Raw genomic sequence first — 53,488 nt, 5'->3', positions numbered from 1 at the left:
CTTGCTGCAAACACTGCATCTGGAACATACTCGCTTACGTATACAATCTGCGAAACGGGTGCAAACCCTTCAAACTGTAAAACTGCGGTTGCAGAAGTTAAGGTTGTGAATGCAATAGATGCAGTAGTAGATAACATTGATCCGATTAATGGAAACATTGGAGGAACAACTGTATCATTAATTGGTAACGATACTTTTAAAGGTAATCCGGCGGTAATTGGAACTGATTCTGGAAAAGTTACAATAGATATTATTGGTGCTTTACCATCAGGATTAACATTAAATGCTAATGGTACTATTACGGTAAATCCAGGAACTCCAAAAGGAGATTATAATATAAAATATGAGATTTGTGAAGTAGGTGCAGTTCCTGCAAACTGCGATTCAGTTATTATAACTGTGCCGGTAACAGCAGGAGATCTTGTAGCAAACGAAGATATTATTCCTTCAGTTTTAGGTTCGAATGTATCTCAGACATTAGGTGAAAATGTTTTTGATAATGATACTAAAAACGGAAAGCCATTAGTGCCATCAGATGTAAATCTGAATGTGACTAAAGCTGATCCGAAAGGATATTTAAGTGTAGATGCAAACGGAAACATTGTTTTAGGCGCCAATCCGCCAGCTGGAGAATATGAGCTGACTTATGAAATCTGCGAGAAATTAAATCCAGACAACTGCAGTTCAAATACGGTTAAAGTAACGGTAGGTCTTCCTGTAATCGATGCGGTTGATGATGTGATTGCATCAATAAACGGAAATATTGGAGGAACAACTATTTCATTAATTGGAAATGATAAATTAAATGGAAATCCGATTAAAGTTGGAACAGCAGCAGGAGAAGTTAAATTTGAAATTATAGGAATACTTCCGACAGGACTTACGTTAAATTCAGATTATACCATTACTGTTTCGCCAAATACGCCAGCTTCAGATTATAAAGTTGAGTATAAAATTTGCGAAAACAATAATCCGTTAAACTGCGATTCAGTTATTATAACTGTACCAGTAACGGCGGGAGATCTTGTTGCAAATGAAGATGTTATTCCTTCAGTTTTAGGTTCGAATGTGCCTCAGACATTAGGAGAAAATGTTTTTGATAATGATACTAAAAACGGAAAGCCATTAGTGCCATCAGATGTAAATCTTAATGTGACTAAAACGGATCCAAAAGGATATTTAACTGTAGATGCAAACGGAAACATTGTTTTAGGCGCCAATCTGCCAGCTGGAGAATATGAGCTGACTTATGAAATCTGCGAGAAATTAAATCCAGACAACTGCAGTTCAAATACGGTTAAAGTGACAGTTGGAATTCCAGCAATCGATGCGGTTGATGATGTGATTGCATCAATAAACGGAAATATCGGAGGAACAACCATTTCATTAATTGCAAATGATAAATTAAACGGAAATCCGATTGCAGTTGGAACAGCAGCAGGAGAAGTTAAATTTGAAATTATCGGAACACTTCCGACAGGACTTACGTTAAATTCAGATTATACCATTACTGTTGCGCCAAATACACCGGCAGCAGATTATAAAGTTGAGTATAAAATCTGCGAAAACAATAATCCGTTAAACTGCGATTCAGTTATTATAACTGTACCAGTAACGGCGGGAGATCTTGTTGCAAATGAAGATCTAGTACCTTCAGCAGTTGGAGTAAATGTTCCGCAAAAAGTGATTAATGTTTTTGATAATGACACTAAAAATGGAAATGCATTAGTGCCTTCAGATGTAAAACTTGATGTGACTAAAGATGATCCAAAAGGGTATCTAACAGTAGATGCAAACGGAAATGTTATACTAGCACCAAACGCACCTGCTGGAGAATATGAACTTACATATACAATTTGCGAGAAATTAAATACAGACAACTGTAAATCAAATGTTGTAAAGGTAACGGTAACAGAACCTAAAATGTCAATAGTTGCAAATAGCTATTGTTCAAACAATGTTCCTTATGTTAATTATACTGTAACGCCAGATAATTTTACAACCAATAATTTATTGACTGTGAAATGGATTGACAGCAACAATAATGTTGTAGCAACTCAGACAGATTTACCATTGAGTGGCAATCTTTTATGGCCAGGAGCAGAAGTTGATAGTAATGGAAAAGGAATTGATTGGCCAGGATGGATTTTAAACAATGGTGTATGGACAGAAGGAGCTGATGGATTTGAAGTTACCAGAAATGGAGTGAAAATCGAATTTTCATTAAATCCTACAGTTACAGTTTCTGTTGCTTATCCACAAGCTACTGCAGATTGTAATGCACGTCCAACATTTGCTATAAAAGCAAATAATGACGAAACTGGACCAATAAATGTGAAGAAAGGTGCAACTGCTACAGTAAATATTTTTGAAAATGATGTATTGAATGGAGCAAAAATCAATCCTTCAGATGTTGTGTTATCGGTTCCTGTAGTAAATCCGAATATTACATTGAGTGCAGACGGTTTAATTAATATTTCAGCGAATACGCCAGATGGAGTTTACGAATTGACTTATCAGGTTTGTGAAGCAGCAAATACATCAAACTGTAGTCAGGCGGTAATTAAGGTTATTGTTAATAATGTTGCAGACCCAGCGCCTCCAACAATAAATCAGATTACTTTAAATAATGACAATGATGTTAGCGCAGATGGAATTAATGGTTCATTAGAATTTGTAAATGTTTTAGAAAATGATTTAATAAACGGACAGCCAATAAATCCTGCAGATGTTGAAGTTAAACCTGTAACAGAAAGTCCATATTTTGAATGGAATGCAGACGGAACTGTAAATGTGAAGCCAAACACACCAGGAGGAAATTATCCGTTGACTTATCAAGTTTGCGAAAAAGCAAATTCAACAAACTGTGCTACGGCTGTATTAAATGTATTTGTAGAAGTTCCTGCTATTTCGGTGATCAAAACAGCCGTTTTCAATGACGAAAATAAAAGCGGTTTTGCAAATGCAGGAGAAACGATTACATACAAATTTACAGTAACCAATACAGGAAATGTGCCTCTTGTTGGCATCACGATAAACGATCCATTACCAGGAGTTGTAGTTTCAGGACAAGCAATTAATCTGGGAGTAAATGAATCTAACGAAACTAATTTTACAGCGGTTTACAAAATCACGCAAGAAGATATTAATCGAGGTAGCGTAAGTAATCAAGCAACTGTAAAAGGTAGCAGTTCAAGAGGAGTTGTAGTAGAAGACCAGTCAGACGATTCAAGCAATAGCGGAGACAGTCCTACAGTTTTAGACTTAAACGGATGTTCTATTAAAGTAATGAATGCTTTCTCTCCAAACGGAGACAGCAAGAATGCAAGATTCTACATTAGAGGAATAGAATGTTATCCAGATAATACGGTTGAAATTTACAACCGTTGGGGGGTTTTAGTTTTCAATATTGATCAGTATAACAATAATGATCGTGTTTTTGTTGGATATTCTAACGGACGCTCTACAGTGAAACAAGCGGAAGGTCTGCCAGTTGGAACGTATTTCTATATTTTGAAATACAACGACAGTTCAAAAACTTCTCACCAAGAATCTGGTTACTTATACCTTAATAAATAAAATGGATTACGGCTTAGCTAAACACTAAGCCGTTCTAAAGCTTAATAAATGAAAAAATTAATTTTAGTTTTTATGTTTTTTTCGATTGTGTCAAATGCGCAGCAAGATGCGCAGTACACACAATATATGTACAACACAATCGAAGTCAATCCAGCGTATGCAGGTTCGCGAGGAGCTTTAAGCGTTTTTGGTTTATATCGTACACAATGGATTGGGTTAGATGGAGCGCCAGAAACAAGTACATTTTCTGTTAATACACCTTTGCCAAATAGTGATTTAGGACTTGGAGTTTCTTTGGTAAATGATAAAATCGGACCAACTGTAGAGAATACTTTATCAGCAGATTTGTCTTATACAATTCCGACTTCAGAAATGTGGAATTTATCTTTCGGAATAAAAGGAACAGCCAATCTTTTTAACATCGATATTAATAAATTAAGTTTTGAAGATCAGGATGATCCGCAGTTTCAGAATCTTAAAAACAAGTTTTCGCCAAATGTTGGAGCCGGAATCTATTACCATTCAGACAGAGCTTACATCGGATTGTCGGTTCCTAATTTTATAGAAACAAACCGTTATGATTCAGACGACGTGGCTATTTTCAAAGATAAAATCAACTATTACTTAATAGCAGGTTATGTATTTAATTTGGACCGTTTAGAATACGTAAAATTCAAACCAGCTGTTATGGCCAAAATGGTAGAAGGAGCTCCATTGCAAGTTGATGTTTCTGGAAATTTTATGTTTAACGACAAATTTGTTTTGGGACTTGCTTATCGTTGGAGTGCTTCTGTTAGTGCAATGGCAGGATTTCAAGTTACAAAAGGAATGTATATAGGTTATGGTTACGATCATGAAACGACGCGATTGAGAAAATACAATTCTGGATCTCATGAGATTTTCTTAAGATTCGAATTCTTTAATAATTACAATAAAATGATAGCCCCAAGATTCTTTTAATACAACCTATGAAAGCTAGAAAATTAATTTTGATCTTTTTACTGTGTAGTTTTGTTTCAAATGTAAGTGCGCAAAGTCCATTTACAACTATGAACATCAAATATGCAGATAAAAAATACGAAGAGTACGCTTACGCAGATGCAATAAAAGTATACGAGAGTTTAGTAAATGATCAGACTACAAATGAAGGCGTGATTCAGCGTTTGGCAAATTCCTATTATTTTAATGGAGAATTGAAAAATGCATTAAAATGGTATGAACAATTATTTGTAATCAACCCAAACCAAGAAGCAGAATATTTATATCGCTATGGACAATCTTTAAAATCAGCAGGAGACTATCGTAAGTCTGATGAGATTTTACAGAAATTCAATCAGAAAGCAACATCAGAAAAAAGAGCCGATTTAATTAGAAGCGATAAAAATTATTTAGAAGAAATAAAAGAAAACTCAGGCCGATTTCAAATTGCCGATGCCGGAGTAAATTCTCGCTATTCAGATTACGGAAGCGTTATTTACAACAATAAAATCGTTTTTACTTCTGCACGAGATACAGGTGGAGTTGTTAAATCCAATTTTCAATGGACAAATAGATCTTTCTCTAGACTTTATACCGCCGATTTAATGCCAGACGGAAGTGTTGGAAAAACAGAACTTTTGGTAAAAAGAAAAAAAGATAAATTCAATGAGTCAAGTCCGATTTTTACAAAAGACGGACGTACTATGTATTTTACTAGAAATAATTTTACAGATGGAAAAAGAGGAAGCAATGACAAAAATGTTACTCTTTTAAAATTATACAAAGCAGAATTTATCGATAACGAATGGAAAAATGTTGCAGAACTTCCGTTCAACAGCAACCAGTACAGCACGGCGCATCCAGCTTTAAGTGTAGACGAAAAAACGCTTTATTTTGCTTCAGACATGCCAGGAACTTTGGGGCAGTCTGATATTTACAAAGTAACAATAAATGAAGATGGTACGTTTGGTACACCAGAAAATCTTGGGCCAGCTATTAATACAGAAGGAAGAGAAACTTTTCCGTTTATTTCTGGAGAAAACGAATTGTATTTTGCCTCTGACGGACGTCCAGGTTTAGGCGGATTGGATATTTTTGCTTCTCGAATAAAAACAAGCGGAACTTACGATGACGTCTTAAATGTAGGAGAACCAGTAAACAGTAAGCAAGATGACTTTGCCTTCAGCATTGACAGCAAAAGCAGAAGCGGTTATTTTTCTTCAAATAGAGAAAACGGACAAGGTTTAGATGATATTTATAGATTTACAGAAACCAGAAGATTAATCTGCGAACAAAACTTATCAGGAACTGTTACCGATGCAGAATCAAACGAGATTTTAGCGAATACTTCTCTGACTCTGTTTAACGAAAAATTTGATCCAGTCGGAACAATCACTACAGATGAAAAAGGAAACTATGTTTTTTCAGATTTAAGATGTGGTAAAAAATACACAATCAGAACTGCTAAAAACGATTACAATGCAAAAGAAGTTGCAGTAACGATTCTTAAAGAAAAAGGAGAAACGACTCAAATGATTGCATTAAATAAAGTGTTTGTACCTCTTGCCTCAAAAACGGTAGCCATCAAAAAAGTAGCTATCAGTCCAGTGAAAATAGGTTCTATACGAGTAGGGGTAGATATTGCAAAACTGCTAAATCTTCCAATGAATTTCTTTGATTTGGGTAAAGCGACTATTAAAAAGACATCTGAACCACAATTGATGAAAGTGGTCAATCTTTTAAACGAATATCCAACAATGAAACTTGATATTCGCTCACATACAGACAGCCGTTCGTCTTCAGAAAGCAACCAGATTCTTTCAGAAAAAAGAGCACAATCAACAAAAAAGTGGCTGATTCAAAAAGGAATAAGCGAAGACAGATTAACTGCCAAAGGTTTCGGAGAAACACAATTAGTGAACAAATGTGCCGATGGAGTAAAATGTTCAGAAAAACAGCATATGCAAAATAGACGAAGCGAGTTTATTATTGTAGCAATTTAAATAAATGACCAACCAATGTGAAAAACCTTTTCTAGATTTTTAGAAAAGGTTTTTTATGTTTTAAATAACTTCCGCTAGGAGTTACTTGTTGGTTGTTAAAAAAACAAATTTTCATCAAAAAACAATTCGAAATCATTTCATTATTTACAGTATCAATTTAGAAATGTAAAATTCAATGTATAATATTTAAAATGAATTAGTTATGTTTTTAAAAAATCGATTTCGCTGTAGATTGTGTTTCTTTTTGTTATAACTTTATTGATCTAAAAATTTTTCATTATGACTGTAGATCAAATACTTAAAGCAAAGGGAAGAAATGTATATTCTATTTTCTCCAATTTAACGGTTTATGATGCGTTAAAAGTTATGGGAGAAAAAAACATTGGGGCAATTTTGGTTATCGACGATAATAATCTAAAAGGAATATTGTCTGAAAGAGATTATGCCAGAAAAATTGTTCTAAAGGATAAATCTTCCAAAGAAACTTTTGTTCATGAGATTATGGAAAGTAATGTTTTTACAGTAAAACTTTCAAATAATATCGAAGATTGTATGGAACTTATGAGCGAAAAAAGAATAAGACACCTGCCTGTCATGGAAGATGGAGTAGTGATTGGAATAATTTCAATCAGTGATGTGGTTAAGGCAATTATAGAAATTCAGAAAGACACAATCAACCATTTGAATTCTTATATTTCTCAATAAAGGTTATCTAAAAAAGATAAAAATTCAAAACGAGTCCAATTTCTATTGGACTTTTTTTATTTATCTAAATAGATTTTCGGAAAAGAAAACGCTAAAAAGACGCCATTTTAAAACAAGACTTATATCTTTGTAAGCTAGAATAAAAGCTAAAAAAATGAACAAAGAGAGTAAAAAAAGAGAAGCGTTACTGTACCACGCAGAGCCAACTCCAGGAAAAATTCAGGTAGTTCCAACAAAAAAATACGCAACCCAGAGAGACTTATCATTGGCCTATTCGCCAGGAGTTGCAGAGCCATGTTTAGCAATTGCAGAAAACGTAGAAGACGTTTATAAATATACAGCAAAAGGAAATTTAGTAGCCGTAATTTCAAACGGTACAGCTGTTTTAGGACTTGGAGATATTGGTCCAGAAGCAGGAAAACCAGTAATGGAAGGAAAAGGTTTATTGTTTAAAATATTCTCTGATATTGATGTTTTTGATATCGAAATCGATACTAAAAATGTAGAAGAATTTATTCAGACTGTAAAAAATATTGCTCCAACTTTTGGAGGAATCAATTTAGAAGATATCAAAGCTCCAGAATCTTTTGAAATAGAAAGAAGACTTATTGAAGAATTGGATATTCCGGTAATGCACGACGATCAGCACGGAACGGCAATTATTTCTTCTGCAGCTTTAATCAATGCGCTTGAATTGGCTGGGAAAAAAGCGGAAGATGTAAAAATGGTTGTTTCAGGAGCAGGTTCGGCTGCAATCGCTTGTACCGATTTATACGTTTCTTTAGGAGTAAAAGTAGAGAACATTTTAATGTTCAATAGTAAAGGTCTTTTAACAAAAGATAATCCTGCACTTTCAGATTTACAGTTAAAATACGCTATCGACGGAGCAAAAATTTCGTTGGCAGAAGCAGTAAAAGACGCTGATGTTTTCATCGGACTATCTTCTGGTGATATTCTTTCACCAGAAATGTTATTAACTATGAAAGAAAATCCGATTGTTTTTGCAATGGCAAATCCAAACCCGGAAATCGATTATAATTTAGCCGTAGAAACGAGAAAAGACGTTATTATGGCGACAGGACGTTCAGATTTTCCTAATCAGGTAAATAACGTATTAGGGTTTCCTTACATTTTTAGAGGTGCGCTAGACGTAAGAGCGACAAAAATCAACGAAGAAATGAAAATGGCGGCTGTAAAAGCTTTAGCTATTTTGGCAAAAGAACCAGTTCCAGAGCAAGTAAACGTAGCTTATGGTGCAACAAAACTTGGTTTTGGTCAAGAATATATCATTCCTAAACCATTCGATCCTAGATTGATCACTGTTGTAGCTCCTGCGGTTGCAAAAGCAGCAATGGAATCTGGAGTGGCAAAAAATCCTATTACAGACTGGGCAGCTTATGAAGAAAAGCTTATGGAACGTATGGGTAACGACAATAAAATGGTGCGTTTGATTACCAACCGCGCTAAAGTAAATCCTAAGCGTGTTGTTTTCGCAGAAGCAGATCAGTTGAATGTTTTAAAAGCAGCTCAAATTGTGTACGAAGACGGAATCGGATTCCCAATCTTACTTGGAAATAAAGAAGCAATTTTAGATTTGAAAAAAGAACTTGGTTTTGATGCCGATCTAGAAATTATCGACCCAAAAACGGATGAGGAAGCCGCAAGACGTGATAAGTTTGCAAAATCATTCTGGGAGACAAGAGGAAGAAGAGGCGTTTCTAAATTGGATGCTGAAAAATTCATGCGCGAAAGAAACTATTTTGCTGCAATGATGGTGAATGAAGGAGAAGCTGATGCGGTCGTTACAGGACATTCAAGAAGTTATCCTTCGGTTGTAAAACCAATGATGCAATTGATTCCAAAAGCACAGAATGCATCTTTAATTGCAACTACTAACATGATGCTTACGTCTCGCGGACCAATGTTCTTGTCAGACACGGCAATCAATATTAATCCGTCTGCTCAAGACCTTGTTAATATTGCCATTATGACGGCTAAGACGGCTAAAATGTTTGGTGTTGAGCCTGTTATTGCAATGGTTTCATTCTCAAACTTTGGTTCTTCAACAAGCGAGAGCGCTTCAAAAGTTAGAGAAGCAGTAGCTTATCTGCATAAAAATCATCCAGAAATGATTGTTGACGGAGAAATTCAAGCAGATTTTGCATTGAATCCAGAATTGCTTCAAGAGAAATTCCCATTCTCTAAATTAGCAGGAAAAAAAGTAAATACATTAGTTTTCCCTAATTTAGAATCAGCAAATATCACGTACAAATTGTTAAAAGAATTGTACAAAGTGAATTCAATTGGGCCAATTATGATGGGTATGGGTAAACCAGTTCACATTTTCCAATTGGGTGCAAGCGTTGAAGAAATGGTCAATATGGCGGCAATTGCTGTAATTGATGCACAGGAAAAAGAAATTAAAAAGAATAAAATAACACAATAAACGTTCTTAACAAGGATTGAACAAATTTGTCGTAGTTTTATGGCATTTTTGTTATATTTGATACTAATAAATTAGATCTATGATAGCACATTTGCAGGGAAGATTAGTAGAAAAGAATCCTACAGAAGTTGTAATTGATTGTGGAGGAGTTGGTTATCAGGTAAATATATCACTGCATACCTTCTCTTTAATTCCAAATTCTGAAAATATAAAATTGTATACGCATCTTCAAATTAAAGAAGATGCGCATACTTTATACGGTTTTGCCGAGAAATCGGAACGTGAAATTTTTAGAATGCTGCTTTCTGTTTCAGGAATCGGAGCTGGAATCGCAAGAACAATGCTTTCGTCAATTGAACCAAAGCAAATTATAAATGCCATTGCATCTGGAGATGTTGGTGTAATCCAGTCTATCAAAGGGATTGGGAACAAAACAGCACAAAGGGTTATACTTGATTTAAAGGAAAAAGTTGTTAAATTGTACGATATAGATGAAGTTTTTGCTGTTCAAAACAATAGAAACCGAGATGAAGCGTTATCTGCTCTAGAAGTGTTAGGTTTTGTCCGAAAAGCTTCTGAAAAAGTAGTGGAAAAAATCGTAAAAGAAGATCCTGAAGCTACTGTTGAAACAATTATCAAAAAGGCTTTAAAAAGCTTATAAATTTCATTTTATATAAAAGAATTCTATGCGTAAAATTTGTATTTTGTTGCTGGTATTACTCTGCGGTAATGTTTTGCGGGCACAGGTCACACCGGCAGCACAAGATACAACTAAAACTCAGTTTTCTGTAGGTAAAATAGAGCTTGAAGATCCTCCAAGCGTACTCTCTGCCTATAGATACGATCCTATTACCGATCGTTATATTTACACCAATTCAGTTGATGGTTTCTCTATCAATTACCCTTTAATTTTAACTCCGCGAGAATACGAAGATCTAGTCCTAAAAGAATCCAGAAGGAATTATTTTAGACAAAAAATGGATGCCATTGACGGTAAAAAAGCCGGCGCAGAAGCAGCCAAAAAAGATTTATTGCCAAGATATTATATCAATTCTAGCTTATTCGAAAGTATTTTTGGTAGTAATACAATAGATGTAAAGCCCACAGGGTCAGTTGAGATGGACTTGGGAATGCGCTACACCAAACAAGACAATCCATCATTTTCACCAAGAAACAGATCCAGCTTGACTTTTGATTTCGATCAGAGAATCAGTATGAGTTTAATGGGAAAAATTGGAACACGTTTAGAAGTAAACGCCAATTACGATACGCAATCTACATTTGCTTTTCAGAATTTATTTAAACTAGCTTACACGCCTTCAGAAGATGATATTGTTCAGAAAGTTGAGGTGGGTAACGTAAGCATGCCTTTAAATAGTACCTTGATTCGAGGTGCACAAAGTTTATTTGGGGTCAAAGCGCAGCTGCAATTTGGAAAGACTACAGTTACTGGAGTTTTCTCAGAACAGAAGTCTCAAACCAAAAGTATAGTCGCAGAAGGTGGAGGAACAGTACAGAACTTCGATTTGTTTGCATTAGATTACGATAATGACCGACATTTCTTCTTATCGCAATACTTTAGAAATAAATACGATGCTTCTCTTCGAAATTATCCATTAATTGACAGCCGTGTACAAGTGACAAGGATTGAAGTTTGGGTAACCAATAAACAGAATAGAGTTACAACATCAAATAATAACTTAAGAAATATTATTGCGCTTCAGGATTTAGGAGAAGGGCAGGTTTCTGGTGTGCCAGATAACGAAGTTGTGGTTATTACAGATCCAACAGGCTTCTTTAACAAACCGATCGATTCTCCAACTGATAATACCAATAACAAATACGATCCAGCGACAATTGGAAGAGCTGGAAGTTATTTAAATTCTAATATTAGAGAAATTGTAACAGCAAAATCTGGATTTAATAATACCAACGTAAATGAAGGTACAGATTACTCTGTTCTAGAAAATGCTAGAAAATTAACGACAAACGAGTTTACTTTTAATCCGCAGTTAGGTTATATCTCGTTGCAACAGCGTTTGGCTAATGACGAAATTTTAGCCGTTGCGTTTGAGTATACGGTTGGTGGACAAACATACCAAGTCGGAGAGTTCGGAAGTGATGGTGTAGATGCTACTGTAGTTACAGGAAACAACAATGCCAATCAGGCCATTGTAACACAGAGTTTGGTTTTGAAAATGCTGAAAAGCAGTTTAACAAATGTGCAAAATCCAGTTTGGAATTTGATGATGAAAAACGTGTACCAAATTCCACAAGCGTATCAAATCAAACAAGAAGATTTCAGACTTAACATTCTTTATACCGATCCTTCGCCAATAAATTATATTACGCCAGTGCAAGGAAGTACTTTTCCGCCAAATCCTGCACCAGACGATAAAGTAGAACAAACACCATTATTAAATGTATTTAATCTAGACCGTTTAAATTACAATAATGACCCGCAAACTGGTGGAGATGGATTCTTTGATTATGTTCCTGGAGTAACTGTTGATGTGCAGAATGCTCGAATTATTTTTACAACAAAAGAGCCTTTTGGAGAACTTTTGTTTAGAAAATTAAACACCAATTCTGGTGAAAGCTATAATGATCCAACTACCTATAACCCGAATCAGAGGAAATATGTATTTAGAAACATGTATAGAAATACTCAGGCCGGTGCATTACAGGATAGTGATAAAAACAAATTCTTATTAAGAGGAAAATATAAATCTTCAGGAAGTAACGGTATTCCAATCGGTGCATTCAACGTGCCGCAGGGATCTGTTGTGGTAACAGCCGCAGGAAGAGTTTTAGTAGAAGGTATCGATTATAGTGTAGATTACCAATTAGGAAGAGTACAGATATTAGATCCTTCACTTCAGGCTTCTAATACTCCAATTGAAGTTTCGTTGGAGAATAATTCAATCTTTGGTCAGCAGACAAGAAGATTTATGGGATTCAATGTTGAGCATAAAATTTCTGAAAAATTTGTTGTAGGTGGTACTTTCTTAAAAATGACAGAACGTCCTTTTACTCAAAAATCAAGTTATGGACAAGAATCGGTAAATAATACTATTTTTGGTTTCAACGGAAATTATGCAACAGAAGTTCCATTCTTAACAAGGTTAGCCAATAAATTGCCGAATATTGATACAGATGTTCCTTCTAATCTTTCGATTCGTGGAGAAGTAGCATTTTTAAAACCAGATGCTCCAAAAGCAAGTGATTTTGAAGGTGAAGCTACTATTTATATCGATGACTTTGAAGGTACTCAGACTACGATCGATATGAGATCGGCTTATGCTTGGAGTTTGGCTTCAACACCGTTTATCACTTCTGCTACAGACAATACTTTCAATGCCAGTTCAAATACATTAGAATATGGCTTCAAACGTGCTAAGTTGGCATGGTATACTATTGATCCAATTTTCTACACTTCAAAACCATCTGGGATTTCAAACGATGATTTATCTTTAAATACAACGAGAAGAATTTACAGTAGAGAGCTTTATCCAAATACAGATATTGCGCAAGGTCAGATTCAGGTTATTAATACACTGGATTTAACCTATTATCCATCAGATAGAGGGCCTTATAACAATAATCCTAATTTTGGAGCCAGCAGTCCTTCATCTAATTTTGGTGGAATTATGCGTGCGCTGAACTCTACGAACTTTGAGCAAGGAAATGTTGAATACATTCAGTTCTGGGTACTAGATCCTTATGTAGGTAATGGGCAAGCTCCAGGAACGAATAGCGGAAAAATTTATTTCAATTTAGGAGAAGTTTCGGAAGACGTTCTGAAAGACGGAAGAAAACAATATGAAAATGGTTTAGGGCCAGATCAGATAATGGTAAATCCGCAGCCAATTTGGGGAGACGTGCCAGCATCTCAATCCTTAATTTATGCGTTTGATACCAATGCAGACAATCGTAAAAATCAGGACGTTGGTTTAGATGGTTTGCCAGATGCAAAAGAAGGATCAATTTATACGAACTATGCCGGCGAAGAAGATCCTGCAGCAGATAATTATAAGTATTTCTTAAATACAGATGGAGGGGTTTTAAATCGTTATAAAAAATACAATGGAACAGAAGGAAACTCTGCTGTAAGTGTAGACGATCCAAATCGAGGTTCTACAACGCTTCCAGATGTTGAGGACATCAATCGTGATAATACCATGAGTACAATCAATGCCTATTATGAATATAGTATTGATGTAAGACCAGGTATGCAGGTTGGAGAAAATTATATTACAGATATTAGAGAAGTTCAAAATGTAGAACTTCCTAATGGAGGTTCAACCAATGCAAGATGGATTCAGTTTAAAATTCCTGTTTCAAAACCTCAAAATACTATCGGAAATATTAGCGATTTTAGATCAATCCGTTTCATGCGTATGTTCATGACAGGATTTAATGATCAAATGACAGTTCGTTTTGGAGCTTTAGATTTAGTAAGAGGAGAGTGGAGAAAATATACTGGAACATTAGATGCAAATGATACGGATCCAGATAATGACGGAACTCAATTTGATGTTGCAGCCGTAAATATTCAAGAAAACGGTACAAAATGTCCTGTAAATTATGTTATTCCACCAGGCGTTCAAAGAGAACAACTTTACAATAACAATACAATTATTAACCAAAATGAGCAGTCTTTAGCAGTACGAATTGGTGGTAATGGATTAGAATATCAAGATTCTAGAGCGGTTTTCAAAAATGTAAGTGTTGATATGCGTCAATACAAAAAACTGAAAATGTTCCTTCACGCAGAATCACTTCCTAATGAAATGCCACTTTTAGATGATGAGATGATTGGATTTATTCGTTTTGGTAATGACTTTACACAAAACTTCTATCAAGTAGAGATTCCGTTAAAAGTAACAAGAACGGGCGGATCTTGTACAATTAGTGCAGATCAGGTATGGCTAGAAGAAAATAATATTGATTTAGTTTTGTCATTACTGACAAGAATGAAAATTTTGGGAATGAATATCGATATAAACTCACCAAAAAGAGATATAAACGGTATTTATTATCCAGACCGAGATCCTGATGTAGAAGGGGGTGACCAGGATGGCAAATTGACTTTAGGTATTAAAGGAAATCCGAATTTTGGTTTAGTTCGAAATTTAATGGTCGGAGTAAAAAGTGCCGCAAACCATAAAGATATTATGGGAGAGGTTTGGTTTAACGAACTTCGTATGTCAGATTTAGAAAACAAAGGCGGTATGGCGGCATTGTTAAATGTTGATACCAATATGGCCGATTTGATGACATTGTCTGCCTCTGGTAAAAAGAGTACAATTGGTTTTGGTTCTTTAGAACAAGGAGCCAACGAAAGAGATCGTGAAGATATTCAGCAGTACAACATTGTAACTAATATTAATTTAGGAAAACTGCTTCCTCCAAAATGGGGTATTAATCTGCCATTCAATTATGCAATTGGCGAAGAAGTTATTACGCCAGAATACGATCCGTTTAATCAGGATATTAAATTGGATCAATTAATAGCAGAAACTACAGATCCAGCAGAAAAAGATAATATTAGAACGCGTGCGGTAGATTATACAAAGCGTAAAAGCATCAACTTTATTGGCGTAAGAAAAGATAGAGCACCAGAACAAAAGCCGCATGTTTATGATGTAGAAAACTTTACATTCTCTCAATCGTACAATCAGGTAGAGCGACACGATTATGAAGTGGAGAGCTATGACGATGAACAATCTAATACTTCTGTTAATTATGCGTATACTTTCCAGCCGAAAGAAGTAGTGCCATTTAAGCAGACCAAATTCATGAAAACAAGTGATTATTGGAAGCTGTTGAGTGATTTTAATATCAATTATCTTCCTTCGAATGTTTCGTTTAACACTAACATTTTAAGACAAAGCAACCGCCAGCAATACAGACAAGTTGATGTTGAGGGTATTGGTCTTGATCCGCTTTACAGAAGAAACTTTGCATTTAATTATCAATATGGTTTCGGATTTAATTTAACAAAATCATTAAAATTAAATTATACGGCAGCGTCTAACAATATCGTAAGAAACTTTTTGAACGACGATAACACGCCTAAAGAAGACTTTAATATTTGGGATGATTATTTTGATATTGGTATACCAAATCAGCATTTACAGCAATTGGTTTTAAACTATGATATTCCAATTAATAAAATTCCAATCTTTAGTTTTGTAAAGGCTACTTATTCGTATACGGCAGATTACAACTGGCAGAGGTCTTCAACGGCACTTTCTCAATACGTTGATGAAAGTGGAGTGTCTTGGGATTTAGGAAATACGGTTCAAAATGCCAATTCGAATACACTTTCGACGACATTAAATATGAATACGCTGTATAAATATTTAGGTCTCGTTCCGGGTGGAAAACCTGCAAAAGCAAAACCAGCAGCACCGCCAAAACCGGGAGAGAAAATTGTAAATACAGCTAAACCAGTTACAAGCAGTAATCCTTTTTATGATGGTTTGATTGGAGTTTTAACGAGCGTTAAAAATGTTCAGATTAACTACACAAAAAACAGTGGTACAGTTTTACCGGGTTATATTCCTGGAGTAGGATTCTTTGGTACGTCTAAACCTTCGTTAGGATTCGTTTTCGGTAGTCAGGACGATGTGCGTTTTGAAGCTGCTAAAAACGGATGGCTGACCAGTTATCAGAACTTTAACCAAAACTTTACGCAAGTAAGCAACAAGCTTTTAAAAGTAACAGCAAATGTCGATTTATTGCCTGACTTGAAAATTGATTTGGCTATGGATAGAGCGTACTCTGAAAATTCATCAGAACAATATAGTGTAGACCAGAGTACAGGTGAGTATATACCATTGTCGCCATATACTTACGGAATGTTTTCTATTTCAACAGTATTGATTAAGACGGCTTTTTCAACAAGTACAGAAACGGTATCGTCAGCATTTGATGATTTCAGAAGTAACCGTCTGGTTATCGCAAACCGTTTGGCTGAACAGCATTATGGAGGAGGACCAATTCCGAGATATGGAGATGCAGAAAATCCGATTCCAGCTGAGACAGATCCAAATTATAAAATTTATGTAGCCAACGAAGGTTATCCTATTGGTTTCTCAAAAAGCAATCAAGCAGTGTTGTTGCCTTCTTTCATGGCAGCGTATACGGGAGCAAATGCTTCAAGCAGTTCAACAAGTATTTTTAGAAGTTTCCCTATTCCAAACTGGAATGTAAAATATAATGGTTTAATGCGTTATAAGTATTTCAAAGATCATTTTAGACGTTTTTCATTACAGCATAATTATAGAGCTTCTTACACGATCAGTCAGTTTAGGTCTAATTTTGATTATTTAGAAAATCCGTTAGGACAGGACGTAAACACGAACTTCTTTAATAAAACGATTATGTCTAACGTTAACTTAGTAGAGCAGTTTAGTCCGCTTCTTCGAGTTGATTTTGAGCTGAAAAATTCATTCCGTTTATTAACAGAGGTTAAAAAAGACCGTGCACTGTCTATGAGCTTTGATAATAATTTATTGACAGAAGTTAGAGGAGTAGAATATGTTGTGGGAGTAGGATATCGTTTTAAAGACGTAATTATTTCGTCAAGATTGGCAGATAATCCAACTGGAATTATTAAAAGTGATATTAACATAAAAGCTGATTTTTCATATAGAAATAATGAAACGTTGGTTCGATATTTAGATTACGATAATAATCAGCTGGCAGCAGGACAGAATATCTGGACTTTAAAATTAACAGCCGATTATGCTTTCAGTAAAAACTTGACAGCCATATTCTATTACGATCATTCGTTCTCGAAAGCAGTTATTTCGACTTCTTTCCCTTTAACGAATATCAGATCAGGTTTCACGCTTCGTTATAATTTCGGAAATTAATTTTTAGTTTCTAAACTGGATTTCATTAGAAGATTATTACATTTGTGGCTATAATTTTAAACAATCAATTTTCAAACACAACGATTATGAGCATACCAGCAAATTTAAAGTACACAAAAGATCACGAATGGGTTAGCATCGAAGGAGATGTTGCGACTGTAGGAATTACTCATTTTGCACAAAAAGAGTTAGGAGATATCGTGTATGTTGAGGTAGAAACTTTAGATCAGACACTTTCAAAAGATGAAGTTTTTGGAACTGTTGAGGCTGTAAAAACAGTTTCTGATTTATTTTTACCATTAACAGGTGAGATCATTGCTTTTAATGAAGATTTAGAAAGTGCTCCTGAAACTGTAAATTCTGATCCTTATGGAGCTGGATGGATGATTAAAATAAAAATTGCTGATGCATCAGAAATCGATTCTTTATTGTCTGATGAAGCTTATAAAGAATTAATCGGTGCCTAAACAACTCTTATTAATTTGGGCAATTATCTGCTCTGGAATCATTGCTTATTTTTGCCTGACAGATTCTAGTAATATACCAGCGGTTAGTTTTCCAAGCATTGATAAAATTGTACATTTCTGTTTTCATTTTGGATTTACAATTTCTTGGATTTTGTTTTTCAAAAAAGAATTAAAAGGAAAAGATGCAGATGATTATAAAGCGTATCTGATTTCGTTTATATTTTCTGTTTTTTTTGGAATTACAATCGAAATTCTCCAAAATGCTCTGACAGTAACGCGAACTGCAGATGTTACAGATATTCTAGCAAATGCGCTTGGAGCCTTTGTAGCAGTTTTTTCTGCAATAGGATTTAAAAAGCAAATCGATAAAATATAATTGAAACCCACTTCGGTGGGTTTTTTATTACAAGAAAATCAAGCCGTTAAAAAGCTTTATTTTATCAATATAAAATGTACTTTTGTGCTGGTTTTCTGCAACTTCAAACAAAATGAATGTAAAGCAATATTTAGATTCGACGTATTTAAAAACTGCATCGCAAGCTGGACTTTCGGAAGCAGAAAATACTATTGTGGTCAAGAATGCAATTGCCGAAGCTATTCAAGAAGGCTTTAAACTGATCATGATTCGGCCAGAATATGTTGCTTTGGCAAAAAAAATGATTGTTGAGGCCAATTCTGTTTTATTAGTAGGAACTGTAATCGATTTTCCAGAAGGGAAGTCAAGTCTTGAAAGCAAAATTAAAGAAGCAAATGAGGCTATTGCAAATGGAGCCGACGATTTGGATTTTGTTTGCAACTACGAAGCATTCAAGAATGGTGACCTCGATTTAGTAAAGCAGGAAATCTTAATTGGAACCCAAATAGGCTTGGCAAATGATAAAACAGTAAAATGGATTATTGAAGTTGCGGCCCTAACAGATAAAGAAATTATTCAGATATCTGCTTTAATAAAACATGTTGTAGTATCTAATTTTAAAGAAGATGATTTTGAATTTGTTTATGTAAAATCTTCTACAGGTTTTTATAAAACAGATGATAATGTCCCAAATGGAGCAACAGTTCCGTCTATAATTATGATGCTCGAAAATGCTTCGCCACTTTCTGTAAAAGCAGCCGGCGGAGTCCGTTCATTTGAAGAAGCAGCAGAAATGATTCGTTTAGGAGTAAAACGCATCGGTACTTCGGCCGCAAAAGCAATTGCAAACGGAGAAATTTCCCCAAATCAATATTAAATAAATACCCAAATCTTAAGTGAATAAGTTTTTTTTGCCCCTTGTTTTAACCTTTTCATTCTTCATTGTTTCTGCTCAGCAAAAGGGCAATTCTTCAGTCCAGCCCGGTTTTACAGCAGAAATGTTTCCCGTTTTTCCTAACTGCGAAAATTTAGAAGGCAAAAAATTAGAAAACTGTTTTTATAAAGAGGTTCAGGATTTTGTGTTTGCAAATTTTCAAGTTCCTCAAAAATTAAAAGAAAACAATTATAAGGGAGCGGTAAAATTGCTTTTTGAAGTAAATGCTGAAGGAGAATTTAAAGTAATTTATGTTTCTGCAGAAACCGAAGAGTTGTCTGAAGAAGCAAAAAGGGTATTTGGACAATTTCCAAAAATAAAACCTTCAACTTATAACGGAAAACCGACGTATTCTAAATATACTATTTCTATTGATATTCCGCTAAAAAGCGCAGCACAGCTTGAGGCTGAAGCTTTGGCGGCGGCAGAAATTTTAAAACCTGTTGAAAAACCAATGACCGAATTGGATAGCATTGTGTATAAAAAATACAATAATCCAGAATTTGAAAGTCATTTAAATATCCCATTTTCTCATAGTTATTACTCCCAGTTTGATGCTGAAATGAATCAAGTGGGGATAAATAACCACACGGCATCTAAGCCTTACACGTATGCTGAGGTTTCCAAATATTATAATTTAAGAGCAGTTAACGAGTCATTGCAGAAAAAAGCTTCGACTTGGCTGGGCAGAAAATGGTGGAATGAAAATCTAGTGCAGATACAAGGAGAAGATTATTGGTTTGCTTTAAATCCGATTGTAGATTTACAATTAGGAAAAGCTTCAGATATTGATGCATCTTACACTTACGTGAATACTAGAGCGTTAAACTTTAGAGGAGGTTTAGGAAAGCAGATCAACTTTACGACTACATTTTTTGAAAGTCAGGGAAGATTTGCAGGATATTTTAACGATTATGCAGAATCTATCAAGCCGTCTGGAGGAAATCCAGCGATAATTCCAGGAGTTGGAATTGCCAAAAGATTCAAAACAGATGCTTACGATTTTCCTTTGGCTGACGCTAATATTACGTTTGCTCCTGGTAAAATCTTTGATTTTCAATTGGGTTATGGCCGAAATTTTATTGGTGATGGTTACCGTTCTTTATTAGAAAGCGATGGAGCAAGTCCGTATCCGTATTTTAAATTGAATACCAAATTTTGGAAAATTAAGTATACTAATACCTATATGTGGATGAAAGACGTTCGTCCAGAAGTAACTGCCGAAAGAACCTACGCCACAAAATTTATGGCTAACCATTATTTGAGCTGGAATGTTTCTAATAGATTGAATTTAGGCTTTTTCGAATCTGTAGTTTGGACAAACACGAACAACAGAGGTTTTGATGCTAATTTTGTGAATCCGATTATTTTTTACAGAGCGGTAGAGTTTGGTTCTTCGTCTAGAAGCGGAAATGCTCTTTTAGGAATTACAGGTAAATACAAATGGAATAATAGCATAAATTTTTATTCGCAATTCTTGATTGATGAATTTTCTGTTTCTGATGTTGGAGCAGGAAATAAAAGCTGGAAGAATAAATTTGGATTTCAGCTTGGAGCAAAATATTTCAATGCGTTTAACGTAAAAGATCTTTTAGTACAGGTCGAATTGAATAGCGTGCGTCCTTATGTATACTCGCACAGTGCTGTTATTACAAATTACGGACATAATAATCAGAGTGTTGGGCACCAGTGGGGCGGAAACTTCCAAGAGCTTATTGCTATTGCAAGATACCACAAAGGGCGTTGGCTTGCCGATGCAAAGCTGACAATGGGAACGCGAGGTTTAGATTTTGACACAGCAGAGGACTCTTATAACTATGGAGGAAATATTTATAAAAGTTATGATGTGAACCGTCCGTATGATACAGGTGTGAAAATTGGACAAGGAAACAAAACCAGTGTTTTTATTGCAGACATTCAAGGAGGATATTTAATTAATCCGATGACAAATTTGAAGCTATTTGGAAGTTTAATCTACAGAAATTTTGACCCAACACAAGAAACAGCAACAACTTTTAAGCAAAGTACGACTTGGTTTAGTATCGGATTACGTTCAGATATTTTTAATTGGTATTTTGATTACTAGTTTTTAATAAGATTTTTCGAAATAATAGTGTTAAAGAATGCTGAGATCTTAATTTGTAAAGGGTTTATTGAAAAAAATCTAATTTTATAGGATTATATTCTACAATCTAATTTGTACATTTGCACCACTCAAAAAAAATACACAAAATACAACGGTATTGAACGCTGCAAAAAATACATTATCAATCAAATCAATATTTCTAGATTTTAAAGAGATTACTAAAGCTGGTCTGGCGATTAGTGTATTGTTTTCGTCTATTGCTGGATATTTATTAGGAGTAGATGCTGATCATCCTTTTAAATGGAGTGTTCTTTTGGTTTTGTCAATTGGAGGCTATTGCATGGTTGGAGCTTCAAATGCTTTTAATCAGGTAATCGAAAAAGATATCGATTCTTTAATGGATCGTACCAAAAACCGTCCGGTTCCCTCTGGACGTATGTCACCTAAAGTGGCTTTATTAGTAGCAAGTCTACTTACTATAATTGGTATTGCGCTTCTTTATACAATAAATGCTAAGTCGGCAATGTTTGCTGCAATTTCTATATTTTTATATACAAGCGTTTATACACCTTTAAAAACAGTTACATCATTATCTGTTTTTGTTGGAGCTTTTCCTGGGGCAATTCCGTTTATGCTGGGCTGGGTAGCAGCAACTGGCGAATTTGGCATTGAAGCGGGAACTTTATTTTTAATTCAATTTTTTTGGCAGTTTCCACATTTTTGGTCAATCGGATGGTTTTTGTATGAAGACTATGAGAAAGCAGGAATTTTTATGCTTCCGACAGGCAAAAAAGATAAAGGAACTGCGTTACAAATCATATTGTATACAATTTGGCTTATAATAGCGTCGTTATTACCAGTATTAGGTTTTACAGGCCAATTATTTATTTCTCCAATTGCAGCCGTTTTAGTGTTTCTATTAGGGATTTGGATGCTTTTTTATGCAGTTCGTCTATATAAGCTAAGAACCGCAAAAGCAGCGAGAACATTAATGTTAGTGAGCGTTTCTTATATTTCGCTTTTACAAATTGTATTTATAGTAGATAAATTTTTAAGATAGTTATGGAAATGATATTGAAAACACAAGAGCAAGTAAGAAAGTCAAAATCAGCAAAACTGATTCTGCTTTTCGCGATGGTTAGTATGACCATGATGTTTGCTGGTTTAACAAGTGCATTTGTAGTAAGTAAATCAAGAGCAGACTGGTTGAAGAATTTTGAGCTTCCTTCGGCTTTCTATTGGAGTACAGCAGTAATTATTGCCTGCAGTGTTACTTTTCATCTGGCAAAAAAAGCCATTCAGAAAGACAATAGAAGCGCAGTTACAGGCTTGCTTCTTGGAACTTTGGCTTTAGGGATTTTATTTGTGGTATTGCAATTTCAAGGATTTGGACAAATCGTTGCAGAAGGGTATTACTTTACAGGAGAAGGTAGTTCAATTACTACAACTTTTCTTTATGTGGTAACAGTTACACACTTGTTGCACTTAGCTGGCGGATTAATTTCACTTTTAATTATAATTTATAATCATTTTAAACAAAAATACAATTCGACTCAAACTCTTGGCATAGAGCTAGGTGCGATGTATTGGCACTTTTTGGATTTATTATGGGTATATTTATTTTTATTTTTATATTTCTTTAAATAAGAAAAAAACGTAAATTTGGGAACTTTTTAACGAATATCTTTTATGGGAGCGACAGTTACTACTGCAAACAACGACGAAAAAACTTGGGGAGGCGGTCACAATGAGCCTTTAGGAGCAAGTTATGGTAAAATGATGATGTGGTTTTTTATCGTATCAGATGCCTTAACATTCTCTGGATTTCTAGGAGCTTATGGTTTTTCTAGATTCAAATTTATTGAAACTTGGCCTTTGGCTGATGAAGTGTTCACTCACTTCCCATTTATGCATGGTGTTGCGGCTCCAATGTATTATGTAGCTTTAATGACTTTTATTTTGATCTTTTCTTCTGTAACAATGGTACTAGCTGTTGATGCAGGTCACCAATTGAAAAAGACAAAAGTTGCAGTTTATATGTTCTTAACTATTATTGGAGGTTTAATTTTCGTTGGTTCTCAAGCTTGGGAATGGAAAAACTTCATTAAAGGTGAGTACGGTGCAGTTGAAACAGCTGGAGGAAGTTTACTTCAGTTTGTGGATAAAGATGGTAAAAGAGTAGCTTTAGCTGATTTTGCTGTTAAATTGCCAGAACAAAGAGAAGCTTTAACAAGAAGCCATTCAACTTGGTTTATGGAAGATGCACAATCTTTACCAACTTACACAGTTGCTGAAGTTCAAGCAGGATTTAAAGCTCATCCAGAAGTTTTAATCAGAACAGAAAAACTTACAGATAAAAAGAAAAAGACAATCTTATCAAGAGAAGAGTCTGAAAAACATTTAGCAACTGCTAAATATGTTGTAGAAGGTGCTAACTTGATCAGAAACGAGTACGGTAATAAATTATTTGCTGATTTCTTCTTCTTTATTACAGGTTTCCACGGATTCCACGTATTCTCTGGAGTTATTATCAATATCATTATTTTCTTTAATGTATTATTAGGTACTTACGAGAAGAGAAGAAGCTACGAAATGGTTGAAAAAGTTGGATTATACTGGCACTTCGTAGATTTAGTTTGGGTATTTGTATTTACAGTTTTCTACCTAGTTTAATTTTAGAATTTAATTATTATGTCACACGAGCACGTATCAAATACAAAAAGAATCTGGTTTGTTTTCGGATTACTTTCATTAGTAACTACGGTTGAAGTTATCTTAGGTATCTACAAACCTGCGTCATTAGAATTTACACATTTTGTTGGTTTGAATTTGTTAAACTGGATTTTCTATATCCTAACAATTTTCAAAGCTTATTATATTGTATGGGCATTTATGCACATGGAAGGTGAAAAAAGCAGCCTTAGATGGTCTGTAGTTTCTCCTGTTATCTTCCTAGTTTTATATTTATTGTTTATTCTGTTAACAGAAGGACATTATATTTATGGGGTTTTTAAAGATTCTACTATTAAATGGAATTTTTAACATGATATTAATTCGAAAAGAGTCCCGATAACATCGGGATTTTTTTATTTTTGTACCTCAATAACTTTCCGTTACTACAATGAAAAAAAATATAGTTCTCTTTGTACTTTTTGTGTTGCCAATTGTAGCATATTTGTTTTTTGCTTCTGGCGTAAATAGTTTTACAACTCTTCCTGTAATAACATCTAAAGTGCCTGATTTTGGAGATTGGAATTCATTAAATGGAAAAAAAATCTCCCTAGATAAAAAGATTACCGTATTAGGTTTTGCCGGCACAAATATTCTGGAAAATAGAGGGAATTATTTTAATCTAAATGAAAAGATCTATAAACGTTATAACGGATTCGAAGATCTTCAGTTTGTGGTTCTGTGTCCGATAGGAACTGAAAAAGAAGCTCAAAAAATAGTTGATGCTTTATCTCCTTTTACGGATGTTAAAAATTGGAATTTCGTATTTGCTTCAAAAGAAGAAATCCAGAAGTTTTATGATGGATTGCATTTGAAAGGTAAATTAAATGAAAATCTTGGAACTTCTAATGTTTACATTATCGATAAAGAAAGAAATCTTAGAGGAAGAAAAGAACAAAAAGATTATAAAGAGGGATATGACACCTTTCACCCGTCTGAGTTGAGTAATGAAATGCTGGATGACTTCAAAATCATTTTATACGAATACCGCGCAGCTTTAAAGAAGAATCACAACGCTACAAAGCAACTTTAAAATCATTTATAATGTTTAAAAACAAATCATATATAGGAATCTCTTTTATCATTCTGATTTTTGGGATTTACGCCATTCCTAAAATTGTTGATCGAGTTAAAAACGGTGACGTTGTAAAAGGAAACCGTTTGGATAATGTGGGAGCCAAATCTTCAAAAGAAGCTAAACTTTTGACAATTGGACCGGCTCCAAAATTCGAATTGACGAATCAGGATAATGTCAAAATTTCAAATGAAACCTATAAAGGAAAGGTATATGTTTTAGAATTCTTCTTTACAACTTGTCCGTCTATTTGTCCAAAGATGAACATGAGTATGTTGGAGATTGAAAAGACTTTTTTTGGAAATCCGAATTTTGGAATTGTTTCTATTACAATCGATCCAAAACATGATACACCTCAGGTTTTAAAAGATCATGCAAAATTGCTTGGGGTTAAATCTTCTAACTGGAATTTCTTGACTGGAGACAGAAACGTAATTATGGATTTGTCAAATAAAGGATTTAATCTATACGCTGGAGAAAATGATAAAGTAAGCGGCGGATTTGAGCATTCTGGTCTTTTTGCTCTTATTGATAAAGACGGGAATATTCGTTGTAGAAAAGACGAATTTGGAAATCCGAGTATCTATTATGATGGTTTAGATAAAAAAGGAGTAAGAGATATTCAGCAAGACATTAAAAATTTATTAGAAGAATAAAAAATGGAAGATAATACCTTAGAAAAAAAATATAATAAATTCATTATTGCGGTTTCAATTGTAATTCCGGTTGTTGTGGCAATTTTGTTTGGAGTTAAACTTAAAGATTTCGGTTATAATGTTGAGCCATTATCAATGTTGCCTCCAATTTATGCTACAATTAACGGTTTTACAGCTGTAGTTTTGGTTGTGGCTGTTTTGGCTATAAAGAATGGAAAACAAAAACTTCACGAGCGATTAATGACTTTGGCTATTGCATTGTCTGTTGCATTTTTGGTAATGTATGTTGCGTATCACATGACTTCAGATTCTACGAAGTTTGGTGGAGAAGGTGCTATACGTTATATCTATTTCTTTATTCTTGTAACACATATTTTATTGTCAATTGCTATTATTCCTCTTGTTTTAATCACGTATGTAAGAGCGCTTGCACAGCGTTTTGATAGACACAGAAAAATAGCTAAAATCACTTTTCCGCTTTGGCTGTATGTGGCTGTAACGGGAGTAGTGGTTTACTTAATGATTTCGCCATATTATGTACACTAAAAATAAAATTCAAAAGGCAAATTCCAAATTACAAAAGATGTTTTTTGGAATTTGTATTTTCTTAATTGGAATTTCTGCAAATGCTCAATGCGCTATGTGCCGTGCGGCTTTAGGAGGAGATTCTAATACTAAAAAGGCTGAAGCAGTAAATGATGGAATTGTTTACTTAATGGTAATTCCGTACTTACTGGTATTAATAATCGGATATTTGATTTATCGAATGTATTCTAAAAAGAAAAAAGCGGTGTAATTACACAGCTTTTTTTTACTTTAGTCCGTTTACCGAAACATTCACCGTCCCGTTTATTTTGATGAATGCAATTATGGCTTGATTGGTCAATTGAATTTTATCAAACTGAATATCTTCCATTTTTCCGTTTACAAATACACCAGGCATTGGGGAGTAATTCTTTAAATAAGAAGCCATGCTTTTTTTGCCTTCTTCCAGATTGGGCTGGATTGAATAACGGCAGCTTTCTTCCATTTTTCTTAAAACATATCCTTGAGCTAGCCAGTTGGCTGTTCGCATCAATTTGCTTTTGGTGTCTAAAACGTAATCTAGTTTTTCGAAATAAATTTCTTTGGTTTGTGCGTTGTATGAAGGAAATCCATTTAAATAAAGCGTTCCGTTTATAGATCCTAAAACATCTAATGCGATAACCATTTTTCCGTCTTTATGCCAAATTGAAACATTTTTAACCGTTACTTTTTTGCTTCCTGAGCCAAATTCTTGGCCTGCAAAATTCTTGGTCATAATTTTAGAAGCATCAACATAACTCGAAATCGCGGCAATATTGGCAGAAATTTGATTTGGGATTTTGGCAACAGGTTTTAAAACAATTTTACTGGCATTGTATTTAGATTCTGGCTGTTTTCCAACGATGGTTTCCATATTGCATTTCATACCCATATCTAACAGGAAAGAATCGTTTTTAAGTTTGGCATTTGTAGAATAAATTTCGACAGGAACAATGCGAAGCCAACTTTCATAAGTGTCGCTCATTTGAAATGGCGTGCAGATTTTTTCGACCGCCTGAAGAACATTCGGTTTAAAATCCATTGATTTTTCTATTGCTTCGTCTATTGTCTTTTCTAGTTTATTTTTAAAAATAGAAATCGCAGGATTTATTAAATAAGTAATCGGCATGTTTTTGCCAAAAACGTTCATAGTCGGTGTTTCACTCCAATCGATCGATTTAAATTCAGTTTTTGTACTGAGTTTCCAGTTGGTCAAAGCTGTTTCGCTGGATAAAGTAATAGTTCCGTTCAAATTAAATTCTCTCACATCGTACAATTCGACTCCTAATTTCTTTGTGCCGATTCTGTATTTGATATTCGCTTTAAGCGGCAAAATGGTTTTAATTCGTTTATCAGGATTAGCAGAATCATTTTGAATTTTGATCGGAGCTTGTTTCCAGATTTTCATTTCAATATCGTCGTCTTCGATATTAGTATCTTCATAAATTAATCCGTTAAGAAAAGCATTGGTCTGATTTTCAATGTCATTTAATTTTATTGTAATAGGAAGATTGATGAACGACGGACTGTTGTCATAAACTAGCGGACTCGCATCATCTGGTTCTGGTTTTAAGGTTTCTAATTTTTGTGTCGAAGAACAGCTTGTGAGTACGGCAAGCACCGAAAACATTGAAATTATAGAAGTAAGCTTCATTTAGTATGAATTTTTAAGACAAGGTAAAATTACGAAAACTATGATATTTTATTAAAAAAGTGTAACAATAAGTAAAAAAGCAAGTCTAATACAAAATAGGTAACAAAATTATTAACTTTTTATTATCATAAATTACTTAATAAAAATGTTATTATTGTCTAAAAAATTTAACAATACCATGATCGAAATTAAAGATTTACACAAATCCTATAAGATGGGAAGTTCAGAATTACACGTGTTAAAAGGAATTAATTTTAATATAGAAGAAGGAGAATTAGTTGCGATCATGGGTTCATCGGGTTCGGGTAAGTCGACACTTCTTAATATTTTAGGGATTTTGGACGAAGCCGATTCTGGAAGTTATATTTTAGACAAAACGCCAATTAAGAAATTAAATGAAACAATTGCTTCAAAATATCGTAACAAATTTTTAGGTTTTGTTTTTCAGTCTTTTAACTTAATAAATTACAAAACTGCATTAGACAATGTTGCTATGCCATTGTATTATCAAGGTGTAAAAAGAAAGGAACGTTACGAGATAGCAATGAAATATTTGGAAAAAGTGGGCTTAGGAACTCACGTTCATCACTTGCCAAATGAACTTTCTGGAGGTCAGAAACAGCGTGTTGCTATTGCAAGAGCATTGGCTTCGAACCCGAAAGTATTGCTTGCCGATGAGCCGACTGGAGCTTTGGATACTAAAACTTCTTATGAAGTTATGGAATTGATTCAAGGAATTAATGATGAAGGAAAAACAATTTTGATTGTTACACACGAACCTGATATTGCTGCAATGTGCAAAAGAAATGTAGTCCTAAAAGATGGATTAATTATCGATGATAAAAAAGTAGAACAAGTTAGAGCTTCGTCTTATGTTTAATATTGAACGCTGGCAGGAAATATTTGAGGCCATTTCTAAAAACCGTTTAAGAACATTCTTAACGGGAATTTCTGTGGCTTCGGGAATTTTTATTTTGGTAATTCTTCTCGGTGCAGGTAAAGGTCTGCAAAACGGAATTGAAAAACAATTTGAACGAGATGCCGCAGGAATCATTGAGGTCTGGTCTGGAACCACTACTAAAGAATACAAAGGATTAAACCCAGGAAGACAAATTCAATTTCGCAATAGCGATTACAATCAATCGGTACAAAAATTTGAAGATAAATTAGATTTGAGAGCTTCAACCAATAATTATTGGGGGCAGCCTTTTGCTTACGGCAAAGAGTCAGGAAGTTACCAGTTTAGAGGTGTAAATCCAGATTATGGTGGAATAGAAAACTTAACCATAGTTCAAGGCCGTTATGTAAATGCTAAGGATATAGAAAGTAATGCAAAAGTGGCGGTTATTGGAATGAAATTGAAAAACGATCTGCTGAAAGACAAGGATGCAATCGGAGAGGAAATTCTAATAAACAACATTAATTTTAAAGTAGTTGGAGTCTTTACAGATCCGGGAGGAGAAAGAGAAGAGACTCGTGCTTATTTGCCGTTAACTACAGTTCAGAAAACTTTTGGTGGAGGCGATAAGATCAGCAACTTGTTTTTTACTTTAAAAAAGACAGACAATTATGATGAAGCTTTGGCGCAGTCAGAAAAATTTACGCAAGATTTAAAAGATTTATTAAAGAGTAAAAATGTGGTGGCTCCTGAAGATGATGGAGGTGTGGGAGTTTATAATTCTGTTAAAGATGCCAAACAATTTTACGATTTGAACTTATATATCAGAATCTTTTTCTGGTGGGTTGGTATCTGTACCATTATTGCAGGTGTGGTAGGTGTGAGTAATATCATGCTTATTATTGTAAAAGAAAGAACCAAAGAAATCGGTATCCGAAAAGCATTGGGAGCTTCACCTTTTTCGATTATTTCGATGATCCTTCACGAGTCTATTTTTATTACGACAATTGCTGGTTTTGTGGGCTTGCTAGGAAGTCTGCTTTTATTAGAATTTGTTGGCCCGATGGTAGAAAGCGAATTTTTCAGAAATCCAGAAGTAGATTTCGGTGTGGCTTTAACCACTTTAATCCTGCTAGTATTTGCGGGAGCTATGGCGGGATTTTTTCCAGCCTACAGAGCAGCCAAAATTAAACCTATTGTAGCACTTAGAGACGAATAATTATGTTTAGTAAAGATAATTGGGACGAAATATTACAGGCTTTAACAGCAAACGTCTTCAGAACGGTTCTAACTGCTTTTGGGGTATTTTGGGGAATATTCATTTTAGTAATATTGCTTGCTGCCGGAAAAGGACTGGAAAACGGTGTGAAAAAAGGTTTTGACGGAATTGCGACAAATACCATGTTTATGTGGAGCCAGACAACATCAAAAGCGTACAAAGGTTTGCCAAAAACACGACGTTATGATTTTAGAAACAGCGATGTGGCTGCACTAAAGCAAGCGATTCCAGATTTATTGTATGTTTCTCCTAGAAATCAGCTGGGAGATTTTAACGGAACCAATAATGTGGTGAGAGGAACCAAAACTTCTGCTTTTACCATTTATGGAGATTATCCAGAATTGATTAAACAACAGCCTATGGATATTATCAAAGGCCGTTTTGTAAATCAGCAGGATATTGAAGGAAGAAGAAAAGTTGCTGTAATTGGTAAAGGTGTAATTAGCGAGCTTTATGGTAAAGAAGAAGAATGTGTAGGGACTTATATCAAAATTAACGGTATCAACTTTATGGTGGTTGGAGTTTATAAATCCAAACAGCAAGGTGGAAATGCAGAACAGGATCAAAAAAATATTTTTATTCCGTTTACTACTTTTCAGCAGGCCTTTAATTATGGCGATAAAGTAGGATGGATGGCTCTGACAGCAAATGATGAATCGTCTATAACGGAATTAAAACCTAAAATATTAGAAATCATTAAAGCACTGCATTCTGTGAATCCTACAGATGATCGTGCCGTAGGAAATTTTGACCTGTACGAACAATTTAATAAAGTGCAAAGTCTGTTTAATATTCTGCAAGTAATTGCTTACTTTGTTGGAACATTAGTTTTGATTTCGGGAGTAATTGGGATTTCTAATATCATGCTGATTGTAGTGAAAGAACGAACAAAAGAAATCGGAATTAGAAGAGCTTTGGGAGCAACTCCTGCGGCAATTAGAGGGCAAATATTATTAGAATCTATATTTTTAACCATTATCTCAGGAATGCTCGGTATTGCTGTTGCAACAGGGATTATAGCGCTTTTAAATATGGCATTAGATTCCATGCCGCCAGGAAGCGACACTATGTTTGCGAATCCTAGCGTAGATTTGAGAGTTGTATTTGTGGCATTATTAATATTAGTAGGTTCAGGACTGCTTGCAGGTTTTATTCCGGCGCAGACTGCTATTAGTGTTAAACCTGTAGATGCATTAAGATCAGAATAAATTATCAATCAAAATAAATCGATTAAACCAAAAACAAATGAAAAAAGGAGTAACCGTAACCATTTTAATATTTATTGCAGTTGTTTTTTTTGGCGCACTTTACTATTTGTATGCTAAAAATCAAGAATCGCCGATTGTATTTAAAACGGAAAAAGCAGAAATTAAAACCATCGTAAAAAATACTATTGCGACGGGGAATATTCAGCCTGACGAAGAGGTTTTAATCAAGCCAAATATTTCAGGTATTATTGAAGAAGTGTATATCAAAGCTGGAGAAAAAATCAAAGCTGGTGATATGATTGCCAAAATTAGAGTGGTGGCAAATGTTTCAAATGTAAGCAGCACACAAAATCAAGTGACGACAGCGAAAATTGCTTTAGACAATCAAGAAAAGCTTTATAAGAGACAGAAAACATTGTTTGAAAAAGATGTAATTTCTGCAAATGATTTTGATGCGGCTCAAGTAGCATATAATCAGGCGAAACAAACTTATTTGGCTGCAAAGCAAAGTTTGGATATTGTTAAAACGGGAACAACTTCATCTTTAGGAAACTATGCTAATACTTTAATTCGTTCTACAGTTAACGGAATGGTGCTAGATGTTCCTGTAAAAGTAGGAAACCAAGTTATCGAAAGTAATAATTTTAATGAAGGAACAACAATTGCAAGTGTTGCCGATGTTGGAAGAATGATTTTTATTGGAAAAATTGATGAATCTGAGGTTGGGAAAATTAAAGAAAAAATGCCGATTGAAATTACAATTGGTGCCATCGAAAATAAAAAGTTTGATGCTGTTTTAAATTATATTGCTCCAAAAGGAGTTACCGAAAATGGTGCAATCCAATTTGAAATAAAAGCGCAAATGGTTAACAGAGGCGATACTTTTATTAGAGCAGGTTTAAGTGCTAATGCTTCAATCATTTTGGAGAAAGCAGAAAAAGTTCTGGCAATAAAAGAATCTCTGGTTCAATTTGACAAAAAAACACAAAAGCCTTATGTAGAAGTTGAAACTGCTCCACAGAAATTTCAAAGAAGAGATTTGGTTCTTGGAGTTAGTGACGGAATCTATGTTCAAGTTAAAAGCGGTGTAAATGATACAGATAAAATTAAAATCTGGAATCAAGGCTTGATTAACGAAGGAGACAAAGAAAAAAAATAATCTAATTTGAAGGTTTAAGGACCTTTTTGGTTTTAAAAATGTTAAATTTGCGTAGTTCGGTTTACTGCGCCTTCATTAAAAGTATATGAAAATAAACAAATATAATAGTCTGGTTATTGCAATGTTATTCGGTTTCGGATTAACTGGACAGGCACAATCAAAGCAATGGACTTTAGAAGAGTGTGTTAGATATGCTCTTGAAAATAATATCACTGTAAAACTATCTGAATTAGATGTAAAAAATGCTGAAATCGATAAAAGAGGTGCTTTAGGAAATTACCTTCCATCTGTAAACGGAAATGCTTCTCACTCTTGGAACATTGGTTTGAACCAGGATGTTACAACAGGTATTTTGCGTAATTCAACTACACAATATTCTTCTGTAGGATTAAATGCTGGAGTAGATATATATAAAGGTTTGCAGAATCAAAATACTATGAGGAGAGCAAAATTAAGCATCATTTCTTCTCAGTATCAGCTGCTAAAAATGCAAGAAGATATTTCTTTAAATGTTGCCAGCGCTTTTTTGCAGATTTTATCTAATAAAGAAGATTTAAAAGTTAAAAAGGAACAGTTGATAATTGATGAAAAACGATTTGCGCGTTCTGAAGAAATGGTAAATGCAGGAACTATTCCGCGTGGAGATTTATTCGATTTGAAAGCAACTGTTGCAACAGACAAACAAAATATTGCAGTCTCTGAAAATAATTTATTGATTTCTAAATTGAGTTTAGCTCAGCTTTTACAATTGAAAGAATTTGCAGATTTTGATGTTGTAGATGATACTAAAGTGGCAGATGAAAACAATATACTGGCACAGACACCAGTAGAAATCTATAATAAGGCTAAAGAAACGAGAACAGAGTTAAAACTAGCCCAGACAAATCTGGAAATTGCAGAAAAAAACGTTGCTATCGCTAAAGGAGCGTATCAGCCAACCTTAAGTGCTTTCTACAACTTTAATACGAGAGCAAGTTATTCTGATATTATAACAGGGTCAACACCAAATACGGCAAATCCAACTTCTCAGATTGGATTTGTTGAAGGAACTAATCAAGCAGTTTTACAGAATAATTTCACGCCTGTTTTAGGAAAAGCAGATCCAATTTTTGACCAATTTAGAGATAATAAAGGACAATCTTTCGGATTTCAGCTTTCAGTGCCTATCTTCAATGGTTTCTCAGTACGAAATAATGTAGAACGTAACAAAGTAAGTTTAGAAAAATCTAAAATAGATTTAGAGCAAAAAAGTTTAGATTTGCAACGTAATGTTTATACAGCTTTTACAGATGCTAAAGCGGCTTTAAATACGTTTGAAGCATCTACAGTAACATTAGAAGCAAGACAGCAGGCTTACAATTACGCAAAAGAAAAATATGATGTTGGTTTAATGAATTCATTCGATTTCACACAAGCTCAAACATTATTGACCAATGCGCAGTCTGATGTTATCAGAACGAAGTACGATTACATGTTCAAAATTAAAATATTAGAGTTTTATTTCGGAATTCCAATTGTTCCAATTATTACAAAATAATCTATTATGTCAAAAAAAACAGTTTATTTCTTATTAGGCGGTGTGTTGATACTTATCATTGCTTTAGTGGCTCTTAAAAATGGTGGAATAATAGGAAGTAAAGATGAAGGAAAAGAAGTAGAAATTGCAAAAGTAACGGCTTCTACAATTGTTGAAACCGTTTCGGCGACAGGTAAAATTCAGCCTGAAATCGAGGTTAAAATTTCACCTGAAGTTTCTGGAGAAATCATATTATTGAATGTAAAAGAAGGGCAAGTTGTAAAAAAAGGAGATTTATTAGTTAAAATCAATCCCGATTTATATACTTCAAGTTACAATCGTTCGGTTTCTAATTTGTCTGGATCTAAAGCTGGATTAACACAGTCTGAGGCTAGTTACAAAGAAGCAAAAGCCAATTACGAACGTAATAAAACCCTTTATGACAAAGGTGTAATTTCGAGATCAGATTGGGACAAAGCAATTGCATCTTTTGAAGTGGCAAAAGCAACGAAACAAAACTCCTATTATAACGTTCAGAGTGCTTCGGCTTCTGTTAGTGAAGCAAGAGATAACTTAGGACGTACAACAATTTATTCTCCTGCAGACGGAACTATTTCTGTCTTAAACGTAGAGTTGGGAGAAAGAGTTTTGGGAACGCAGCAAATGGCCGGAACTGAGCTTCTTCGTGTTGCCAACCTGAATAATATGGAGGTTGAAGTTGACGTAAACGAAAATGACATCGTAAAAATAAAAATAGGCGACGAAGCAAATGTGGAAGTTGATGCTTATTTGAAAAAGAAATTCAAAGGAATTGTAACCAGTATTTCAAATTCTGCAAGCACCACTTTGACTTCAGATCAGGTAACTAATTTTAAAGTTAAGGTTCGTATTTTAAAAGACTCTTATCAAGATTTATTAGAAGGAAAACCAAGTACTTATTCTCCTTTTAGACCAGGAATGACCGCTACGGTTGATATTATTACCACAACAAAAACAAATGTTTTGGCAGTGCCAATTAGTTCTGTTGTAGTGAAATCGGATACTACAGCTGTAAAAGATTTTAAAGTTGAAGATCCAAATGAAGATAAAAAAGCAGCTCCAAAAAGCGATAAAAAATTCGAATGTGTTTTTGTTAAAGTTGGAGACAAAGCTAAAATTAGAGTCATTAAAACTGGAATTCAGGACGATACTAATATCGAAGTAATGTCTGGGTTAAAACCTGGCGATGTCGTGATTACAGGTCCATATACCACAGTTTCTAAAGAACTAAATTCTGGAGATAAGGTAAAACTTAAGAAAGCTGAAACTCCAAAAAAATAATCATATTTTAAGCTAAAAGAAGCCGAAGCTAGTTTTAAAACCTTCGGCTTCTTTTAGTTCATAAAAAAATAATTAATATTTAAAAATTACATATTTTGTCTTTTATTCTCAATATCGAAACGGCTACTAAAAATTGTTCTGTATCTATTGCAAAAGATGGCCAGACCATTGTTTGCAGCGAATTGTCAGATGAAGGATATTCGCATGCCGAAAAACTTCATGTTTTTATTGAAGAAGTAATAGCAAAAGCAGGTATTTCTGTGCATGAATTAAAAGCTGTTGCAGTTAGTCAGGGACCAGGATCGTATACGGGTTTGAGAATTGGTGTTTCGGCAGCAAAAGGTTTGTGCTATGCTTTAAATATTCCGTTAATTGCTGTAGATACCTTGCAGACTTTGGCTTCTGAGGCAGGAGTTGCAGATGGGAAAATCATACCGATGTTAGACGCACGCCGTATGGAAGTTTACAGCGCTATTTTTAATTCAGATTTAACGCTTGAGAGAGCTATTAAAGCGGAGATTATTGACGAAAATTCATTTCAGGAATATACAGACAAGCTTTACTTTGTTGGCGATTGTGCCGATAAATGCAAGCCAGTTTTGATTAAAGACAACTTTGTTTTTTTAGAAAATATAAAATACCCTTCAGCTCAAGCAATGAGTAAAATCAGTTTTGATAAATATCAAAAAAGCGACACTGTAGATGTCGCTTATTTTGAACCTTATTATTTGAAAGATTTTATGATTGCTCCGCCAAAGAAACAATAATAATTTACTTAGACGAAATTGCTTTTAAACACATAGAAACATAGTTTTAGAAACTTAAATAAAGGCGTTTCACTTATTTAAATACACATAGTTGAACTATGTGAAAGAAATATTTTTCTCTTTGTTGTCGTCTTTGTGTTAAAATTAAATTTTCAATTTCAATAACACTGATAAGTACTATTTCTGTATAGTATACGGTTGAACTGAGATTCCAGCTTCATCCAAAGCTATTTTGCAATTTTCTAGAGTTTCAGAAAATACAGCTCCGTAATTGGCATTTTTTGCCCAAGGACGAACAGCAAAATCAATAGAACTTGCCGATAGATTTTTTACGAAAACCTCTGGCGAAGGAGTCTTTAATACTTTAGGATTTTTATCCAGAACCTCCAGAAGAATTTCTTTAGCCTTTCTGATATCTGAATCATAAGAAATTGCAAAAGTCAAATCAGCTCTTCTTTCTCCCTGCATCGAGTAATTGATGATATTTCCGTTAGATAAAGAACCATTAGGAACAAATACAGTCTGATTATTTCCAGTAAGCATTTTGGTTACAAAAATCTGGATTTCAAGAACTGTTGCGATAACACCTTGCGCTTCTATCGTGTCTCCCACTTTAAATGGTTTAAAAACAATAATAAGCATTCCTCCAGCAAAATTAGAAAGTGATCCTTGCAATGACAAACCAACTGCAAGACCCATAGCTCCTAAAATAGCGACGAATGATGAAGTTTCAATTCCTAATTTGGAAATGAAGGTTACAAACAATAATATTCGTAACGCCCACAGTAAAATGTCCGATAAGAATTTTGTCAGCGTCGGATCAAGATCTCGCTTGATCATTATTTTTTTAATAATTCGATTAATCAATCTGATGGCATATAAACCAACAAATAAGATTAAAAAAGCAGAAATTAATTTTGGCGAATAATCTACCAAAATATTAATAAATCTAGTAACGTATTTACTTACTTGTTCGGGATCGAGATTCATAATTTTTAAAATAAAAAAACCTTCTCATAGGGAGAAGGTGGTGTTTGTGCTGCAAATATAAATATATTTTATATTATTAGAAATATCAGTTTATGCTTTGACCTAGTTTTTATTGTTTGTTAAGCCTCTGTAACGGGTTTTTCGCTTACATCGACAACAGTTTCAGAAGAAGTAGTTTCTGCAGGTTCGTTTGCAAAAGAAGCTGTTTTTTCTTTAATAGTATCAACTGCATCATTTACCACTTTGGCCGCTTTGTCTGCATATTCGTTTACCGTTTCTTGTGCTTTTTCAGCATAATCTGCAGCCTGATCGATGATAGGTTCCGAAACTTCTTTTACTTTTTCAATTGTTTCTTCTGCAAAAGCTTCGGCTTTCTCGATATACGGTGCGGCAGCTTCTTTAGCTTGTTCAAAAGTACTTTCGGCATTATTGGCCAATTCAGTTACAGACTCTTTGGTTGAGCCAAATAAATTTTTAAAAAATGAAGATAATCCCATGGTTGTTAATTAATTGGTTAAGAACACAATATTAGTTAAAATTTAGAAGTAACTCATTTTTTAATGATAAATAATTGATTACTAAACTGTAATGTTCAAAAAGTATTAACTAAAAAACGCATCCGATATTAAAAAAAACGAGAAACATGCTATGTCTTATTTTAATACAAAAAAACTTTTAGTAGATAATTGACTCTGAAGCTTTGATCTAAATTTATAAAAAGTAAGAAAACACTTTTGTTTTAAATTCAGAATCAGACTAATTATGAGCAGAATACGATATGTAAAAGGCAACATGACAGAAATAGTTGGTGGCGATTATAATATGTATTCGGAAGAAAATATCGTTTTTACTTCAGCTCTATCCATAACAGAAACCGGAGAAGAAAATGGTGTAACGTATGGAGAACCGCAAGATCCGCCTTTAATTAATGGCATAAAAGAGATTGAGATAATTACCGGTCTTGATGATGGTTCTGCCAACGATTTGAGCGGAGGTCTGCAGAAAGGTTTTATCTACGGTAATTCTTATGAAATCAAGGTAAAAAGTTATATCAGTCATGCGCCGCAAAACAAAGACTGGATAAAATGGATGGTCAAATACCATGATTTGTCTCAAAATAGCTGGGTCGAAATTCGGTTGACAGCAAAAGGAGACTATATAACTTTGACCATTAATAATAATGAATTGTGCGGTCGTTTTGTTTATGTAAGAGCTTATTTAAGATATCCAGAACGAGAAGCAGAACTTAAGGTTTGGATGCATAATAGGTTTAGGTGGTTTGATAGATCTAAAATTGATGATCAGATAAAAACCGTGTTAAAGATCCTTGGAAAATTGATTAAGGAGGCAGTTCGTTATGTGGAATGGCGGCACTCTATTATGCAATGATTAAACGCGACCCACAAGCTTATGAAAAACTTGCTAAAGAACTTTTTAGAACTGGAGAATATGCAATAGGCAGTTATGTGATAGGACCTCACGAAAAAGCTCTAAACATGTATGAGACTAAACCAACAGACTCTGATTATATATCTATGGGAATGTACGAAATAGACTGGATTGTTCTTGCCACAACTCGCAGCAAAGAAAGCTTAAACAGCCAGTTTGTTTACAATGGTTTTGAAAATGGAAATATTGATATGTTGAAAGCTGTAAACTGGCCTGACTTGCTTACCCGAATGTGTAAAGAAGTTGCTGGTTTTACCAATGCTAAAGCGCATGGACTAAGTTTTAATTCTATTAATAACAAAAAGAGAATTATATCCGCAAGAATTCATGACTATTTTTCAAACAGCGATTTGGAAGAATTATTGGAAATAGATAGACTATATAAACTGGGAAAAACTATTTTATTGATGATAGATGCTGAAATGATAGATGATAAATCAAATTATAATTCATTTGTGAGCATTGGAAATAATTCTCACTGGATTGTTTATGAAGGAGGGTTGCAGTTTTTGGATATTAATAAACAAACAACAATTTATTTAGATAACGTAAAACATATCAAATTTAAGATATATACATGGGGAGAAAATCCATTAAAATCTCGATTTATTACAAAACCATTAGTAGATGGACTCAGTGTTAAATCCTTTAAAAGTAATTATTATGGCTATATTGAAGCACAATAGTTTATTTTCAAAATTATTGTTTTTTTTCTTTTCAATAATTTTTATCTCTTGTAAAGAAAAAGTTGATTGTAATAATGATGGACAAATTAGTAATACGTTTTCCTTTCCTAGAGAAAGTAACTATTTGCCTCAAAAAGGGAATCTATATTTTTTTGAGAAAAATTCAGAAAATAAAGATTTTTTTAAAGTGGTCGATTTAAGACATGCTAACATAATAGATGGAAAACTTAATATTTTTTTTAATGATATCCCTGATCATTTAAATGTAAAGTATAATTATAAGATTGTGCTCGATGATTCTTTGGTATTTGAAATTATGAATATGCAAATGAAAGTTGATACTATGGGAAGAACAATGGGGGGATGGGCAATTACTTGCAGGTTAATGTCTTTTGAAGTAAATGGTAAAAAATATAATGCTAATGAAGGCACTCTAGATTTTCCATTTAATTCTGCTAAAAAAATTAAGTAAAAAAAAGCGTCTCAAAGAGACGCTTCATATTATATTTTTAAGGGAATTAAGCATTAACCGCTTCTACTTTAATAGCTTCATCATTTAGCATGCTTTTTAACATGTTTTCGATACCGCTTTTTAAGGTAAAAGTAGATGAAGGGCAACCGCTGCACGCACCTTGAAGCAATACTTTTACTGTTTTATCATCTTCGTTATAAGATTCAAAAGCAATGTTTCCACCATCAGCAGCTACTGCAGGTTTTACATATTCTTCTAAGATATTGATGATTTGCTGAGAAGTAACATCCAGTTTATCAAAAGCTTCATCTTTAGTAACTTCATTTTTTGTAGCAGTCTGGATAAGACTTTCGTCCAAAACAGTTCCTCCGTTTTCGATAAACTGTTTAATAAAAGTTCTTAGTTCTAAAGTGATTTCAGACCAGTCATTGATTTCATATTTAGTAACAGAAATATAGTTTTCGTCAATAAAAATCTCTTTCACGTAAGGGAATTTAAATAATTCCTGAGCTAGCGGAGAAGAAGCAGTCTGATCGATGTTTTTATATTCTACGGCATTACGAGTCAGCATTCTGCTTACTACGAATTTCAACGCAGAAGGATTTGGAGTAGTTTCTCCGTATACTGTAATAGGCTGTTTTTTTGTTTTAGTTTCATCAATTTTGATGATAACGCCACCTTTGTCAACAAAAGCACTTATTTGCTCTGCAACAGCATCTTTTACATCGTCCCAATCTACAATGCTGTATCTTTCGATAGCTATAAAATTTCCAGAGATATAAACGGTCTTAACAAACGGTAAATAGAACAATTGCTGCGCTAGGGGAGAAGCTTGCGCTTCGTCAATATTTTTGAACTCAAAGTTTTGATTTTGAGTAATAAAGTCTTCAAATTCAAACTTTAATATAGTTGGATTTTGGGTCTCTTTTATAGTGATTTTAGTCATGATTATATATTTTTTGCAAATTTACTAAAGTTATTTTCTACTAATGGCTATATTTGATTTTTTAATGAAATAATTAAGACTCTTTTCAAATAAATCGTGTTAAATTGCAAGAGTGAAAATAATATAGAAACAAAATTGCCTTTATGAAATTTAAAATCAAGGTTTTATTAATTTTTCTCATTACTGTTTCTTACTCTTATTCGCAAGAGGGAATACCTGTTTATTCGGATTATTTGTCTGATAATTATTACTTAATACACCCTTCAATGGCAGGTGCTGCAAACTGCGCCAAGATCAGATTAACAGCCAGAAAACAGTGGTTTGGAGAGGAAGATGCTCCAGCATTGCAGACTTTAAGTTTTAACGGAAGATTAGGAGAACGTTCTGGTGCCGGAATTATTCTTTTTAACGATAAAAACGGTTATCATTCTCAAAAAGGGCTAAAGCTTACTTATGCGCATCATATACTTTTTTCGAGAGATGAAATAGACTTGAATCAATTGTCGTTTGGTATTAGCGGAGGCGTAATGCAAAATCAGTTAGACGAAACAAAATTTGGGCCTACTTTAGATCCCCTTATTTCTAATTCTGTCCTTACCGATAGCTATTTTACGATGGATGTCGGCGCATCTTATAATTATTTGGATTTTTATGCACATGCAACGGTTCAGGGCTTGATACAGACTAGAAAAGACTTATATTCAGATTATGAGAATAATAATTTGAGAAAATATTTATTGAGTGCTGGTTATGTGTTTGGTAAAAATACTAATTGGACTTGGGAGCCTTCGATTCTTTTTCAGTTGTTTGACCAAACGAAAGGAAAAACACTCGATTTGAATATGAAAGCCTACAGAAATATGGATTTTGGAAGTCTTTGGGCTGCGTTATCCTACAGAAGAGCTTTTGACGGAGCGCAATATATTTCAGGAAATAGTGTATCAACTCAAAAACTGCAATATTTTACTCCTATTATTGGAGTAAATTTCAAGAATTTTATGTTCGCTTATACGTATTCTCAAGTTATGGGAGATGTGAAGTTTGATACTGGAGGATACCACCAAATTACTTTTGGAGTTAATTTATTCTGCAGAAAAGCACGTTACGACTGTAATTGTCCTGCTATTAACTAAATTTATTTTTATGCTGATTAAATCTGTAAACGGAAAATCGCCTCTTATTCCAGAGGATTGTTATGTGGCTGAAAATGCTACCATTGTTGGAGATGTTACTTTTGGAGCCTCTTGCAGTGTTTGGTTTAATGCTGTTGTAAGGGGAGATGTTCATTTCATTAAAGTCGGAAACAAAGTAAACATACAAGATGGTGCCGTAATTCACTGTACGTACCAAAAACATCCCACAATTATAGGAAATAACGTTTCGATTGGGCATAACGCGATTGTGCACGGTTGTACAATTCACGACAATGTTTTAATCGGAATGGGGGCAATTGTAATGGATAATTGTGTTATAGAAAGTAATTCAATAATTGGCGCAGGCTCTGTAGTGACACAAAATACGGTTGTACCTTCGGGAACAATTTATGCTGGAATTCCTGCCAAAAAAGTAAAAGACATTGACCAGTCTGATTTTGCAGGTGAAATCGAACGCATTTCGAATAATTATGTAATGTATTCGAGCTGGTTCAAAGAAGAATAGATTTTTAAAAATTCCAATAAAAAAAATCCAAATTCCAATGCTCAGCAAGTTTTGGAATTTGGAATTTTTTATTTGGAATTTAAAAAATTAGAGGTTGATTTTTTCGAAGAAAGTATTCTTATAGCTTTCGCTGATTGGGATTCTTTTATCGCTTATTAAAACCTTGTTTTTCTGAATCGATTTTACGTGTTTGATATTGATAATATACGATCTGTGAATTCTAGCAAAACCTTTACTAGAAAGTAAATTTTCCAATTTAATTAAACTGATCAAAGTCAGCGTAAACTTATTGTCGGTGGTGTAAATTTTGACATAGTCTTTTAAACCTTCGATAAAAAGAATATCGGCAAAATTCAATTTTACATTTTCATATTCGGCTCGAACAAACATAAAATCTTGTTGAATTTCGGGTGTATTGTTGTTTTCTGCAATTGTTTGACTTGACACAGAAGGCTGTAAAGCTTGCTGTGCTCTTACAACCGCTTTTAAGAATCGATGAAACGGAATTGGTTTTACCAAATAATCGACTGCGCCAAGATTAAATCCTTCGACAGCATAATCAGAATAGGCGGTTGTAAAAATAACCAGAGGCTTTTTTTCTATAGTATTTAAAAAATCAATTCCAGAAAAATGAGGCATCTGAATATCCAGAAAAACCAGATCAACATTATTCTGATTGATAAATGAAACGGCATCAATAGCATTATTGAAAGTGTTTATCAGCTCGAGAGTATCTACTTTTTTGACAAAATCCTGCAATAATTCTACAGCTAAAGGTTCGTCATCAATAATTACACATTTCATCTTTTCTGAATTAATTTGTTAAAATTTGTTTAGCAGTCAAAAGTAATTTGAAACCAGTAAATTAAGTTTTAAAATTTTCATAAAATACTGGTTTAACTAATCAAAATTATGCGTTTACGGTTATGGTTTTCGTTAGTGTAAAACCATCCGTAAGATTGCCTGTTATGGTTGCCAGTTCATCGGCTAAGCTATCAGCAAAAACATTATCTCTCGTATTTGCAGTATCTGCTTGCCCGTGAGCAGCATAATTGGTGCTGGAATATACCTCGCTTGAAATTGTTTCTGGAAAAGCAATCTGTGTTACCAGTAAAGAATTTCCTGTGCTTGACAGAACTTCTACGTGTACGTGAGGCGCTCTTCCTTGGTACCAGCCTGGATAAATTGATATAAAAGAAACTTCTCCGCTCGTATTGGAAGTTTGTCTTCCTCTCAAGAAATGAACAGACGTATAATCGGTTTGCTGCATTTGTGTTCCACCATATTCTGAATAATTTCCATCTTTGTCGCAATGCCAAATATCTACTAAAGCACCAGAAAGAGGTTCGCAATTGTTATTTTTGTTCTCAATTTTTAAATTAATCAATAAGGCAATTCCAACGCGGTCAGATTTAATGTTTTCTAAAACCAGCTGACTTGGAGTTTTGATCGGAAACGGACCTTTTGTTTCTGAAGGAGAAACGTTGCAGCTTCCGCCTCCAGAATTAGCCGAGTCAGTTTCTTCATTGTCACTTTTAGAACAAGATTCTAAAAATTTGGTAGCTGTTGCCAATGAGGCAATGCCCAAAATACCATTTCGGATAAATTTTTTTCTGTCCATAATCAGTTTTGTTTAATGTAATGCGGTTTTAATTTCGTCTAACTTTAAATTCAAATGAACTCGGTAATATTCGTTATCCTGAGTAATGGTTAGTTCGTGTGCGTTCGGATACAGAAGATCAAGACGGCTTTGGATATTTACCAATCCAATTCCCGAATTTTCTGGATCTTTCACATAATTTTCAATGGTATTTTCGATCCAGAAATCAAGAGTGTTATCCATAATTAGAATTTTGATTTTTACATGCGCTGCGCCTTTGTAATCGGTTCCATATTTAAAGGCATTTTCGACAAAAGAAATCAATAATAGAGGCTCGATAAATTTGTTTCTCGTATCGCCGTGAACATTAATTACAATGTCTTCAATATTGTTTAATCGCAGCTTTTGTAGTTCGATATAATTCTGAATGTAATTAACTTCTTTTTCTAAAGCCACCGTTTTGTTGTCAGTTTCATACAGCATATAGCGCATAAGTTCAGACAAGGTGACGATGGCATCAGGGACCAAATCAGATTTTTTGTGTGCCAAAGAATAAATACTGTTTAAAGAATTAAATAAAAAATGCGGATTGGTTTGTTTGCGCAAGTAAATTAATTCGGTATTTGTTCGATGCGTTTCGGCAATCAGTTTATTTTGCTGATTATTATAAAATTCAGTTAATGTTCTAATAATGGCAGAGATTGTAATAACAAGAATGTAAAAAAATGAAGGCCCAATTTTAAAGAAAAGCGGCTGTTTCATTTCTACTCTTTCTGTCATTCGTTCTCTAGGCATAAACTTTGGGTCAAAAAGCCCATGAGAATTATGAGGGACCAATCTGGCATGTACGATATTCTCGGGTCTTAAATGTCTAATTTCAGGAATAAAATAGTGTAGCCTGATAACCATAAATACAGCAATTAAAACAAAAGCAAACGTAAAATAAAGCCAGTATTTTTTTTGCAGCAAATAATTTGGAACCAAATAAAAATAGTTGAAATAAAACAAAATAATTCCAGTAATCCACTGCGCATAAAAATCGTTATTGATCTTAAATGGACTTTCGTAAAACTGAATTAAAGAAGTCAAAATAAAGAAAATCCATATCGCACAATGGAATAATATTTTGTTATAGCCTGTATTTTTAATGGTATCGATCTGCATTTACAATTTTATTTTTAATAAAATTAATTCATTTTTGGTTACCGTTGGAGATAAGTTTTGTTTGAGTTTCTGCTTAACAAGATATGCAACTTTTAGAGCATCGGTTTCTGTTTCAAAACTTTTAGTGTCGCTTATAACAGGAATAACTGATTGTTTTATTAAAACTTTTTCTTTGTAGGCAATGGTATAGCCCCAGCCAGAATCGGTTTGAAAAGAAGCTGTTGTTAAGATTTCTTTTTTAGCGCAAGCTGTAAAAAGAAGAATGGCAAAAACAATTAAACTCTTCTGGATGCTACTCCAGAAGAATTGTTTATTCTTAATTATCATCGTCACTTTGTTCATCCAATGGTTTAAACTCCCATGCATCATCAAAATAGGTAGAGCCAATTCGTCCTAACATGTAAAATCCGCGATTATTGATGGCGAAACCGACAGCATCTGTTCTTGTAGCGCCTTCCATTGGAGTTCTTTCTGTCCATAAATCAGTTGATGGATTGTATTCCCAAATGGTTTTGATGTTTTCACCTCCTACAACATATCCTAAACCATTCATAGAAAAACTAGAAGCATTAGAACGTACAATAGCATAATCGTCATTGTAGCTGTAATCATCGTCTGTATCTTTATCGATATCACGTTTTCTTGTCCACACATCTGTCGATGGGTCAAATTCCCAGAAATCTTCCTGATAAACGCCATTGTTTACTCCAGTTACTAAATAAGCCTTGTCTGCAATTGTAAAAACTGTCGCATTACGTCTTTTGTTTCCGCTGAAACCATTTACCAAGGTCCAAGTATTGGCCTGATCGTCATATTGATAAAAATCTTTTAAATAATTTCCATCATAACCTGTTCCAAAATACGCTTTTCCGCCGACCTGAAAACCTACGGCAGCATAACGTGCTGTTCCTGCAAAATCTGTTTTTTGTGTCCAACTATTTGCAGTAGGATCGTACTGATAAAAATCTTTCAGTTTGTTTGTTCCGTCGTAACCAAGACCCACATAACCTTTTTCGTTTAAGGCAAAACTAGATGCAGAACTTCTTCCTACGCCTCCAAAATCTGCTTTTTGTTCCCAATAATCTCCAGTTGAGTTATAAACCCATAAATCTTTTAAATAAACATCTCCGGTATAACCGCCAACTACATAAGCAAAATCGCCAATTACAAAGCTTGTAGCACTAGATCTTGCAGGACCGTCAAAAGCCGATTTTTTAATCCAGTTTCCAATCAAATCATCATCATCATTATCATTGCTGCAGCTTATCAAAAAGAGGCTTGAAAAAAGCGCTGTGAATAAAATTCCTTTTTTTAGATTAATCATAGTGTATTTAATATTTATTGTTTGTATTTGATCCCTATTCCTAAAACGTAGCCATTCCCGCTATTGTAGTCGTATATTTTATGGTCGCTGTTATCCAGTAAATTGTATTTTTTGTTGAAATCGTAACCCGCTTTAAAATTTAAAAACCAATTGCCTCCAACATTTCTTTCGTATTCCAGAGCCGATGTCATTTGCGATAAAACTGCTTTTTCGGCATTGTCAGTTGTTTTCGCTGTTTCGTCTAAATGATAAAAGTTTCCGTTAAAACTATTCGTCAGGCTAAATTTGTTTCGTTCATTATTGGAATAAGAAATTCTCGAATCGGGGAATCCAATTCTAAAATCGGTTTTCTCGTTCATTTTATAATCAAAAGCAACCATCGGTATAATTCTTGGCACTCCAAAAATTGAACTTCTTTCAGCTCCAATTCTCACATTGAACTGTGAACCAAACTGCTGTGAAATTGCCAAACTTCCTAAGACTATAATATCTGAAAAATCCAATTTGCTTTGGAAATTTGCCGTAGGAATAATAGAAAACTGCCATTTGGTTTTTTCTGCTATTTCAAATGAATATTCAAACTTGTTTTGAACTTGGTTGAATTGATCTTGATCCGCATAAAAATTATAGGGGTTCAATTCGTAATTCACCTTCAAATTAGAATATTCCAATGTGTTCGCTATTTTGCTTTTTGTTCCTATTTTTTTCTGATAAAGAACTGCAATGTCTGTTTCATTAAAATTTATCTTTTCTGTTGACTCTGTTTTAAAATTTACAGTAGCACTCAAATTTTCCTGAGCTTTTAAACCAAAAAATGAAATCAAAAAAAGCGAACAAATTAAAAACCTTACTTTCATTATTTATTTTATTGGCTCAAAATTAGATGGATGGCGCCCTTAAAAAAAAGAAGATATATATATGACGTGTTTTGATAGACAAAATCGGCGTTTTTCCAGTCGAATTAATATTTGATAATAGAATTCAGGTTATAGATCATTTCGTGCTATTTGTAGCTTAAAAAAGCGCGGTAGTATATGTTATAGTGTGTCGCCAAAGTGCGCAATTTATATTTGCTCAAAAATAAAATTATGCACAAGTTTATATTGATACTGCTTTTTGTACTAACCTTATTTTCATGTGGTACAGATACCGATACGGGAGAATTTACTGTTGGGTCAGATTATCTGGCTTTAAGCAATAAGGTGATTATGATTGATACTGTTACGGTCGATATGTCCACTATAAATTTTGACTCTCTGGCAACTTCAAATCGCGGCAGAATTTTAATTGGAAATTATGAAGATCCCATTTTCGGAAAAGTAAAATCAGATAGTTATTTCCAGCTTTCTACAAGCATTTATGCATTATCCAGCGTTGGTTCAGATACAGAAGCTGTCAATTATGTTTTCGATTCTATTTCGATGATTCTGAAATACGACCGTTATTATTACGGAGATACAACAAAAGTACAGACGTTTAATATTCATCGTTTGTTGCAAAAAGTGAAGCCAAATACCGAGGATGATAATTTTTATAATAACTCAACTTTGGCATACAGTCCAGAAAGCCTTGGTACAATATCATATAGGCCAAGACCTGTGCAAAAAGATTCTATTAATATCAAAATGAGCAAAGAGTTTGGTGAAGCCCTTTTTCAAAAAATCAAAAAAAGAGAGGTTACAGATTTTGATACTTTTACAGAATACTTGAAAGGATTGGTTTTAGTTCCAGAAACTTCAAATTCGTCCAGCGCTATCGGATTTAGTGTTTCTGAAAGTAAGGTTCGAATGTATTATTCCAAATACCAAGCCGACGCAGATGAAGTACCTTTTACAATCGATTTTCAAATTTTGGATGCTACTAAGCAGTTCAATTCTATTTCCTCAGACAAGACAGGGACTATTCTTGAAAACCTTCCCATTTCGACGGGTAAGCTTTCCAGTACACTGACCAACAATCAGGGATATATTCAATCGGGGACAGGTGTGGCCTGTAGGGTTGATTTTCCGAATATAAAGCAGTTTAAAAATATATCAACCAATGGAGCCATTGTCGATGCAGAATTGATTTTGAAACCTGTCAATAATTCTTATTCCGAAAAATATCCTTTAGCAGATTCTCTAACAGTTTATGTGGGAGATAATTTGAATAGAATTAGTTCAACGCTCGTAAATTCTGCTGGAAGCACAGTTTATGGGAAACTGAATCAAAAGAGCGATGAATTTAATGAAAATGTCGGGTATTCTATTTCTATTGGGGCTTTTCTTCAGAAAGAAATGCTAAAAGCATCCGATTCGAGGTCGTCACTTATTTTAACCTTGCCCGGAATAGCCCAGTCTGTTAACCGAATAGTTTTGGGCAATCAAAAACATGCCAACAATAAAATTCAGCTGAAAATTTATTACATCTCTTATTAAATGAAAAATAATATTGTTTTATGGAGCTGCTTCCTTCTACTGTCGCTGACTTCCTTTTCTCAAAGTATTTCAAGTTCTCCGTATTCGCTTTATGGCGTTGGCAGTTTGTATGATGCAGATTTTGGCTATCTGCCTTCAATTGGCGGTTCAGGTATTGCTTTGCCTTCAGATACTTTTATTAATAACCTAAATCCCGCATCGCTAGGATTTATGTATTCGAATCATTTTCTTTTTGATATTGGAGGGAAAGCTATTGCCACAACGTATCAGAGCAGTAGTCGTACAGAAAAACGAAATAATTTTCAATTTTCGCATTTAGCTTTTGCTTTTCCAGTGACTAAAAATTCAGGTTTTAGTTTAGCACTCCGACCTTATTCTAGTTCGGTGTTTAAAATCTCAAATTTAAAGCTTCCAATTGCCGATAGCCAGGAATACTACTATGTAACGGCTCAAGGATCTGGCGGTTTGAATAATTTAGATTTTTCATACGGATATAGATTCGGTAAAAAATTGACATTGGGAGCAACAGGAACAGTGCTGTTTGGAAATACAGTTGATGATCGCGCTTTTTTAATTTCAAATGCCATTACAACAATACATAAGCAAACAGACTATAGGGGAGTTCGTGCTACTTTAGGAGCCCAGTTTAAAATAGATTCTACTTTTACAATCGGAACAACGGTTAAAGTTCCAGCGAGAATAAACGCTTCAAAAGTACAAACGGTAACAAGCATCGCAGACGAAGTAGAATCTGCTATAGAAACCGATCAAGCTACAGATACAGACGATTATTATATGCCTTTAGAAATTGGTTTTGGGGCCAGTAAAAGGTTTAAAAATAATCTGAATGTGACTTTGGATTACGAAAAGAGTTTTTGGAAAAACACAAAGCAGTCTGAACTTTATGGCGAATTTGTAAATCAGGATCGTTTTGCGCTCGGATTTACTTATAGTGCCAAAAAGAATGTCAGGAAATATTGGGATAGAGTAGGGTACGCTGCAGGTGTGAATTTTGACAATGGCTATCTAGAAATCGACAAACAGCGCGTAAACAATGCCTCTATTTCTATTGGGTTAAATCTGCCAATAGACAATACATTTTCTTCACTTAATATTTCTTATTCTTACGGACAGAAAGGCAGAATTGCAAATGATTTAATAAAAGAAAATTACCATAAAATATCACTCAATTTATCGTTGGACGGAATTTGGTTCGTCAAGCGAAAGTTTGAATAATATTCTAAAAGTCTTTTTTGATTACCGGATATTTATGTTCTAAAATCGACTCTAAAACTGTAGGATTTGAGTTGACATAAAATAAAGGATCATGATCTGCACTTTCAGAAAAACCAACTTTATCGCGAAGCAGATTTTTGGTCTGGCGCGCAACAGCTTCTCCTGAATCTATTATTTTAATATGATCTGGGAGAATTTTTTTTATTTGAGGAATTAAATAAGGATAATGGCTACATCCTAAAACCAAATAATCAATATTAGCTTCGATCATAGGCTGTAGGTATGACTCCAGTAATTGTGTCATTTCTGGCGAATACAAATTACCATCTTCAATAAGCTGTACAAGCCCGTGCCCAACTTGCTCAATGATTTTGGTATTCTGAAACATCTCAGCCGTTTTATTAAACAATTCACTGTTAAGAGTTCCTTTTGTAGCTAAGATTCCAATTACCTGCGTCTGCGAATTGTTCGCTGCAGGTTTAATTGCAGGCTCAATTCCAACAAACGGAATATCATAATCTCTACGAAGTTCGAATATGGCATTTGTTGTTGCGGTATTACAGGCCACAACAATTAATTTGCAATTATTCTCTAATAAAAATTCTACATTTTTTTTACTCAATGCAACAATTTCGTCCTTACTTTTTTGTCCATAAGGAGCATTTTTACTGTCAGCCAGATAAATGGTTTTTTCATTTGGAAGAAGATCATGAATAGCGCTCCAGATGGAAGTTCCGCCAATACCAGAATCAAAAACGCCTATAGGATTATTGTTTGTCATAAAGCAAAAGTAGTATTTTTTAAATATAAATTCGTTATTCTAAGTTAAGTCAAATCTATAAATTATGCCAAATATTATGTTTAATTTTTTGTAAAAAAAAACTGCTCAAATTATAAAATTGAGCAGTTTAATTATAGCGATTTAATTTCTTAGAATCCTAAATCTTTTTTAACATCAGCAGTGATGTTTGGACCATCAGCTAATAATAAAGTAGATCCATCTAAAACGTATTGGAAACCTTTAGCTTTTCCAACTTTTTGGATAGAAGCTCTTACTTTTTCCATTAATGGTTTTACGATGTCAGTTTCTTTTTGTTGTAATTCTTTTTGAGCATTGTCTCTGTAATCAACAATTCTCTTTTGCATATCTTGAACCTCTTTAGAACGCTCACCGTTTACAGCATCAGTTACAGTTGCAGCTTCAGCTTCGTACTTTTTGATTTTTACTTGATATTCGTCAACCATCTTTTTGTATTCAGCATCATAAGTTCCACTTAATTTCTGTAATTGATTTTGAGCATCTAGCATAGCAGGCATTTTAGACATGATCTCGCTTACATCAACATGGGCTACCTTCGCTTGCGCGTTCATTGTGTTACTTGCTCCTAAAATTAAAATCGCAGCAATTAGTAAAGTTTTGATTTGTTTCATCATTTTTAAAATATTAATTAATTATTGGTCGTATTTGCTTTTTGTTGTTCGGCTTCTTTTGCTTTTTTAGCCGCTTCTCTTTCTTCTAAAATTTTCTTTCTTCTCTCTTCCAATTCTTTTTTACGCTGTTCGTAAAGTAATTGTCTTTCTTCTGCTTTTGACATTGCAGGCTGTTCTGTGGCAGGTGTTTCTCCTGTTGCCGCAGGCGTTGTTGCAGGTTTAGCAGTTGAATTTGTGTTAACAGCTCCGCTTGTTGCAGCAGGGACCGCTGTTGATGGAACTGTTCCAGAAACCGTGCCATTTTTTTTGGCTTCTCTCTCTGCAGCTGCTGCATTTCTTCGATCTTCGTATTCTTTTCTCTTAGCTTCCTGCTCTAATTTTCGATCTTGAATTAATTTCTCTCTAGCAGCTCTTTTTTCGTCTAGTGCTTTCTGGCGATCTTGCATTGCTGGATTCTCATCAATTGCATTTTCAAGATTTTCTTTAGCTTCTTGCTGTTTCAATTCTTTTTTCGTCAGCTGTTCACGTTTTTCAGTACGGTTTAAAATTCTTAAAACCTGATCGCTGATATCAAATCTTTTATTGCTAAAAAGCATCGTAAGATCTGATGATTTATCAAAAACAAAATCGTAATTTTTTGCTTCTGCTATATCTTGCACAGCAGTAAAAACCTGATCTTGTATAGGCTTTGCCAAAGCTGCTTTTTGTCTCATTAAATTACCGTCAGAACCAAATTGTTTCTGCTGATAATCCATCATTTCCTGCTCAAGAAACTTAATTTCAGTTTCTCTTTCTTCTATTAATTCTTTTGTAAGTAAAGCTTTTTCTGTTTTTAAGCTTTCTTTCAAATTATTTATATTTAATTTTTTAGCCTCAACTTCTTGTTTCCACTTTTGAGCTTTTTGCTCTAATTGTGATTTGGCTTCTTTATAATCGGAAACATTTTCTAAAATATATTCCATGTCGATGTAGCCTATTCTAGTCGTCTTACCTTGTGCCTGACTTGTATTTGCTACAATCAAGGCTAAAAATATAAATAAAAATTGTTTTCTCATAACATAACTTTATTTGATGATTTTTAACCAAACGTTATTTCACTAAAATTGTTGTCCAATGATAAAGTGTGTTTCCCATCCATTCGCTTTTGTTTGTCCTGGAAGAGCGTCAAATCCATAACCAAAGTCGATACCCAATAATCCAAATGCAGGCATGAATACACGTAAACCAGCACCAGCAGAACGGTTTAAGTCAAACGGGTTGTAATCTTTAAACGTTGGATATGATGAACCTGCTTCTAAGAATGTTAATGCAAAAATAGAAGCCGATGCTTTTAATGTAATTGGGTAACGTAATTCCATAGAGAATTTGTTGTAAATCGTTGCTCCAATTGCATCACCATTTATGTTTACTGGAGTTAAAGAGTTATTTGGATAACCTCTCAACTGAATAGTTTCTCTACCATCCATTGAGTAGTTTGCCATACCATCACCTCCTAAATAAAAACGTTCAAACGGAATAACACCTCTTTCTTGGTTATAAGCTCCTAAGAAACCAAACTCTGTTAGCGTTCTTAATACTAATTTTCCATAAACCTTAGTATACCAGTCTCCTTTAAATTTAACTTTATAATATTCTAACCAGTTGTATTTTTTCTGATCGACTTTTGCTACATCTGTGTCAGCGCTTGCGTAGTCTGATCCAACACTCGCATAACCTGTTTGTCCGTTTACAGTTACTGTTTTAACATAATCACCATTGTTAAGCGCTTGTCCGTCTATACCACTTCCTGATGTTCCTGTATATTGTGTTTTGTATTCTTTCTGGTTTTGCAAATCACCATAATCAATTC

General features: G+C 34.2%; 47 protein-coding genes (1 of these 47 running past the window's edge). 33 read left to right on the top strand and 14 right to left on the bottom strand.

The annotated features are described in order from the left end of the window. From Q9Q97_RS18220 to Q9Q97_RS18130, 19 genes are all read left to right on the top strand, one after another. The coding region (locus Q9Q97_RS18220; protein WP_306159705.1) for a gliding motility-associated C-terminal domain-containing protein at positions 1-3,579 on the top strand (3,579 nt) is incomplete at its 5' end. Positions 3,580-3,627: 48 nt separating this feature from the next. Beyond that, positions 3,628-4,539, top strand: a complete 912-nt coding sequence (locus Q9Q97_RS18215) for a type IX secretion system membrane protein PorP/SprF (RefSeq protein ID WP_306159703.1) — start codon at positions 3,628-3,630, stop codon at positions 4,537-4,539. Between the two features lie 8 nt (positions 4,540-4,547). Further along, on the top strand, positions 4,548-6,560 hold the full coding sequence (locus Q9Q97_RS18210; RefSeq protein ID WP_306159701.1) for an OmpA family protein: 2,013 nt from the start codon (positions 4,548-4,550) through the stop codon (positions 6,558-6,560). A gap of 279 nt (positions 6,561-6,839) precedes the next feature. Beyond that, complete coding sequence (locus Q9Q97_RS18205; protein WP_306159699.1) at positions 6,840-7,265, top strand: CBS domain-containing protein; 426 nt, start codon at positions 6,840-6,842, stop codon at positions 7,263-7,265. Positions 7,266-7,419: 154 nt separating this feature from the next. Then, complete coding sequence (locus tag Q9Q97_RS18200) at positions 7,420-9,711, top strand: NADP-dependent malic enzyme (protein ID WP_306159696.1); 2,292 nt, start codon at positions 7,420-7,422, stop codon at positions 9,709-9,711. Positions 9,712-9,790: 79 nt separating this feature from the next. Further along, positions 9,791-10,372: a Holliday junction branch migration protein RuvA gene (gene ruvA / locus Q9Q97_RS18195; RefSeq protein WP_306159694.1), complete on the top strand. Its 582-nt coding sequence runs from the start codon at positions 9,791-9,793 to the stop codon at positions 10,370-10,372. 25 nt (positions 10,373-10,397) lie between these two features. Beyond that, positions 10,398-17,597 carry a cell surface protein SprA gene (gene sprA / locus Q9Q97_RS18190; protein ID WP_306159692.1) on the top strand — a complete coding sequence of 2,400 codons (7,200 nt, stop codon included), beginning with the start codon at positions 10,398-10,400 and terminating at the stop codon, positions 17,595-17,597. An 86-nt stretch (positions 17,598-17,683) separates the two neighbouring features. Beyond that, positions 17,684-18,064 carry a glycine cleavage system protein GcvH gene (gcvH, locus tag Q9Q97_RS18185; protein WP_294782401.1) on the top strand — a complete coding sequence of 127 codons (381 nt, stop codon included), beginning with the start codon at positions 17,684-17,686 and terminating at the stop codon, positions 18,062-18,064. Beyond that, a complete protein-coding gene (locus Q9Q97_RS18180) occupies positions 18,057-18,440 on the top strand; it encodes a VanZ family protein (RefSeq protein WP_306159690.1) in 384 nt (127 codons plus the stop codon). The genes gcvH and Q9Q97_RS18180 overlap by 8 nt, the downstream gene beginning before the upstream one ends. Positions 18,441-18,552: 112 nt before the next feature. Beyond that, positions 18,553-19,296: a deoxyribose-phosphate aldolase gene (deoC, locus tag Q9Q97_RS18175; protein WP_306159688.1), complete on the top strand. Its 744-nt coding sequence runs from the start codon at positions 18,553-18,555 to the stop codon at positions 19,294-19,296. Positions 19,297-19,315: 19 nt separating this feature from the next. Next, the gene (locus tag Q9Q97_RS18170; RefSeq protein ID WP_306159686.1) at positions 19,316-21,439 is read left to right on the top strand and encodes an energy transducer TonB; all 2,124 of its coding nucleotides are present in this window, start codon (positions 19,316-19,318) and stop codon (positions 21,437-21,439) included. 157 nt (positions 21,440-21,596) lie between these two features. Beyond that, entirely contained in the window at positions 21,597-22,499 is a 903-nt protein-coding gene (cyoE, locus tag Q9Q97_RS18165) for a heme o synthase (protein WP_306159685.1), read from the top strand. A 2-nt stretch (positions 22,500-22,501) separates the two neighbouring features. Continuing rightward, the gene (locus Q9Q97_RS18160; RefSeq protein ID WP_306159684.1) at positions 22,502-23,086 is read left to right on the top strand and encodes a cytochrome c oxidase subunit 3; all 585 of its coding nucleotides are present in this window, start codon (positions 22,502-22,504) and stop codon (positions 23,084-23,086) included. 42 nt (positions 23,087-23,128) lie between these two features. Continuing rightward, entirely contained in the window at positions 23,129-24,112 is a 984-nt protein-coding gene (locus tag Q9Q97_RS18155) for a cytochrome c oxidase subunit 3 (protein ID WP_095927908.1), read from the top strand. An 18-nt stretch (positions 24,113-24,130) separates the two neighbouring features. After that, complete coding sequence (locus Q9Q97_RS18150) at positions 24,131-24,481, top strand: cytochrome C oxidase subunit IV family protein (protein ID WP_306159682.1); 351 nt, start codon at positions 24,131-24,133, stop codon at positions 24,479-24,481. Between the two features lie 79 nt (positions 24,482-24,560). Then, entirely contained in the window at positions 24,561-25,202 is a 642-nt protein-coding gene (locus Q9Q97_RS18145) for a hypothetical protein (protein WP_306159680.1), read from the top strand. An 11-nt stretch (positions 25,203-25,213) separates the two neighbouring features. Continuing rightward, entirely contained in the window at positions 25,214-25,900 is a 687-nt protein-coding gene (locus Q9Q97_RS18140) for an SCO family protein (RefSeq protein WP_306159678.1), read from the top strand. A gap of 3 nt (positions 25,901-25,903) precedes the next feature. Next, positions 25,904-26,446 carry a DUF420 domain-containing protein gene (locus Q9Q97_RS18135; RefSeq protein ID WP_306159676.1) on the top strand — a complete coding sequence of 181 codons (543 nt, stop codon included), beginning with the start codon at positions 25,904-25,906 and terminating at the stop codon, positions 26,444-26,446. A 37-nt stretch (positions 26,447-26,483) separates the two neighbouring features. Further along, positions 26,484-26,696: a hypothetical protein gene (locus tag Q9Q97_RS18130; RefSeq protein ID WP_306159674.1), complete on the top strand. Its 213-nt coding sequence runs from the start codon at positions 26,484-26,486 to the stop codon at positions 26,694-26,696. A 15-nt stretch (positions 26,697-26,711) separates the two neighbouring features. Here Q9Q97_RS18130 and Q9Q97_RS18125 read toward each other — a convergent pair whose 3' ends face one another. Beyond that, positions 26,712-28,118, bottom strand: coding sequence for a DUF4403 family protein (locus Q9Q97_RS18125; RefSeq protein ID WP_306159672.1), 1,407 nt, complete (start codon positions 28,116-28,118; stop codon positions 26,712-26,714). Between the two features lie 178 nt (positions 28,119-28,296). Between Q9Q97_RS18125 and Q9Q97_RS18120 the strand changes: the two genes are divergently transcribed. The 7 genes from Q9Q97_RS18120 to tsaB all read left to right on the top strand — a co-directional run bounded on the left by Q9Q97_RS18120 (position 28,297) and on the right by tsaB (position 36,265). After that, positions 28,297-28,998 carry an ABC transporter ATP-binding protein gene (locus Q9Q97_RS18120; protein ID WP_306159670.1) on the top strand — a complete coding sequence of 234 codons (702 nt, stop codon included), beginning with the start codon at positions 28,297-28,299 and terminating at the stop codon, positions 28,996-28,998. Beyond that, positions 28,991-30,235, top strand: coding sequence for an ABC transporter permease (locus tag Q9Q97_RS18115; RefSeq protein WP_306159668.1), 1,245 nt, complete (start codon positions 28,991-28,993; stop codon positions 30,233-30,235). The genes Q9Q97_RS18120 and Q9Q97_RS18115 overlap by 8 nt, the downstream gene beginning before the upstream one ends. Before the next feature lie 2 nt (positions 30,236-30,237). Next, positions 30,238-31,503: an ABC transporter permease gene (locus Q9Q97_RS18110; RefSeq protein ID WP_306159666.1), complete on the top strand. Its 1,266-nt coding sequence runs from the start codon at positions 30,238-30,240 to the stop codon at positions 31,501-31,503. A gap of 37 nt (positions 31,504-31,540) precedes the next feature. Continuing rightward, positions 31,541-32,662, top strand: coding sequence for an efflux RND transporter periplasmic adaptor subunit (locus Q9Q97_RS18105; RefSeq protein WP_306159664.1), 1,122 nt, complete (start codon positions 31,541-31,543; stop codon positions 32,660-32,662). 85 nt (positions 32,663-32,747) lie between these two features. After that, on the top strand, positions 32,748-34,199 hold the full coding sequence (locus tag Q9Q97_RS18100; RefSeq protein WP_306159662.1) for a TolC family protein: 1,452 nt from the start codon (positions 32,748-32,750) through the stop codon (positions 34,197-34,199). Positions 34,200-34,205: 6 nt separating this feature from the next. Beyond that, a complete protein-coding gene (locus Q9Q97_RS18095) occupies positions 34,206-35,498 on the top strand; it encodes an efflux RND transporter periplasmic adaptor subunit (RefSeq protein WP_306159660.1) in 1,293 nt (430 codons plus the stop codon). A gap of 95 nt (positions 35,499-35,593) precedes the next feature. Continuing rightward, positions 35,594-36,265 carry a tRNA (adenosine(37)-N6)-threonylcarbamoyltransferase complex dimerization subunit type 1 TsaB gene (gene tsaB, locus Q9Q97_RS18090; protein WP_306159658.1) on the top strand — a complete coding sequence of 224 codons (672 nt, stop codon included), beginning with the start codon at positions 35,594-35,596 and terminating at the stop codon, positions 36,263-36,265. A 177-nt stretch (positions 36,266-36,442) separates the two neighbouring features. On the opposite strand, the gene Q9Q97_RS18085 is transcribed toward tsaB, so the two are convergent. Both Q9Q97_RS18085 and Q9Q97_RS18080 read right to left on the bottom strand, forming a co-directional pair. Further along, a complete protein-coding gene (locus Q9Q97_RS18085) occupies positions 36,443-37,255 on the bottom strand; it encodes a mechanosensitive ion channel family protein (protein WP_306159656.1) in 813 nt (270 codons plus the stop codon). A gap of 119 nt (positions 37,256-37,374) precedes the next feature. Beyond that, positions 37,375-37,752, bottom strand: coding sequence for a YtxH domain-containing protein (locus tag Q9Q97_RS18080; protein ID WP_306159654.1), 378 nt, complete (start codon positions 37,750-37,752; stop codon positions 37,375-37,377). Positions 37,753-38,017: 265 nt separating this feature from the next. Between Q9Q97_RS18080 and Q9Q97_RS18075 the strand changes: the two genes are divergently transcribed. From Q9Q97_RS18075 to Q9Q97_RS18065, 3 genes are read left to right on the top strand one after another with little or no spacing between them, the layout of a single operon-like run. Then, positions 38,018-38,644 (top strand): hypothetical protein, encoded by a 627-nt coding sequence (locus Q9Q97_RS18075; RefSeq protein WP_306159652.1) that lies wholly within the window; start codon positions 38,018-38,020, stop codon positions 38,642-38,644. Further along, a complete protein-coding gene (locus Q9Q97_RS18070) occupies positions 38,641-39,390 on the top strand; it encodes a hypothetical protein (RefSeq protein ID WP_306159650.1) in 750 nt (249 codons plus the stop codon). The genes Q9Q97_RS18075 and Q9Q97_RS18070 overlap by 4 nt, the downstream gene beginning before the upstream one ends. Continuing rightward, entirely contained in the window at positions 39,368-39,862 is a 495-nt protein-coding gene (locus Q9Q97_RS18065) for a hypothetical protein (RefSeq protein WP_306159648.1), read from the top strand. The genes Q9Q97_RS18070 and Q9Q97_RS18065 overlap by 23 nt, the downstream gene beginning before the upstream one ends. 46 nt (positions 39,863-39,908) lie before the next feature. Here the strand turns inward: Q9Q97_RS18065 and Q9Q97_RS18060 are convergent, their stop codons facing one another. Beyond that, positions 39,909-40,808, bottom strand: a complete 900-nt coding sequence (locus Q9Q97_RS18060; RefSeq protein WP_306159647.1) for a NifU family protein — start codon at positions 40,806-40,808, stop codon at positions 39,909-39,911. A 143-nt stretch (positions 40,809-40,951) separates the two neighbouring features. Between Q9Q97_RS18060 and Q9Q97_RS18055 the strand changes: the two genes are divergently transcribed. After that, the gene (locus Q9Q97_RS18055) at positions 40,952-41,941 is read left to right on the top strand and encodes a type IX secretion system membrane protein PorP/SprF (protein ID WP_306159645.1); all 990 of its coding nucleotides are present in this window, start codon (positions 40,952-40,954) and stop codon (positions 41,939-41,941) included. Between the two features lie 10 nt (positions 41,942-41,951). Further along, the gene (locus Q9Q97_RS18050) at positions 41,952-42,467 is read left to right on the top strand and encodes a gamma carbonic anhydrase family protein (RefSeq protein WP_306159644.1); all 516 of its coding nucleotides are present in this window, start codon (positions 41,952-41,954) and stop codon (positions 42,465-42,467) included. A gap of 87 nt (positions 42,468-42,554) precedes the next feature. Here the strand turns inward: Q9Q97_RS18050 and Q9Q97_RS18045 are convergent, their stop codons facing one another. The 6 genes from Q9Q97_RS18045 to Q9Q97_RS18020 form a co-directional block, all read right to left on the bottom strand. Then, the gene (locus Q9Q97_RS18045) at positions 42,555-43,271 is read right to left on the bottom strand and encodes a LytTR family DNA-binding domain-containing protein (protein ID WP_306159643.1); all 717 of its coding nucleotides are present in this window, start codon (positions 43,269-43,271) and stop codon (positions 42,555-42,557) included. Between the two features lie 106 nt (positions 43,272-43,377). Next, a complete protein-coding gene (locus Q9Q97_RS18040) occupies positions 43,378-44,088 on the bottom strand; it encodes an intradiol ring-cleavage dioxygenase (protein ID WP_306159641.1) in 711 nt (236 codons plus the stop codon). Between the two features lie 12 nt (positions 44,089-44,100). Beyond that, positions 44,101-45,231, bottom strand: coding sequence for a sensor histidine kinase (locus Q9Q97_RS18035; protein WP_306159639.1), 1,131 nt, complete (start codon positions 45,229-45,231; stop codon positions 44,101-44,103). Continuing rightward, a complete protein-coding gene (locus Q9Q97_RS18030; RefSeq protein WP_306159637.1) occupies positions 45,232-45,558 on the bottom strand; it encodes a DUF4907 domain-containing protein in 327 nt (108 codons plus the stop codon). Next, positions 45,548-46,555, bottom strand: a complete 1,008-nt coding sequence (locus Q9Q97_RS18025) for a kelch repeat-containing protein (protein WP_306159635.1) — start codon at positions 46,553-46,555, stop codon at positions 45,548-45,550. Before Q9Q97_RS18025 ends, Q9Q97_RS18030 begins: the two co-directional genes overlap by 11 nt. Before the next feature lie 14 nt (positions 46,556-46,569). Continuing rightward, positions 46,570-47,412, bottom strand: a complete 843-nt coding sequence (locus Q9Q97_RS18020; protein WP_306159633.1) for a DUF6268 family outer membrane beta-barrel protein — start codon at positions 47,410-47,412, stop codon at positions 46,570-46,572. Positions 47,413-47,643: 231 nt separating this feature from the next. Here Q9Q97_RS18020 and Q9Q97_RS18015 point away from each other — a divergent pair, with 231 nt between their 5' ends. Then, entirely contained in the window at positions 47,644-48,972 is a 1,329-nt protein-coding gene (locus tag Q9Q97_RS18015; RefSeq protein WP_306159631.1) for a DUF4270 family protein, read from the top strand. Further along, the gene (locus Q9Q97_RS18010; RefSeq protein ID WP_306159629.1) at positions 48,973-50,208 is read left to right on the top strand and encodes an aromatic hydrocarbon degradation protein; all 1,236 of its coding nucleotides are present in this window, start codon (positions 48,973-48,975) and stop codon (positions 50,206-50,208) included. Positions 50,209-50,212: 4 nt separating this feature from the next. On the opposite strand, the gene murI is transcribed toward Q9Q97_RS18010, so the two are convergent. From murI to bamA, 4 genes are all read right to left on the bottom strand, one after another. After that, positions 50,213-50,989 carry a glutamate racemase gene (gene murI / locus Q9Q97_RS18005; RefSeq protein WP_306159627.1) on the bottom strand — a complete coding sequence of 259 codons (777 nt, stop codon included), beginning with the start codon at positions 50,987-50,989 and terminating at the stop codon, positions 50,213-50,215. A 149-nt stretch (positions 50,990-51,138) separates the two neighbouring features. Then, positions 51,139-51,642, bottom strand: a complete 504-nt coding sequence (locus Q9Q97_RS18000) for an OmpH family outer membrane protein (protein WP_170830271.1) — start codon at positions 51,640-51,642, stop codon at positions 51,139-51,141. A 14-nt stretch (positions 51,643-51,656) separates the two neighbouring features. Beyond that, positions 51,657-52,694 carry an OmpH family outer membrane protein gene (locus Q9Q97_RS17995; protein ID WP_306159625.1) on the bottom strand — a complete coding sequence of 346 codons (1,038 nt, stop codon included), beginning with the start codon at positions 52,692-52,694 and terminating at the stop codon, positions 51,657-51,659. A gap of 42 nt (positions 52,695-52,736) precedes the next feature. Further along, positions 52,737-53,488: the end of an outer membrane protein assembly factor BamA gene (gene bamA / locus Q9Q97_RS17990; protein ID WP_306159624.1), read on the bottom strand. The gene runs 1,996 nt beyond the window's last position; only the last 752 of its 2,748 coding nucleotides appear in the window; the start codon falls outside the window, past its right edge; its stop codon occupies positions 52,737-52,739.

It is taken from the genome of Flavobacterium sp. DG2-3 (genome assembly GCF_030730925.1).
Classification (GTDB): Bacteria; Bacteroidota; Bacteroidia; order Flavobacteriales; family Flavobacteriaceae; genus Flavobacterium.
Note: the sequence above shows the minus strand (reverse complement) of the source record. Positions and strands in the feature narration are given on the sequence as shown.

What these genes read in the sequence shown, in the direction of transcription:
- Q9Q97_RS18215 (WP_306159703.1), top strand. Translation starts at nt 3,628, where the DNA reads ATGAAAAAATTAATTTTAGTTTTTATGTTTTTTTCGATTGTGTCAAAT.
- Q9Q97_RS18210 (WP_306159701.1), top strand. Translation starts at nt 4,548, where the DNA reads ATGAAAGCTAGAAAATTAATTTTGATCTTTTTACTGTGTAGTTTTGTT.
- Q9Q97_RS18205 (WP_306159699.1), top strand. Translation starts at nt 6,840, where the DNA reads ATGACTGTAGATCAAATACTTAAAGCAAAGGGAAGAAATGTATATTCT.
- Q9Q97_RS18200 (WP_306159696.1), top strand. Translation starts at nt 7,420, where the DNA reads ATGAACAAAGAGAGTAAAAAAAGAGAAGCGTTACTGTACCACGCAGAG.
- ruvA (WP_306159694.1), top strand. Translation starts at nt 9,791, where the DNA reads ATGATAGCACATTTGCAGGGAAGATTAGTAGAAAAGAATCCTACAGAA.
- sprA (WP_306159692.1), top strand. Translation starts at nt 10,398, where the DNA reads ATGCGTAAAATTTGTATTTTGTTGCTGGTATTACTCTGCGGTAATGTT.
- gcvH (WP_294782401.1), top strand. Translation starts at nt 17,684, where the DNA reads ATGAGCATACCAGCAAATTTAAAGTACACAAAAGATCACGAATGGGTT.
- deoC (WP_306159688.1), top strand. Translation starts at nt 18,553, where the DNA reads ATGAATGTAAAGCAATATTTAGATTCGACGTATTTAAAAACTGCATCG.
- Q9Q97_RS18160 (WP_306159684.1), top strand. Translation starts at nt 22,502, where the DNA reads ATGGAAATGATATTGAAAACACAAGAGCAAGTAAGAAAGTCAAAATCA.
- Q9Q97_RS18155 (WP_095927908.1), top strand. Translation starts at nt 23,129, where the DNA reads ATGGGAGCGACAGTTACTACTGCAAACAACGACGAAAAAACTTGGGGA.
- Q9Q97_RS18150 (WP_306159682.1), top strand. Translation starts at nt 24,131, where the DNA reads ATGTCACACGAGCACGTATCAAATACAAAAAGAATCTGGTTTGTTTTC.
- Q9Q97_RS18145 (WP_306159680.1), top strand. Translation starts at nt 24,561, where the DNA reads ATGAAAAAAAATATAGTTCTCTTTGTACTTTTTGTGTTGCCAATTGTA.
- Q9Q97_RS18140 (WP_306159678.1), top strand. Translation starts at nt 25,214, where the DNA reads ATGTTTAAAAACAAATCATATATAGGAATCTCTTTTATCATTCTGATT.
- Q9Q97_RS18135 (WP_306159676.1), top strand. Translation starts at nt 25,904, where the DNA reads ATGGAAGATAATACCTTAGAAAAAAAATATAATAAATTCATTATTGCG.
- Q9Q97_RS18130 (WP_306159674.1), top strand. Translation starts at nt 26,484, where the DNA reads ATGTTTTTTGGAATTTGTATTTTCTTAATTGGAATTTCTGCAAATGCT.
- Q9Q97_RS18125 (WP_306159672.1), bottom strand. Translation starts at nt 28,118, where the DNA reads ATGAAGCTTACTTCTATAATTTCAATGTTTTCGGTGCTTGCCGTACTC.
- Q9Q97_RS18120 (WP_306159670.1), top strand. Translation starts at nt 28,297, where the DNA reads ATGATCGAAATTAAAGATTTACACAAATCCTATAAGATGGGAAGTTCA.
- Q9Q97_RS18115 (WP_306159668.1), top strand. Translation starts at nt 28,991, where the DNA reads ATGTTTAATATTGAACGCTGGCAGGAAATATTTGAGGCCATTTCTAAA.
- Q9Q97_RS18110 (WP_306159666.1), top strand. Translation starts at nt 30,238, where the DNA reads ATGTTTAGTAAAGATAATTGGGACGAAATATTACAGGCTTTAACAGCA.
- Q9Q97_RS18105 (WP_306159664.1), top strand. Translation starts at nt 31,541, where the DNA reads ATGAAAAAAGGAGTAACCGTAACCATTTTAATATTTATTGCAGTTGTT.
- Q9Q97_RS18100 (WP_306159662.1), top strand. Translation starts at nt 32,748, where the DNA reads ATGAAAATAAACAAATATAATAGTCTGGTTATTGCAATGTTATTCGGT.
- Q9Q97_RS18095 (WP_306159660.1), top strand. Translation starts at nt 34,206, where the DNA reads ATGTCAAAAAAAACAGTTTATTTCTTATTAGGCGGTGTGTTGATACTT.
- Q9Q97_RS18085 (WP_306159656.1), bottom strand. Translation starts at nt 37,255, where the DNA reads ATGAATCTCGATCCCGAACAAGTAAGTAAATACGTTACTAGATTTATT.
- Q9Q97_RS18080 (WP_306159654.1), bottom strand. Translation starts at nt 37,752, where the DNA reads ATGGGATTATCTTCATTTTTTAAAAATTTATTTGGCTCAACCAAAGAG.
- Q9Q97_RS18075 (WP_306159652.1), top strand. Translation starts at nt 38,018, where the DNA reads ATGAGCAGAATACGATATGTAAAAGGCAACATGACAGAAATAGTTGGT.
- Q9Q97_RS18070 (WP_306159650.1), top strand. Translation starts at nt 38,641, where the DNA reads ATGATTAAACGCGACCCACAAGCTTATGAAAAACTTGCTAAAGAACTT.
- Q9Q97_RS18065 (WP_306159648.1), top strand. Translation starts at nt 39,368, where the DNA reads ATGGCTATATTGAAGCACAATAGTTTATTTTCAAAATTATTGTTTTTT.
- Q9Q97_RS18060 (WP_306159647.1), bottom strand. Translation starts at nt 40,808, where the DNA reads ATGACTAAAATCACTATAAAAGAGACCCAAAATCCAACTATATTAAAG.
- Q9Q97_RS18055 (WP_306159645.1), top strand. Translation starts at nt 40,952, where the DNA reads ATGAAATTTAAAATCAAGGTTTTATTAATTTTTCTCATTACTGTTTCT.
- Q9Q97_RS18050 (WP_306159644.1), top strand. Translation starts at nt 41,952, where the DNA reads ATGCTGATTAAATCTGTAAACGGAAAATCGCCTCTTATTCCAGAGGAT.
- Q9Q97_RS18045 (WP_306159643.1), bottom strand. Translation starts at nt 43,271, where the DNA reads ATGAAATGTGTAATTATTGATGACGAACCTTTAGCTGTAGAATTATTG.
- Q9Q97_RS18040 (WP_306159641.1), bottom strand. Translation starts at nt 44,088, where the DNA reads ATGGACAGAAAAAAATTTATCCGAAATGGTATTTTGGGCATTGCCTCA.
- Q9Q97_RS18035 (WP_306159639.1), bottom strand. Translation starts at nt 45,231, where the DNA reads ATGCAGATCGATACCATTAAAAATACAGGCTATAACAAAATATTATTC.
- Q9Q97_RS18030 (WP_306159637.1), bottom strand. Translation starts at nt 45,558, where the DNA reads ATGATAATTAAGAATAAACAATTCTTCTGGAGTAGCATCCAGAAGAGT.
- Q9Q97_RS18025 (WP_306159635.1), bottom strand. Translation starts at nt 46,555, where the DNA reads ATGATTAATCTAAAAAAAGGAATTTTATTCACAGCGCTTTTTTCAAGC.
- Q9Q97_RS18020 (WP_306159633.1), bottom strand. Translation starts at nt 47,412, where the DNA reads ATGAAAGTAAGGTTTTTAATTTGTTCGCTTTTTTTGATTTCATTTTTT.
- Q9Q97_RS18015 (WP_306159631.1), top strand. Translation starts at nt 47,644, where the DNA reads ATGCACAAGTTTATATTGATACTGCTTTTTGTACTAACCTTATTTTCA.
- Q9Q97_RS18010 (WP_306159629.1), top strand. Translation starts at nt 48,973, where the DNA reads ATGAAAAATAATATTGTTTTATGGAGCTGCTTCCTTCTACTGTCGCTG.
- murI (WP_306159627.1), bottom strand. Translation starts at nt 50,989, where the DNA reads ATGACAAACAATAATCCTATAGGCGTTTTTGATTCTGGTATTGGCGGA.
- Q9Q97_RS18000 (WP_170830271.1), bottom strand. Translation starts at nt 51,642, where the DNA reads ATGATGAAACAAATCAAAACTTTACTAATTGCTGCGATTTTAATTTTA.
- Q9Q97_RS17995 (WP_306159625.1), bottom strand. Translation starts at nt 52,694, where the DNA reads ATGAGAAAACAATTTTTATTTATATTTTTAGCCTTGATTGTAGCAAAT.